Here is a 57,671-nt window from a genome sequence, read left to right on the forward strand (position 1 = left end):
GGGGCCCCGGCGGGGGGGGTGGGGGGGGGGGGGGGGGGGGTGGGGGGCGGGGGGGGGGGGGGGGGGGGGGGGGCCCCGCCCCCCCCCCCCGCCGCCGTTCGCGCTACTGCGCCGCCGGGACCTGGGTGCGCAGCAGCAGCGGCAGCCGGGTCGTGCGCGGCTTCGCCGGGACCTCGGCGACGGCTCTCGGCAGAGCCTGCTCGACGCCGTGCACCACGGACAGATGACGCTCCGCGCGGCCGAACGCCGTGTACACCCAGGGACGCGAGAGGGCCTGCCCGGCGTCCCCGGGCAGCACCACGACCGCCGCGGGCCACCGGCTGCCCACCGCCTGGTGCGCGGTCAGCGCCCAGCCGTGCCGCACGGCCTGCTCCACCCGCTCCCTCGGGACGACCACGGAGGCTCCCTCGCACGACAGGTGCAGCCCGTCCGCGTCGGCCGTCACCACCCGGCCCGGCACCGTACGGCCCGGTGCGGGGGAGTAGGCGACCCGGTCGCCGGGGTCGAAGCCGCCGAAGCGGCCCGGGCCCGGATTGAGCCGTTCCTTCAGCGCCGCGTTCAGCGCGCGCGTGCCGGCCGCGCCACCGTGCCCCGGGGTGATCACCACGGCCTCCTCGGGCGTGATCCCGAAGGCCCGCGGCACCGAGTCGGCGACCAGCTGCACGGTCCGGTGCACGGCCTCGCCCGCGTCGCGCACCGGCACGATCACGATCTCCTTGCCGGGCGCGTCGACCTGGTTCAGCTCGCCGATGCCGATGCCGGACACCAGCTCGCCGATCGGCCCGGGGTCGGGCGTGCGCGAGGCGACCTGCGGGCACACGCGCGCGGCGAGGAGGTCGGCGAAGACCCGGCCGGGACCGGCCGACCACAGCACCGCGGGATCCCCGCTGAGCACCAGCCGCGCGCCGTCCGGCAGCGACTCCGCCAGCATCGCGGCGCTCTCCACGTCCAGTTGCGGCGCGTCGAGCAGGATCAGCAGATCGAGGGCGAAGGCTCCGTCGCCGTCGCGTCCGGGACCCTCGGCGCCCGAGAGCAGGCCGGGGACGGTCACGACGGCGTCGTCCGCCCCGGCCTCCCCGTGCAGCAGGGCCGCGAACCGGCGCCGGCCGTCCGGGGTGTGGCAGGCGGCGACGGCGCGCAGGTCCAGCGCGCGGGCGGCGGTGAGCAGGGCCGCCGGTTCGGCGCGGGCGGCCTCGCCGCCGGTGTGCAGCACCAGACCGTGCCCGGCGACGGCCCGGATCAGCTCGGCCGCGCTGCCGGACGCGGCCGCCGTGGCCGACTCCCAGGGCGCGGAGGACTCCTTGGCCAGGGAGTTGACCACGCGGGCCAGCGCGTCGGCGAGGCTCTCCTCCGCGAGCGCGTACCGCTCCAGACCGGCCAGCACCCGCACCGGCCGGGCCTCCTCGCCCTCCTCGCCGTCCTGTTCCTGTGCGCCTTCGCCGTCCGGGACCGGCTGTCCGGCGGCCGGTGCGTCCGGGGTGTCCAGGGCGTCCTGGAAGACGAGGGCCTCGCCCTCGGCCAGGGTGCTCTGCACGGCCGCGTCCGGGTCCGGCACGGACTGCCGGCCGAGGGCGGCGGTGAGCGTGGGCAGCTCCAGGGCGGTGTGCCCGGCCAGGGCGGCCTGCTCCAGCAGCCACACCGTCACCGCGCGCCCGCGCCGCTCGTCGTCGGGGGCGCACTGCGGACCCAGCAGCGCCCGCGCGAAGCCGTCGGCCTGCTCGGGCCGTACGCCGGGGACGCGCAGCAATTGCCACGGGTCCTCGCGCAGCACGTCCTCGGCGCCCTCGCCGAGGGCGGTGGCGGCCTGCGCCGCGAGCGCCTCGGGGGCGCCGCCGCCGGCCAGCACGCGCCGGACGCCCTCGACCGCGTCCGCCGCGGGCGCCGCCGCCTGGGCGGCCACCGGCTGCGGACGCCGTGCGGGCTCCGGGGCGGGGCGGCGCGGGGTCGGTTCCGACTCGCCGAACACCGCGGCCGGGGGCTTCGCACCGCCCTCCACGGCGCGTACGGCCGCCAGCAGGTCGGCGGCCGTCCCGCTGAGCTTGGCCCCGGCGTCGATGGGCGCCGCCTTCTCGGCCTTGCGCCGCTCGATCCGCTCCCGCTCGAGCTTCTGCGCGGCGAGCTCGGCCTGCGCCTCGGAGACCTGCGCGGCGGTCTCCGCGTCACCGGCCTTCCCGTCACCGGCTTCCGTGTCACCGGCCTCCGCGTTTCCGGCCTTCCCGTCACCGGCTTCCGCGTCACCGGTCTCCCCGTCACCCGCCGCCTCGTCGACTGCCGCGTCGGTCGCCGGGGCGCTGTCGTCGGTCTCGCCCTCGGCGGCTTCCGCGGTCGTTTCCGGCTCCGCCGTCCCCGTGTCGTCGGGCGTTCCGGGTTCCCCGGGGGCGTGCGGCTCCGCCGGCCCGGCGTGGTCCGTGCTCTCCGGGGGATCCGGCTCCGTGCTCACAGCGTGCTCCAGTCGTGATCGGGATAGCGGTGCACGGGCGCCGACACATCGTCGAGGGCCCGGCAGATCTCGTCAGGAAGACTAAGCGCCTCCACTGACAACGCGGCCGTGAGCTGCTGCGAGTTGCGCGCGCCGACGATCGGCGCGGCCACGCCCGGCCGGTCGCGGACCCAGGCGAGGGCGATCTGCAGCGGGGTCACCGCCAGCCCGTCGGCGGCCGTCGCCACGGCGTCCACGATGCGGCTCGCGGTGTCGTCCAGGTAGGGCTCCACGAAGCGCGCGAAGTGCTCCGACGCCCCGCGCGAGTCGGGCGGCAGCGCGTCGCCCCGGTACTTGCCGGTGAGGACGCCGCGGCCCAGCGGCGAGGAGGGCAGCAGGCCGATGCCCAGATCCAGCGCGGCCGGCAGCACCTCGCGCTCGATGCCGCGCTGGAGCAGCGAGTACTCCATCTGCGTCGCCGCGAGCCGGGTCCGGGCGCCCGGTGCGGCGAGCTGCCAGGTGGCCGCCTTGGCGAGCTGCCAGCCGCAGAAGTTGGAGACCCCGGCGTACCGGGCCCGACCGCTCGCGACAGCGATGTCGAGAGCCTGCAGCGTCTCTTCCAGCGGGGTGTCCGGATCGAAGGCGTGCACCTGCCATACGTCGACGTAGTCCGTGCCGAGCCGGGCGAGCGAGGCGTCGAGGGCGGCGAGGAGGTGACCGCGCGAGCCGTCGAAGCGGCGGTCCGGGTCGGGCACGCTGCCGGCCTTCGTCGAGATGATCAGGTCCCGGCGCGGCACCAGACCCTCTATCAGCCGCCCGAGCAGGTACTCGGCGTCCCCGTCGCCGTACACGTCCGCCGTGTCGACGAGGGTCCCGCCCGCCTCCCAGAACGTCTTCATGACGTCCGCGGCGTCGTGCTCGTCGGTGTCACGGCCCCAGGTCAGGGTGCCGAGCCCGATGCGGGACACACGCAGGCCGGTGCGGCCGAGATGCCTCTGCTCCATGAACGCCGAGATTACTGGCCATAACTGGGCAGTGGGTTGCCTGTGGATAACCGAATCTCCGGAACGGGGAGTCGAGTTCCGCAGGCCCGCGGCCCTGTCCCCGACCGGTGCGGCCCCCGCCCTTGATCGGCGCGACCCTCGCCACACCGCCCTCCCCGGCCGCCCGCCCCCGCGCTAAGGTCTCCGGAACAGCGTCGTTACTGATCAGTAAGGGGAATCGGCCATGCAGCTCGGTATCAACCTCGGCTACTGGGGCGCCGGAATGGACGGCGACAACCTCGCCGTCGCCCAGGAGGCCGACCGCCTCGGGTATGCCGTCTGCTGGGCCGCCGAGGCCTACGGATCGGACGCGGCCACCGTGCTCACCTGGGTCGCCGCGCAGACCGAGCGCATCGACGTCGGCTCGGCCATCTTCCAGATCCCGGCGCGCCAGCCCGCGATGACCGCGATGACCGCCGCCACCCTCGACTCCCTCTCCGGCGGCCGGTTCCGGCTCGGCCTCGGCGTCTCCGGCCCCCAGGTCTCCGAGGGCTGGTACGGCGTCAAGTTCGACAAGCCGCTGTCCCGCACGCGCGAGTACGTCGAGATCGTCCGCAAGGCGATGACGCGCGAGCGGCTGTCGTACGAGGGCGAGCACTGGACGCTGCCGCTGCCGGGCGGCCCCGGCAAGCCGATCAAGCTGACCGTGCACCCCGAGCGCGAGCACATCCCGCTGTACATCGCCGCGATCGGCCCGAAGAACCTGGAGCAGACCGGCGAGATCGCCGACGGCGCGCTGCTGATCTTCCCGTCCGCCGACCACCTCGAGGACACCGCGATCAAGCACCTGCGGGCCGGACGCGAGAAGGCCGGCAAGACCATGGAGGGCTTCGACGTCTGTCCGACGCTGCCCCTGGCGCTCGGCGAGGACAAGGACGTCGAGCGGCTCGCCGACACCTTCCGCCCGTACACCGCGCTGTACGTGGGCGGCATGGGCAGCCGCAAGCAGAACTTCTACAACCAGCTCGCCCGGCGCATGGGCTACGAGGCCGCCGCCGACGAGATCCAGGACAAGTACCTGTCCGGCGACAAGCAGGGCGCCGCGGCCGCGATCCCGCACGAGCTGATCGACCGGACCACGCTGCTGGGCTCGGTGGAGCGGATCGCCGACCGGATGAAGGCCTACGCGGCGGCCGGCGTCACCACCCTCACCCTGGCCCCCGCGGGCTTCACCCTGGAGGAGCGCCTCGCCTCGCTGCGCGCGGGCACGGAGGCCCTGGAGCTCGCCGGACTGGCGTAGCCGCCGGTCCGGCGGAGGGAATGGGGGGTTCGGATTTTTCAGCGGCCGTGGTGGGGGCTCGGGGGTCTTCCCCGCCACGGCCGTCATGGATGACAACGCGCCGCGCGGCGCGTGGTTACGCCTTCGCGTCGACTCCTCGCATCCCTCTTTTGGCGGAGTTGTCCGACACAGCTGTTGCACTGCCTCCCGTGCCGCATTTGACTCGTTCCTTGCGGAATGCTGCGGAATCCTGCGCAATGCGGAGAGGTGGCCCACGATGCTTTCGGCCAAGAGTCTGTTCCAGGAGATCATCGACGACGACGAGTCCTTCGCGCTCTTCTGTTCCATCGCCGCGGGCGGTGAGTCGCAAGGCGGCTGGGAGAACGCCCGGATCGCCGTACTCGTCCCGCAGAGCGAACGCGCGCTCGCTCCCAAGATCACCCGCCATGGCGCCGACGAGGACAAGCACGGCCGGATCTTCAGCGCGCTGATGCGCAAGCGCGGCCTCGAACCCGTGGCCGTCCCGCCCGACACCGACTACACGATGCTCCTGGAGCGCGCCGGCATCGGCCTCGCGCACGACCGGCTCAAGACCGACGAGCCGCTGACCGTGCAGGACATCGTCGTCTACCTCGCCCACAGCCGGGTCACCGAACAGCGGGCCTCCGAGCAGATGGACCTGCTGCGCAAGCACTTCGCCGACCACCCCGACCTCGGCCGCGCGGTCAAGATGATCTCGAACGACGAGGACAACCACCTCGCCTACTGCCACGAGGAACTGCTGCGCTTCGCCCGCGCGGGACACGGGCGCGCCATCCAGCGCACCCTGCGCGCGTGCGCGCTCGCCGAGATCCGGATCTACCGGGACGTCAGCCTCGCCGTGATGGCGAACATGGGCCGCATCCTCGGCTGGTCGAAGCCCAAGGCGGCCGTCCTCGCGGCCGGCATCCACGCCGTGTACGCGTGGGAGCGGGTCGCGGGCTGGCGGCGCATGGTGTCCCTGCAGATGCCCGAGCGCCGCGACGCGCTCGGCGGCCCGGCGACCGCCGCCCCCGAGTTCGCCTGAGGACCGTCAGCCCGAGGACCGTCTGCCCGAGGTCGGTCCGCCCGAGGCCGGTCCGGTCCGCCTGCGACCGGGCGGGCCGGACCGGCCTCACAGCCAGCCGCGCCGCTTGAACAGCCGGTACAGCAGGACCTCCAGCACCGCCAGGAGCACGATCACCGCCGGATAGGACCACAGCCAGTGCAGCTCCGGCATGTGGTCGAAGTTCATGCCGTAGATCCCCGCGATCATCGTGGGGACCGCGGCCATGGCCGCCCATGCGGAGATCTTCCGCATGTCGTCGTTCTGCCGGACGCTCATCTGCGCGAGGTGGGCGGAGAGGATGTCGGAGACCAGCCGGTCCAGGCCCTCCACGGACTCGTTCACGCGCGTGAGGTGGTCGCTGACGTCCCGGAAGAAGGGCCGCGCCCTGTCGTTCACGAAGGGCACGTTCGGAGGCCCGAACCCCCCGGTGCCGCCGAGCCGGGTGAGCGGCGTCGCCAGCGGCACCGAGGCCCGGCGGAACTCCAGGAGCTGCCGTTTGAAGCGGTAGATCCGCGACGCGGTGTGCCGCGAGCCGCCGCGCGTCGGGGAGAACACCTCCGCCTCCAGCTCCTCCAGGTCGGTCCCGAGCTCGGTGGTCACGTCCAGGTAGTGGTCGACGATGGCGTCGCCGATGGCGTACAGCACCGACGTGGGCCCCTTGGAGAGCAGTTGCGGCTCGTGCTCCAGCCGCCGCCGCACGGCGGCCAGCGGCGAGCCCTCGCCGTGCCGGACGGTGACCACGAAGGCGTCGCCCAGGAAGGCCATCACCTCGCCGGAGGAGACGGCGTCGCTCTCGGGCTCGTACACCACCGGCTTGAACACCATGAACAGCGAGTCGTGGTAGACCTCCAGCTTGGGCCGCTGGTGGGCGTTGAGGGCGTCCTCCACGGCCAGCGGGTGCAGCCCGAACTCTCTGGTGACGCGGTCGAACTCGGCCTCGGTGGGCTCGTACAGTCCGATCCAGACGAAACCGCCGGACGCGCGCGCCAGCGCCAGCGCCTCGGACAGGTCCTCCGGACCCTCCGTACGACGCCCGTCGCGGTAGATCCCGCAGTCGACGATCACGGAGCGTATTCTCCCCCCGCTCTGTCCCTTGCGCACGCGCGCGTACGCCTACCCTGGGCCGCATGCCCACCCTGATCCTCGTCCGGCACGGACGTTCGACCGCCAACACCTCCGGAGTGCTCGCCGGCTGGACGCCCGGCGTCGCCCTCGACGAGCGCGGACTCGCCCAGGCCGCCGGGCTGCCCGGCCGGCTCGCCGCGCTGCCGATCGCCGAGGTCGTCGCGAGCCCGCTGCAACGCTGCCAGGAGACGGTCCAGCCGCTCCTGGACGCCCGCCCCGGCCTGCGCGTCCACACCGACGAGCGGATCGGGGAGTGCCACTACGGCGACTGGTCCGGACGCAAGCTCGCCGAACTGATGGACGAGCCCCTGATGGAGGTGGTGCAGGCGCACCCCTCCGCGGCCGCCTTCCCCGGCGGCGAGTCCATGCGGGCCATGCAGACCCGCGCCGCCGAGGCGGTGCGCGAGTGGAACGCGCGCGTGGAGCGCGACCACGGCTCCGACGCCGTCTACCTCATGTGCTCGCACGGCGACATCATCAAGTCGCTGGTCGCCGACGCGCTCGGACTTCATCTCGACCTGTTCCAGCGGATCTCCGTCGAACCCTGTTCCGTCACCGCGATCCGGTACACCAGGATGCGCCCCTTTCTCGTGCGCCTCGGCGACACCGGCGACTTCGCCTCCCTCGCGCCGCGCGAGGAGCCCCCGAGCGGGGACGCCACCGTCGGGGGTGGTGCGGGCGCACCGTGATCGTCGGCCGCAGTAGGGTGAAGGGTCCGCGTACGCGCGCGTACCCGTACGGACGCTTCCCCACTCGGCGTTCCCGACCCACGATGACCCACGATTCCCATGGAGACAGGACGTGTCCCGTCAGGTGTTCCTCTACGACCCCCCGGACCGCTTCGTGGCCGGTACGGTCGGACTGCCCGGGCGCCGTACCTTCTTCCTCCAGGCCGTCGCCGGCTCCCGAGTGACCAGTGTGGCGCTGGAGAAGACCCAGGTCGCCGCGCTCGCCGAACGCATGGACGAGCTGCTGGACGAGGTCGTCCGGCGCAGCGGCGGCAGCGCCTCCGTGCCCGCCATGTCGCCCACCGAGAACACCGACACGGCGCCCCTCGACACCCCGATCGAGGAGGAGTTCCGCGTCGGCACGATGGCCCTCGCCTGGGACGGCGAGGAGCAGCGCATGATCGTCGAGGCGCAGGCCCTGGTGGATCTCGACGCGGACTCCGAGGAGGACCTCGCCGAGGCCGAGGAAAGGCTTCTTCAGGACGAGGAGAACGGGCCCCCGATGCTGCGGGTCCGGCTCACCGGCGCGCAGGCGCGTGCCTTCGCCAAGCGTGCCCTCGACGTCGTCAACGCGGGCCGGCCGCCGTGCCCGCTGTGCAGCCTGCCGCTCGACCCGGAAGGACACGTATGTCCGCGCCAGAACGGATACCGCCGGGGGGCGTGAGGACCACCGACCCGGCCTCCGCCGCAGCGTACGAACTCCTCGCGCACGGCGAGCTCACCGTCCGCGGCCGTATCCGCGACGCCTCGAACGCCGCCCTGTACTGCACCGTCGCGCACGAGGGCCGGGAGGCCGCCTGCGTCTACAAACCGGTGGCCGGGGAGCGACCCCTGTGGGACTTCCCCGACGGCACCCTCGCCCAGCGCGAGGTCGCCGCCTACGAGGTGTCCGAGGCGACCGGCTGGGGCCTCGTCCCGCCCACCGTGCTGCGGGAGGGGCCGCACGGCGAGGGCATGTGCCAGCTGTGGATCGAGACGGCCCCGGAGGCCGAGCTGCTCGCCCTGGTCGACGCGCAGGAGCCCGGGCCGGGCTGGAAGGCGATCGGGTTCGCGGAGGTCGGCGAGGGCCGCACCGCGCTGTTGGTGCACGCCGACGACGAACGGCTGCGCCGGCTCGCCGTCCTCGACGCGGTGATCAACAACGCCGACCGCAAGGGCGGCCATCTGCTGCCCACCGCCGACGGCCGGCTCTACGGCATCGACCACGGCGTCACCTTCAACGCCGAGAACAAGCTGCGCACGCTTCTGTGGGGCTGGGCGGGGGAGCCCCTGACCGGGGAGGCCGTCGAGGCGCTCGAGGCCCTCAGAAGCGCCCTGGAACCCGGCGAGCGGCTGGCGGCCACCCTGGCCGGGCTGGTCACGCCCGCGGAACTCGACGCCACGCGCGCGCGTACCGAAGCGCTGCTGGCCTCCGGCAAGCACCCGGAGCCGAGCGGAGCCTGGCCGGCCATCCCCTGGCCCCCGGTCTGACACCGGCTCTGACGCCGGTTCGGTAGCGGTCCGGTAAGGCCCGGCCCAGTGGGGGCCTGGCAGCGGTCCGACAGCGGCAGCGGCCCGGTAGGGGCTGGGCGCGGTCCGACAGCGGCTGGGCATGGTCCGGTAGCGGCCCGGTAAGGCCCGGCCCGGTGGGGGCCTGGCAGCGGTCCGACGCCGCGGCCGACGGCGGCCCGGCCGCGGCCCGGTAGGCGCTGGGCGTGGTCCGACAACGGTCCGGCGGTCCGGTAAGGCCCGGCAGGGGCCCTGGCAGCGGTCCGACGGCGGCGCGGCAGGGGCCTGTAGCGGTCCGACAGTGGCCCGGTAGGGGCCTGGTGGCGGTCCGACAGCGGTCCGGCATCGGTCAGGTAAGGCCTGGCAGCGGTCCGGCGGCGGCCGACAGTGCCCGACGGCAGCCCGGCCGCGGCCCGGTAGGGACTGGGCGTGGTCCGACAGCGGTCCGGCAACGCCCGGTAGGGCCCTGGCAGCGGTCCGGCGGCGGCCGACAGCGCCCGACGGCAGCCCGGCCGCGGCCCGGTAGGGGCCGGGCAGCGGTTCGGTATTGGTTCGGGAGCGGTGTGATGTCGGTCTGGGGCGGTACGGGAGGTTCTGGACTGGTTCGGCCTGGTTGGGCCAGGCCCGTCCGGGCCCTGTTCGGGCCGGGATGCATGCCGGCCGGGATCGTACAAGAGTGCCTTCCCGGCCATCCGGCCCGCTCCGGTTCGTATACGTAACTTCCGTCCGGTTAGGCTCATGACATGCATGCCTGGCCCGCTTCCGAGGTCCCCGCCCTGCCTGGTCAGGGCCGCGACCTGAGGATCCACGACACCGCGACCGGCGGCCTCGTCTCCCTCGACCCCGGTCCCGTCGCCCGTATCTACGTCTGCGGCATCACGCCGTACGACGCGACCCACATGGGTCACGCGGCGACCTACAACGCGTTCGACCTCGTTCAGCGCGTGTGGCTCGACACCAAGCGGCAGGTCCACTACGTCCAGAACGTCACCGACGTCGACGACCCGCTGCTGGAGCGGGCCGAACGTGACGGCGTCGACTGGGTCGCCCTCGCCGAGAAGGAGACGGCCCTCTTCCGCGAGGACATGACCGCCCTGCGGATGCTCCCGCCGCAGCACTACATAGGCGCCGTCGAGGCGATACCCGGCATCGTCCCGCTCGTCGAACGGCTGCGGGACGCGGGCGCCGCGTACGAACTCGAAGGCGACACCTACTTCTCCGTCGAGGCCGACCCGCACTTCGGCAAGGTCTCGAACCTCGACGCCGCCGCGATGCGGCTGCTGTCCGCCGAGCGCGGCGGCGACCCGGACCGTCCGGGCAAGAAGAACCCGCTCGACCCGATCCTGTGGCAAGGCGCCCGCGAGGGCGAGCCCAGCTGGGACGGCGGCTCGCTCGGCCGCGGCCGGCCCGGCTGGCACATCGAGTGCGTCGCCATCGCCCTCGACCACCTCGGGATGGGCTTCGACGTCCAGGGCGGCGGCTCCGACCTCGCCTTCCCGCACCACGAGATGGGCGCCTCCCACGCCCAGGCGCTGACCGGCGAGTTCCCCATGGCCAAGGCGTACGTGCACGCCGGCATGGTCGCCCTGGACGGCGAGAAGATGTCCAAGTCCAAGGGCAACCTCGTCTTCGTGTCGAAGCTGCGCCGGGACGGCGTCGACCCCGCCGCGATCCGGCTCACCCTCCTCGCCCACCACTACCGGGCCGACTGGGAGTGGACCGACCAGGTCCTGACGGACGCCGAGGCCCGGCTCGGGCGCTGGCGGGCCGCCGTCTCCCGGCCCGACGGACCGCCCGCCGAGGCCCTCGTCGAGGAGATCCGCGAGGCCCTCGCGAACGACCTCGACGCACCCGCCGCCCTCGCCGCCGTCGACCGCTGGGCCGCGCTCCAGCAGGAGCGGGGCGGCACGGACATCGGCGCCCCGGGCGTCGTGTCGCGGGCGGTGGACGCCCTGCTGGGCGTCGCGCTGTAGCCGTCGTCCGGTCCCGCATGTGACGAAGGGGCGGTTCGCGTCAGATGACGCGAACCGCCCCTCATTCATGCTTTCGGGCCCATTTCGGGGCTTTCAGTCCTCCGACGAATCGTTGTCGTCGGGGGTGTCGCCGCTCGCCTTCGGCGGTTTCGGGGGGCGTGTGCGCTCCCCGGGCCCGGGCGGGCCGCCGCCGTCCCGGCGCCGCAGATACCGCTCGAACTCGCGGGCGATCGCCTCGCCCGACGCCTCCGGCAGCTCCGCCGTGTCCCGCGCCTCCTCCAGCGTCTGCACGTACTCGGCGACCTCGGTGTCCTCGGCGGCCAGCTGGTCCACGCCCACCTGCCAGGCGCGCGCGTCCTCGGGCAGCTCGCCCAGCGGGATGCGCACGTCGATCAGGTCCTCCAGGCGGTTGAGGAGGGCCAGCGTCGCCTTCGGGTTCGGCGGCTGCGAGACGTAGTGCGGCACGGCCGCCCAGAGGCTGACCGCCGGCACGCCCGCGTGCGTGCACGCCTCCTGGAGGACGCCGACGATGCCCGTCGGGCCCTCGTACTTGGTCTCCTCCAGGTCCATCCGCTGCGCCAGATCCGCGTCGGACGTGGTGCCGCTGATCGGAACCGGACGCGTGTGCGGAGTGTCACCGAGCAGAGCGCCCAGGATGACCACCAGCTCCACGCCCAACTCGTGCGCGAAGCCCAGCAGCTCGTTGCAGAACGAGCGCCAGCGCATCGACGGCTCGATACCGCGCACGAGCACCAGGTCGCGGGGCTTCTCGCCGCCGACCCGGACGACCGACAACCTTGTCGTCGGCCACGTGATCTTGCGCACGCCGGCGTCCATCCACACCGTGGGGCGGTTCACCTGGAAGTCGTAGTAGTCCTCGGCGTCCAGCGCCGCGAACACCTCGCCCTTCCACTCCCGCTCCAGGTGCGCGACCGCGGTGGAGGCGGCGTCGCCGGCATCGTTCCAGCCCTCGAACGCGGCCACCATGACCGGGTCGATCAGCTCGGGAACCCCCTCGAGCTCGATCACCCAGCGCCTCCTTCCGACGTGCCCTCGCTTGACCACCCAACCTTACGGCGTTCTGCGGGGGCGCCCGCAGCCCCCTTGCACGGGGGAGTGACCGGATCACTGCCCCGTTCGCCACCCCCGAACACCCCCCACGCCACGCCGGACTCAGAGCGTGGACCGCAGCCACTGCTCCACGCTCGCGATGTGCACCGTCGCCCACGACCGCGCCGCCTCCGCGTCCCGGTCGCGCAGCGCCGCCAGGATCGCCCGGTGCTCGCGCAGGGTGCCGGAGACCGCGTCCTCCTGCGTCAGGCCCCGCCAGATCCGGGCCCGGGTGGTCGGCCCGGAGAGCCCGTCCAGCAGCGAGCACAGCACCGAGTTGCCGGCGCTCTGCACGATGCCCCGGTGGAACTCCAGATCGCAGGCGACCAGCTCCTCCACCGACGGCTCGGCGCCGAGCTTGTCCAACTGGGCGTCCAGCGCGTCCAGTTGCTGCTCGCTGATCCGCAGGGCCGCCATCGCCGTCGCGGCCGGTTCCAGGATCCGGCGCACCGCGAGGAACTCCAGGACGGTGTCGTCGCGGTGGAAGTCGACGACGAAACTCAGCGCCTCCAGGAGCAGTTGCGGATCGAGGCTGGTGACATAGGTGCCGTCGCCCTGCCGTACGTCCAGGATCCGGATCAGCGACAGGGCGCGCACCGCCTCCCGCAGGGAGTTGCGGGACAGGCCCAGCTCGGCGGCCAGTTCGCTCTCCTTGGGGAGCCGGTCGCCGGGGCGCAGCGCACCCGAGACGATCATGCCCTTGATCTTCTCGATCGCCTCGTCGGTGACTGCCATGGCCGGCCTCCCTGTGGTTCTTCGTGGTTCCTTGTGGTGCCCTCGTGGTTCAACGTTCAGACACATTCAGACCCATTCAGACATCGGATGTCTGAGCGCCATTATGGGGCCGGAAGAGGCCGGATGAGGCCTGATCAGAGGGCCGCTTCCAGATCCGCGATCACCGCCCGCTCGTCGAGCGTCGTCAGCGTGCGCTCGCGCATCAGGACCCGTCCGTCGACGACCGTGTCCCGAACGTCCGCCGAGTGCGCCGCGTACGCGAGCGTCGACCAGGGGTCGTGGCGCGGCCGCAGATGCGGGGCGTCCAGGTCCAGCACGATCAGGTCGGCCCGCTTGCCCGCCTCCAGCGAACCCAACTGCTCCGCGAGCCCCAGCGCCCGCGCGCCCTCGATCGTCGCCATCCGGACGGCCTGCTCGGCGCCGACCGCCGTCGGGTCGCCGCCCGCCTTGTGCACCAGCGCCGCCTGCCGGACGGCCCCCAGCACGTCCAGCGAGTTGGAGCTGACGGCGCCGTCCGTGCCCAGCCCCACCGTCACCCCCGCGCTCAGCAGCCGCGGGACGGGCGCGATCCCGCAGCCCAGCTTCAGGTTCGACACCGGACAGTGGGCGACGGCCGTGCCCGTGCGGGCCAGCGCCGCGATCTCCGGGCCGGTGAGGTCGACGGCGTGCGCGAGCAGCACATCGGGGCCGAGCAGCCCGAGCGAGTCCAGCAGCTCCACCGGCCGCTTCCCGTGCTTCACCTCGACGGTGGCGACCTCGGTGGCGTTCTCGGCGGCGTGGATGTGCACCAGCGCCCCGAACTCCCGGGCCAGCGCGAAGACCTCGACGAGCTGCTCGGGGGAGAGGGTGTACGCGGAGTGCGCGAAGACGACGGGCCGCGTCCCGTGCCCGGCCGGCCCGCGCGCCTCCAGATCCCGGCGCGCCCACGCGAGCCGGTCCCCGTACGCGATGCCGTCCGCCGGTTCGGGGACGTCCATGAAGGTCGGCCCGGTGTGCAGCCGCCAGCCCGCCTCGCGGGCCGCCCGCTCGGCCGCCTCGTGGAACCAGTACATGTCCAGCGCCGAGGTCACCCCGGCCCGCACGCTCTCCGCGACCGCCAGCCGCACCGCCGCCGCCACGTTCTTCGGCGCCAGCAGCTGCGCCTCCCACGTCAGCACCCGCTCCAGGAAACCCTGCAGCGTGACGTCGTCGGCGCGACCGCGCAGCAGGGTCATCGCCAGGTGGGTGTGCGTGTTGATCAGGCCGGGCAGCACGAGACAGCCGGCGGCGTCGATCTCCTCGGCGGCCGTGTGGCGCTCGCGCAGCTCGGCGGCCGGCCCCACGGCGAGGATCTCGCCCTCGTGGACGGCGACGGCCCCGTCCCGTACGACCGTTCCCGCCTCGTCCACCGTCAGCACGTCACCGCCGTGCACCAGCAGGTCGATGCTCACGCCTGCGCGCCTTCCGCCAGCAGCCGCAGCGCCTCCAGGGTCACGACCGCGCCCCGCTCGACGCCGGCCGCGACGACCTCCTGGTGCGGGTCGTAGGCGCCGGTCGACAGCGGTGCGTCCTCGTCGACCAGTTCGTCGGCGTTCGCCCCGTCGACGACCAGCACGCCGCCCGCGACCAGGCCGCGCAGCGAGGCCGTGACCAGCAGTGCGGACAGCTCCATCTCGATCGCGGCGAGCCCGGCGCCCTCGTAGGAGAACAGCGGGATCAGGCCCGGCTGGAAGGCCGCCCGGGTCCACACGATGCCCCGGTGGTGCGGGGCGTCGGCCTCGCGGGCCGCCCGCAGCAGCGCGAGGACCGCCTCGGGCGCCGCCACCGCCGGGTACTCCGGGGGCAGCAGCTGCTGGGTCACGCCGTCGTCGCGCACGGCCGCCTCCGCGACGACCAGGTCGCCGTCCGCGATGCCCGGCTTCATCGAGCCCGCCGTGCCGAACCGCAGGACGGTGCGCACACCGGCGTCCGCGAGTTCCTGGAACAGCAGGATCGCGCCGGGACCGCCCACGCCGTGCGAGGCGACCACGACCGGCACGCCCTTCCAGCTTCCGCTGAACACCCGGTACTCGCGGTGGTACGACACCTCCTCGGCGCCGTCGAGGAGCGCGGCCACCGCCGCGGCCCGGGCCGGGTCGCCCACGACCACGGCGTGCGCCGGGAGCCCGGTGCGCGGTATACGGGTGACGGGCAGCAGATCCTGTGTCATCGGACGGCTCCAGTGGGACGGGGGCGGCGACGGCGGCGGGCCGTCGTGAGGAACAGGGCGCCGAGTGTGACGACGTACGGCGCGGCGTCGGTCGCCTGCTGCGGCATGCCGAGTCCCTGGAGACGGAACCCGGCCGCCTCGGCGAGCCCGAACAGCAGCGCGGCGAGCAGCACGCCCAGCGGCGCGGCGCGGCCCAGCATGACGGCGACCACAGCGATCCAACCACGGCCCGCCGTCATGTTCTCCGTGAACAACGTGACGTTGCCCAGGGCCAGTTGGGCGCCCGCGAGCCCGCACAGCACGCCCGAGACGAGGATCGCGCCGTACTGGTACTTCGCCGGGCTCACACCGAGCGTGGCCGCCGCGTCGGGCGCCTCGCCGACCCCGCGCAGCCGGAGCCCCCACACATGCCGGGACAGCAGCAGCGCGGCGACCGCGACGGCGGCCCAGGACAGATACGCGAGCGGGGTGAAGCCGCCGATCAGCGGCAGCCCGGCGAGCGTCGGATCGTCGAAGGTGCCCTGCACCCCGAAGACCGTCCGCAGCAGAAAGCTGGTCAGGCCGACGGCGAGCAGGTTCAGGGCGATGCCGAGCACCACCGCGTCCCCGCGCAGGGTGACGGCTCCCACGGCCAGGATCAGCGAGTACGCGGCCGCCGCGAGGGCCGCCGCCAGGACGCCGAGCCAGGGGCTGCCGGTGAACCAGCTCGTCGCCACGGCGGTGAAGCAGCCCATCAGCATCATGCCTTCGAGGCCGATGTTGAAGACTCCGGCGCGTTCGCAGATCGCGCCGCCGAGGGCCGCCAGCAGGATCGGGGTGAGGGCGCGCAGCGCCGACATGAGCAGATCGGAGTCGAAGAACATCAGACCGCCTCCCTTTCCCGGGAACGACGGGTGAACCACCGGCTCGGGAAGCTCAGCCGGGCCGCCAGGAACACGATCACGATCGCCTGCAGCACCTGCGTCAGCTCGCGCGGCACCTCGGTCGTCCGCTCCATCGCCAGCCCGCCGACCTGGAGGACGGCGAAGAAGAACGCGGCGATCACCGTGCCCAGCGGAGCCGCGCCGGCCAGCAGCGCCGCCGTCAGACCGGTCCAGGTGTAGCCGGGCGCGGTGAGCGAGCCGTCCACGAAGCGGTACGGGAAGCTCAGCACCCCGATGGCGCCCACGAGTCCGGCGAGCCCCCCGGAGACCGCCATCAACTTCAGCGTCAGGCCCCGGCGTTCCACGCCCGCGTAGGCGGAGAAGCGGGAGTTGAGGCCCGTCATGCGGATCTCGTAGCCGACGGCGGTCCGCCGGTCGGTGAACCAGTAGGCGGCGGCCGCGATCGCCACCAGGACGAGCCCGAGGGTGACCGTGGAGTCGCCGAACGCGGGCAGCGCCACGCCGTCCGGCAGCGCCCGGGTCTGCGGCAGGCTGGAGCCCGGCTCCTTGAGCGGATAGCGCGCCAGGTAGGAGGCGAGCGACATCGCCGGGTAGCTCAGCAGCAGGCTGCTGACCAGCAGCGGGACCCCGAGATGGTTCTCGCACAGGGCGGCCAGCACGGCGTAGCCGGCGCCCGCGGCCATCCCGGCCAGCAGGGCCGCCGCGACGGTCAGGGGCGCGGGCAGCGGCGAGTACAGCCCGGTGACGGCGGCCGTGATCCCGCCGAGCACCAGCTGTCCGTCGCCGCCGAGGTTGATCAGCCCGGCCCGCAGCGGGATCGCCAGCGCGAGCGCCAGCCCGAGGACGCTGGTGCCGGTGGTCAGGGTCGAGCCGATGCCGTCGCCGCCGAGCGCGCCCGTCAGCACGGCCTCGTACGCGCCGATCGGGTCCGCGCCGGTGCCGAGCAGGATCAGCGCGCCGATGACGAGTCCCGCGAGCACCGAGAAGGTGAGGGGGGAGCGCAGGGCTCCGGATATCCGTGTCATGTCAGTGGGTGACCTCCACCGGGGCGCCCGCCATCGCGAGGCCCAGCGTCCGCTCGTCCGCCTCGTCCTTCGGGTACGACGCCGCGATCCGGCCCTCGTACATCACCAGGACCCGGTCCGCGAGCCCTCGGATCTCGCTCAGCTCGGCCGAGACGAGGAGCACGGCGTGGCCGGCGTCGCGGTAGGCGATCAGCTCGTCGTGGATGTTCTGGACGGCGCCGATGTCGACGCCCCGGGTCGGCTGCTCCACGAGCAGCAGCGGTGCGTCGTGGGCGAGTTCACGGCCGATCAGCAGCTTCTGCAGATTGCCGCCGGACAGCGCGGAGGCGGGGACCTCGACGGTCGCCGCCTTGATCCCGAAGCGCTCGACCAGCCGCCGGGCGTGCGCGCGCACGGCGCTCGGCGGCAGCAGGCCGCGGGAGGACAGGGACGTGCGGTGGTGGCCCATCGCCAGGTTGTCCGCGACGGAGGCGGCGGGGGCGGTGCCGACCGCGTGCCGGTCCTCGGGGACGTAGGCGAGACCCTTCGCGCGTCGCTCGGTCGCGGAGGCGTGGGTGATGTCGTCGCCCTGGAGCGTGACGCGGCCCGCGCCGACCGGCCGCAGCCCGGCCAGCGCCTCGACCAGCTCGCTCTGACCATTGCCGGCCACCCCCGCGATGCCGACGATCTCGCCGGCGTGGACGGTGAGGTCCACATCGTGGACGGAGTCCGTGCTGACCCCGGTCACCCGCAGCACCGCCGCCCCGGGCGTGCCCGGCGCGTGGACGCGGTCCAGCTCCACCGCGCGGCCGGTCATCGCGGCGGCGATCGCGCCGGCCGTGGTGTCGGCGGTGACCAGCCGGGCGACGACCCGGCCGTCGCGCAGGACGGTCACCCGGTCGCTGCCCTCCAGCACCTCGCGCAGCTTGTGGGTGACGAGGATGACCGTACGGCCCTGCGCGGTCAGCGACTTGAGCACCGCGAACAGGGCGTCCGCCTCGGCCGGCGTGAGCACGGCCGTCGGCTCGTCGAGGATCAGCGTGCGGGCGCCCCGGTGCAGCAGCTTGAGGATCTCCACCCGCTGGCGCAGGCCCACCGGCAGCTCGCCGACCCGGGCGTCCGGGTCGACGTCGAGAGCGTGTTCCGCGGCGAGTTCGCGCACCCGGCGGCGGGCCGCGGCCCGGTCCACCAGACCGAAGCGGCGCGGCTCGGCGGCGTAGACGATGTTCTCGGCGACCGTCAGCGAGTCGAACAGCTTGAAGCTCTGGTGGACCATGCCGAGCCCGGCCGCCATCGCGTCGGACGGGCTCGTGAAACGCACGTCCGATCCGTCGATCCGGATCGACCCGGCGTCCGCGCGCTCCATCCCGTACAGCACCGACATCAGCGTGGACTTGCCCGCGCCGTTCTCGCCCATCAGCGCGTGGATCTCGCCGCGGCGGACGGTGAGGTCGACGGCGTCGTTGGCGAGCGTGCCGGGGAACCGCTTGGTGATCCCCCGGAGCTCGACCGCGACCTCGGACCGGTCAGGCTCGGTCTCAGGCGGCTGCGGGGTCATCGACCTTCAGCTCTCCGGACACGATCTGGTCGCGCAGCGCCTCGACCTTCGTCAGCACGTCCTTGTGGTCGGCGATCACGCACTTCGACGCGTCCACGCCGTCCTCCAGGCCGGTCAGGCTGATCCCGCCCTCCTTCAGGCCGTACGAGACGGTCGTCCCCGCAGCGCCGCCGAGGACCGACTCGACGCCCTTCTCCACCGCGACGTCCGTGCGCTTGATGACGTTGTCGACGACCGTGCCGGGCGCCGAGGGGCACTGGTTGACGTCGACGCCGTACGCGAACGCGCCCTTGGCCTTCGCCGCCTCGAAGACGCCGTAGTTGCCGGCCGCGGCAGCCGCCATCAGCTGGTCGTAGCCCTTGGCGAGCAAGGTGTTCGCCTGCTCCTTGGCGCGGGCCGAGTCGTCGAACGGGGACTGGCCGCCGACGAAGCGGGTGGACGTCTCCGTCTTCGCGGCGACCTTCTTGGCGCCGGCCGCGAACGGGTCGCTGTAGCGCCGGAACTGGGGGGTGTCGAGCACGTCCACCGCGCCGACCTTGCCGGACTTGCTGAGCAGGCCCGCCTCGGCGCCCGCGAGGTAGACGCCCTCGTGCTCGCGGAAGACCGCGCAGCTGACGTTCTTGAACGCCTTGGCGGTGCACGCGTCGATGATCAGGAACTGCTGGCCCGGGTTCTTCTCGGCCTGCTGGGCGACGAGGTCGGCGAACTCGAAGCCGACCAGCACGATGACGTCCGGCTCGGCGTCCACGGCGGCCTGGACGTTCTGCTGCTGGGAGGCGGTGTCGGAGGACTCGTAGACCTTCTGCGTCCCGTCGTGCTGCTTCGCCGCGCTCTCGATGCCGGTGACCGCGAGCTTCAGGAACTCGTTCTGCCCGACGGCGTCGGGGGTGACCAGGGTGAAGGACTTGCCGCTGCCGCCGCTCGCGCTCGCGGCGGAGTCGTCCTTCTTCGCGGCGGCGTTGCAGGCGGTGGCGAGGAGCACGGTGCCGGTCGCGAGCGCGGCGAGCTGCAGGGAACGGCGGTGTCTGCGAGGCATCGGGAGACCTTCCGGGTATGCCGAGGGGCGCGCTCGGCGGTGAGCACGGGGGGCGGGGCGAGGGTGATGCTGGAACGGACTGCGGTGGTGCGGGCCGAGGGAGCGGACTCAGCTACGACAGCAGTCGCCGGCACACCGGCCGAAGTCGAGGAAACGGCGCTTGGTCAGCAGCACGGGTCTTCCTCCTTCGTCTCGGTCTGCGGACTGGGTGCTGGACTGTAACACCCGTTTCCGGACACCCGCTCGACTGTCTCGAACTATGGTTCTCCCAGGTCATGTACGGTGGCCGACACCACCGGAACATGAGGAGTGTCCCGATATGTCCGAGGAACTGCGCGCCGTCGAGTGGACCGGAACCGGCCTCGCGCTGATCGATCAGACCGTCCTCCCGCACCGCACCGAGACCGTTGCCGTCCGCGATGTGGACACCCTGGTCGACGCGATCCAGCGGCTCGTCGTGCGCGGCGCCCCCGCGATCGGCGCCGCGGGCGGGTACGGGGTCGCGATCGCACTGCTCCAGGGCGAACGCGAGGGCTGGACGGACGGACAGATCCTGGGGGCGATCGCCCGTATCCGGGACGCCCGCCCGACCGCCGTCAACCTGATGGTCTGCGTCGACCGGGTCGCCGCCCGCCTGCCCGAGGGAATCGACGCGGTCCTCGAAGAGGCGGCCGCGGTCCAGCGCGAGGACGTCGAGGCGAACCGCGCGATGGGCGCGTTCGGCGCGGACTGGCTGCTGAAGCGGACCGGCGAGGACCGGCCGCTGCGGATCCTGACGCACTGCAACACCGGCGCGCTGGCCACCGCAGGCTGGGGCACCGCCCTCGGCGTCATCCGCGAACTCCACGCGCGCGGGCGGCTGGAGGTCGTCTACGCCGACGAGACCCGCCCGCTGCTCCAGGGCTCACGGCTGACCGCCTGGGAACTGGTCCAGGAGGGCATCGCGCACTACGTCCAGGCCGACGGGGCCGCGGCGGGCACGATCCTGCGCGGCGAGGTCGACGCGGCGATCGTCGGCGCGGACCGCATCGCCGCCAACGGCGACACCGCCAACAAGGTCGGCACCGTGGGCGTGGCCCTGGCCTGCGCCGACGCGGGCATCCCGTTCCTGGTGGCGGCGCCCACCACCACCGTCGACCTGTCGACGCCGACCGGCGACGCCATCCACATCGAACTCCGCGGCGAGGACGAGGTGTTGGAGTGGGGCGGCATCCGGACGGCCCCGGCCGGGTCGCGCGGCCACAACCCGGCGTTCGACGTCACGCCCGGTCGGCTGGTCACGGGCCTGGTCACGGAGCGGGGCGTGCTGGAGGTGTCGGCCGGTCAACTGCCGGGCGAGCACTTGAAGTAGCGGGTGGCCCGCGCCCCGACAGGGGCGCGGGCAACTGCGCGACGAGCCCCCACCGGCCCGCGGTTCGACTACCGTCCGTCCCGCGGAGCGCTGAGTTCCAACTCCAGCAGCCACTCGACGACTTCGGTGTGGTGGCGGGCCTGCCGCGGGTTCTCGCCCCACACGTACAGACCGTGCCCGGCCACGACCACCGCGGGCATCCGCGGGTCGCGCGCCGCCTCCAGCCGGTCGCCGAGCACCTTCATGTCCTGGCTGTTGGCGATGACCGGCAGGGTCACCTCGACGTCGTGCGCGGGCTGGCCCACGCCCTTGAGCATCTCGACGTCCTTGAAGACGATCCCGCCGGGGTGCCGGTGCCCCATCGCGACCGACGCCACGGTGTGCACATGCACCACCGCCCCGGCCCCCGTCAGCGCGGCCACGCGCGCGTGCAGCTCGGCCTCCGCGGACGGCTTTCCGCCGCTGACGGCCGCGCCCCGGCCGTCCACCAACACCACGTCGGCGGGCGTCAGCTCGCCCTTGTCGTGACCGCTGGCGGTCACCGCGAGGCGCAGCGGCTCCCGGGTGAGCACCACGGACAGGTTCCCGGAGGTGCCCCGCATCCAGCCGAAGGACGCGAACCGCGCGGACTCGGCGGCCAGGACGGCCCCCGCCTCCTCCAGGTCGAGTGCGGTGATCTCGGTGGTCATGCGGTACTCCCAGAGGTGGTGATGCCGATCTCGTCGAACGTGCCCGCCTGTGCGTGCTCGCCGACGCCTTGCTCGTAGTAGGGCTCCCCGGGCCGCCGGATCCCGACGGCCTGCCAGCCGGCCTCGCGGGCCGCGTCCAGCTCGCCCGGGCGGTCGGAGAGGAACAGCAGCCGGTCCGGGGCGAGGCCGGCCGCCTCGGCGATCCGGCGGTACGACCGCGGCTCCTGCTTGGGCCCGGCGTTCTCGGTGTCGTACAGACCGCTGACCAGCGACGTGAGGTCGCCCTCCGGGCTGTTGGCGAACCACGCCCGCTGGGCGGACACCGAGCCCGACGAGTACACGTACAGCCGCACGCCCGCCGCGTGCCAGGCGCGCAGCGCCGGGACGACGTCGTCGTAGAAGTGCGAGACGAGGTCGCCGCGGGCGAAGCCCTCCGCCCAGATGACGCCCTGCAGGGTCTTCAGCGGCGTCGCCTTGCGGTCGTCGTCGAGCCAGCCGTTCAGCGCCTTCTCGACGCGTGCCGCGTCGGCGTCGGGCTCGCCGATCTCCGCCCGGACCCCGGCCACCGCCCGCGCCACGTCCGGGTCGTCGCCCCGCTCGGCGAGCAGCGCGGCGAACCGGGAGCGCGAGTACGGGTACAGGACGTCGACGACGAACCCCGTGGCGCTCGTGGTGCCCTCGATGTCGAGCACCACGGCGTCCACGTCATGGTGCGAGGTCATGCGGCGGCCCGGTCCGACGCGTAGCCGGCCGCGATCGTGTCGTAGTCCGGGAACCGGCCGGCGATCGTGGAGCCGGTGAAGTTGCCGATCCAGCCGTCCTCCTCGTGGAAGAAGCGGATCGCCGTGAACGACGGGCTCGTGCCCATGTCGAACCAGTGGGTGGTGCCGCGCGGCACGCCGAGGAGGTCGCCCTTCTCGCAGAAGACCGCGTGCACCTCGCCGTTGACGTGCAGATAGAAGATGCCGGAGCCGGAGACGAAGAAGCGGACCTCGTCATCGTCGTCGTGGGTGTGCTCCTGGAGGAACTTCGCGCGGGCCGCCTTCGCCTTCGCCGGGAACTCCGGGTCGTCGCTCGGGTGCAGACCGAGGACGTCGACGGTGGTGAAGCCCTCCTCGGCGTTCAGCTTCTCGATCTCCGGGCCGTACGCCGCGAACACCGTCTCGCTGTCGGCGTCGAACGGCACGTCCTCGCGGATCGGCCACTGCTCGTAGCGCACGCCCAGCGGCTTGAGGGCCTCGGCGATCTCGGCGGGGTCGGCAGTGCGGCGGACCAGGGTCTCCGGGCCGGACTCGGACCAGGTCGTCAGCAGCGTCATGGAAGCAACTCCAGAGTCTGGGAAGGGGAAGTGAGGGGGGAAGTGGGCGGGACGGCGGGGGAGCGGCGGGGGAGGGCGGCGGTGGAGGAACGTCACTCGGCCGCGACTCGGCAGGGCGGGTGCCGGTGCTGCGATGGTAACTCCCGGCCGTGCGCTCACCGCGTGTGACGTAATCGTTGTCTCGGAATGTGGGATTCGGTGTCCATTTCTTTGACGCTGGCTGGAAACGTTCTCATGCTCTCCCTATGAAGACGCTGCTGCTTGTGCGGCGGCTGTACGTGGACTTGCTCCGGTCGACCACAGCCAGCTGTCGCTGACCCCTCCCGGAGCTTCGACGCGCCCCCGTTCCCGGGGCGTTGCCGGCCGCCCGCGCGGTGGCTCATTTCCGTCCCCGGCTCCGGGCCCGCTCTCGCCCGCCTCTGCATCCCCAGCTCAGCACCACCCGTAACTGGAGCCCCTCATGTCCCGTGCCCGTCTGCCGCTCGCCGCGCTCTCGCTGGCCTCCGTCTCCGCCCTCGTCCTCGCCGGCTGCGCACAGTCCACGGACGCCTCGAAGGACAGCGGCGACACCGCCGCCTCGGCCTCGGCCGCCACCGGCAAGAAGCCCGCCCCCTTCAGCGAGGGCGCGGTCAAGGTGGCCCTGGTCCGCCAGAGCGGCGCAGGCGACTACTTCGAGCAGTGGGGCAACGGCGCGAAGGCCCAGGCCAAGGCCCTCGGCATCGACCTGACCGTGTACGACGCCCAGGCCGACAACGCCAAGCAGGCCACGGACCTCTCCTCGGCGATCAACTCCGGCGCGAAGGCGATCATCATCGACCACGGCTTCCCGGCGACCATCCAGCCGGAGATCGACAAGGCCGTGAAGAAGGGCATCAAGGTCGTCGTCTACGACGTCGAGACGGCCACCAAGGGCGTCGTCTCCACCAAGCAGGACGACGCGAGCATGGCCCAGGCCGTTCTCGACGTGATGGCCGAGGAGGTCGGCAAGGACGCCAAGGTCGGCTACGTCAACGTCGCCGGCTACGCCGCCCTCGACAAGCGCGACACCGTCTGGAAGTCCACGGTGACCTCCGAGGGCTGGAAGCAGCAGTTCAAGGTCGGCAAGGTCACCGACTCGACGGCCACCGACAACGTTCCCCTGGTCTCGGCCGCGCTCACCCAGCACTCCGACGTGGCCGGCGTCTTCGCGCCCTACGACGAGCTCGCCAAGGGCGCCGTCCTCGCCGTGCAGAACAAGAAGCTGCAGGACAAGGTGAAGGTCTTCGGCGCGGACGTCTCCAACGCCGACATCCAGCAGATGACCGCCGCCGACAGCCCCTGGGTCGCCACGGCGGGCACCGACCCGTCCGCCGTCGGCGCGGCCGTCGTGCGCACCGCCGCGCTGGAACTGGCGGGCGAGCTGAACAAGACCTCCGTCGAGTTCCCGGCCGTCGCCATCACGCAGGACTTCCTGCGCGAGAAGAAGATCGCGAACATGGACCAGCTGCGGGAGGCGCTGCCCGCGCTGAACCTGTCCCAGGTCTCGACCGCGGACTGGATCTCGAATGTCGCCCACTGAGACGACTGAGACGGCTGAGACGCCCGCGGTCGGTCTCACCGACGTCAGCATGGCCTTCGGCGGCAAGACGGTGCTCGCGTCCGTCTCGCTCGACATCGCACCGGGCAGCGTGGTCGCGCTGCTCGGCGCGAACGGCGCCGGCAAGTCCACGCTGATCAAGATCCTGTCGGGCGTGCACACCGACCACGGGGGAGAGGTGCGCGTGGACGGCTCGACCGTCACCCTCAACTCCCCCCTCGTCGCACGCCAGTTGGGCATCCAGACGGTGCACCAGCGGATCGGCGAGGGCATCGTGCCCGGCCTCACCGTCGCCGAGAACCTGGTCTTCGAGGAACTCGCCCAGAAGCGCGGCAACCCGTTCCTGAACGGCCGCGCCACGCTCGCCCGCGCCCGGGAGATCCAGGCCGGCCTCGGCCTGGCCTGGAGCGACGCGACCCTGAAGCAGGACGTCACCGAACTCGGCATCTCCGACCGGCAGTTGCTGATCCTGGCCCGCGCCCTCGCGACCCGCCCCCGGCTGCTGATCCTCGACGAGCCGACCTCCGCGCTCTCCGCCGCCGAGGCCGAACGGCTGTTCGCGCTCGTCGAGCGGATGCGCGCCGACGGCATCGCCGTGCTCTACGTCTCCCACCGGCTCGGCGAGATCGACGCGCTCGCCGACCGGCTGGTCGTTCTGCGAGACGGCCGTCTCACCGAGGACCAGACCAAGCCCTTCGACTGGGACGCGGCCCTGCGCGCGATGCTCGCCCAGGCCCAGGAGGCGACCACCGCCCGGCCCGTCCGGGAGGGAGCCGGGGGAGAGGTCGTCCTCTCCCTGCGCGGCGTCCGCCTCTTCGAGGGCCGCTCCCCGCTCGACCTCGACCTGCGCGCGGGCGAGGTCACCGGCGTCGTCGGCCTGCTGGGCGCGGGCAAGACCGAGCTGGCCCGCGGCCTGTTCGGCGCCGAGCCGTTCACCGCGGGCGCGGTCGCCCTCGACGGCACGGCCTACGCGCCCCGCCGCCCCGCCGACGCCATCCGGGCCGGCGTCCACCTGGTCCCCGAGGACCGGCACGCCGACGCCCTGGTGCCCGGCTGGTCGCTCGCCCAGAACATCTCGCTGCCGTTCCTGAAGTCCCTGTCCCGGGGCGGCCTCGTGAACCACTCCCGGGAGGACGCCCTCGGCCGCGTTGCCATCGAGGCCCTGGGCGTCGTCGCCCGCGACGAGCACAGCACCGTCGAGGAGCTGTCCGGCGGCAACCAGCAGAAGGTCGTCGTCGGCCGCTGGCTCGCCCACCCCCCGCGCGTCCTCATCCTGGACGAACCGTTCCGAGGCGTGGACATCGGCGCCCGGCGCGACATCGGCCGCCGGGCCCGCGCCCTCGCCGCCGACGGCGCGGCCGTCCTCGTCCTGTCCGCCGACGTCGACGAGGTCCTGGAGGTCGCCGACCGGGTCGTCGTCCTCGCGGCCGGCGAGATCCATCTCGACGCCTACGGCGAAGACGCGGAGCGCGACCGCGTGATCCAGACCATCTCGGCGTCCGTCTGACGCCCTGCCCGCCCCACGAGGTCCAGGAAGCACCATGACCACAGCACAGAGCACCGAGGTCCCCGCCAAGGCGGCGACCGCGCCCGCGACCTCCACCGCGGTGCGCGTCCAGAACGCCGTGATCAAGTACGGCTTCATCTTCGTGACGGTCGCGCTGTTCCTGTACTTCGCGCTGAGCGAGGGCTCCTTCCGCGAGTCGGCCACCCTCCTCGACACCCTGCGGTACGTCTCCGTCGCCGCGATCCTCGGCCTCGGCGTCACCCTCACCATGGCCGTCGGCGGAATGGACATGTCCGTCGGCGCGGTGGCCGGTCTCGGCGTGTCCGTCGCCGCCCAGTCGATGGTCGTCCACAACCAGGTCGGCGCCGTCGCGATCCTCGCGGTCCTGGTGGCGGGCGCCCTCGCGGGCCTGCTCAACGCCCTGCTGATCGTCGTGCTGAAGATCCCCGACATGCTCGCCACGCTCGGCACGATGTTCGTCATCCAGGGCAGCAAACTGATCCTCGTGGACGGCCAGTCGATCACTCCGGGCATGACGATGGACGACGGCAGCACCGCGCCCGGCAAGTTCACCGACGGCTTCCTGAAGATCGACCGCGGCACGGTCCTCGGCATCCCGATCTCGGTGCTGATCTTCGGCGGCCTGACCATCGCCGCCTGGGTCTTCCTCGCCCGCACCCGCTGGGGCCGCGTCCTGTACGCCATCGGCGCCAACCCCGAGGCCTCCCGGCTGGCCGGCATCCGCGTCGGCGCCTACCGCGCGCTGGCCTACGTCATCTCCGGCGTCCTCGCCTCCGTCGGCGGCCTGATCCTGGCGTCCCGGATCGGCCAGGGCGATGTGTCCGCCGGAACCTCGCAGCTGCTGGAGGCGGTCGCGGTCGCGCTCGTCGGCACCTCCGTCCTGGGCCGCGGCCGCCCCAACGTGTGGGGCACGGCCCTGGGCGCGGTGCTCATCGGCATCATCACCACCGGCCTGACCATCAAGGGACTGCCGTACTACACCCAGGACGTCGTCGAGGGCGCGGTGCTGATCCTCGCCCTGGTCTTCAGCTTCACCCTGTCCAAGCGCCGCACGTCCTAAGGAGACCCCGTGGGCTACCGCATCCTGGAGACCGACGACATCCCGGGCTACCTGCACGAGCGGGGCCACTGGGAGAACCTGGACGACATCACCGTCCGCGAGGTCTCGGACGGCAACATGAACCGGGTCTTCCTGGCCTCGAACGCCGCCGGGACCCGCAGCCTCGCCCTCAAGCAGGCCCTGCCCTGGGTGCGCGTCGCGGGCCCGTCCTGGCCGATGAACCCGGACCGCGCCGACGCCGAGGCGCGCGCGTACGAGCAGGTCGCGCGGGTCGCCCCGGACAAGATCCCGGCGATCCACGGCTACGACCCCGAGAACTACGCCCTCCTCATGGAGGACATGTCGGACCTAGAGGTCCTGCGGACCCTGCTCAACGAGGGCGCGGCGTACGGCCCGAACACCTCGGCCAGGATCGGCGAGTTCGTCGCCCAGTTCTCCTTCGCCACCAGCGACTTCGGCATGGCGTCGGCCGAGCGCAAGGCGCTGATCGCGGCCTCGGTGAGCCCGGAGCTCTGCAAGATCACGGAGGACGTGGTTTTGTCGGAGCCGTACATCGAGCACGAGCACAACCACTGGCACGAGGGCCTGGCCGACCTGGCGGCGGAGATCCGCGCCGATGCCGTGCTCCGCACCGAGGTCGCCGACCTCCGCCACACCTTCATGACCAGCGCCCAGGCCCTCCTCCACGGCGACCTGCACACCGGCAGCGTCATGGTCGGCGACCGTGAAGGCACCCCGGTCGTCCGGGTCTTCGACCCCGAGTTCTCCTTCGTCGGCCCGATCGGCTACGACCTCGGCCTCTACTGGGCCAACGTCCTGGTCTCGGAGGAGCGGGCGCGAGCGCTGGGTTCCCTGAGCGACCACGCCGACCAACTCGGCTTGTCCTGGACGGCGTTCGAGACGGAGTTCCGCCGCCTGTGGCCGACGAGGGTCGACACCTTCTTCGACGACGCCTACCTGGACCGCTTCCTCCGCAGGGTCTGGACGGAGTCGATCGGCTACGCCGGCACGGAGATCATCCGCAGGATCATCGGCTTCGCCCACCTGACAGACCTGACCACCCTCGCCGAACCGGTTCCGGCATCCCGGCGAGCACTGCTACTGGGCCGCGAACTAATCGTCCACAGAGGCGAGTTGAGCGACCCGAGCGATGTAAGGGCGCTGGGGTCACCAACCTAGGGGCGCGGGGAACTGCGCGACCAGCCACAACGCACCCGCGCTCGACAACGGTCCACGTGAAAGGGGCGGCTCCCTCTGCGAGGAGCCGCCCCTTTCCCGTCGTAGGGAACTACTTCTTGTCGAGCAGATCCTGCACCTTCGCACGGACCTCGTCCGTGGCCAGCCCCCGAATCGTCAGCGTCGTACGCCGGCGCAGCACGTCGTCCTGCGTCTCGGCCCACTCGTTGTCCCGGGCGTAGACGACCTGTGCCCAGATCTCCGGCGCGTCGGGGTGAACCCGCTGGGCCAGCTCGGGGTTGTCGTTCGCGAGCCGCGCGATGTCGAACGCGAGCGAACCGTAGTGCGTGGCAAGGTGCTTCGCCGTGTCGGCGGCCATCCGCGGACCCGGCGCCGGATTGTCGACCAGCAGCCGGTGCGCGACCGCGCGCGGGTTGGCGACACCGGGGAGCGGCAGCTTCTTGGGCAGGGCCGAGACGGGCTCGTAGTCGTCACCCAGCGGAGCGCCCGGCAGCGCCTCCAGCTTCTGCATGACCGTACGGCCGATGTGCCGGAACGTCGTCCACTTGCCGCCCGCGACGGACAGCATGCCGCCCCGGCCCTCGGTCACCACGGTCTCGCGCTTGGCCTTCGCCGTGTCGCCGGGCCCGCCCGGCAGCACCCGCAGACCCGCGAACGAGTAGGTGATCAGATCACGGGACAGCTGCTGGTCGCGGATGGAGAACGCGGCCTCGTCGAGTATCTGGGCCGTGTCCTTCTCGGTGACCGCGACATCCGCCGGGTCGCCCTCGAACTCCTCGTCGGTGGTGCCCAGCAGCAGCATGTCCTCCCAGGGCAGGGCGAAGGTGATCCGGTACTTGTCGATGGGGGTCGCCAGCGCGGCCCGCCACGCCGACGTCCGCTTCAGCACCAGGTGCGCGCCCTTGGACAGGCGGATGGACGGAGCCGAGTTCGGGTCCTCCATCGTGCGCAGGCGGTCGACCCAGGGGCCGGTCGCGTTCAGCACGAGCCGGGCGTTGACCCCGAACTCGTCGCCGGACGTGCGGTCCTTGAGGTCGGCGCCGGTCACCCGGCCCTTGGTGAACCTGAGGCCGGTCACCTCGGCGTGGTTGAGGACCACCGCGCCCGCCTCGACGGCCCCGCGGACCGTCATCAGCGCCATGCGCGCGTCGTTCATCTGGTCGTCGCCGTACACGGCCACGGCCTTGAGGTTGTCGGTGCGCAGCTCGGGCACGTCCTGCGCGGCCTTGGCCGGGGACAGGAGGTGGCCGACGCCGTCGCCGAACGCCGACAGCGCGGAGTAGGCGAAGACGCCCGCCCCGAGCTTCGCCGCGCCGTGCGGCCCGCCCTTGTACACGGGGAGGTAGAACGTGAGCGGGTTCGCCAGGTGGGGGGCCACCTGACGGGACACCGCACGGCGCTCGAAGTGGTTCTCCGCCACCAGCTTCACCGCGCCGGTCTGCAGATAGCGCAGACCGCCGTGGAGCAGCTTGGAGGAGGCGGAGGAGGTGGCGCCGGCGAAGTCGCCGGCGTCGACCAGTGCCACCCTGAGACCGGACTGCGCGGCGTGCCAGGCGGTGGAGATGCCCAGGATGCCGCCGCCGATGACGAGGAGGTCGTACGACGCCTTGGAGAGCTGCTCCCGGGTCTCGGCGCGGCTCGGGTTCGAGCCGGACGCCGGGTGCGTCCCGAGGGCGGTCACGGACTTCAGGGTGGTCTGACTGGTCATGTGGGGTTCTTACTCCTCGTCCTCGAGCCAGCCCATGGTCCGCTCGACGGCCTTGAGCCAGCTCTTGTACTCACGGTCGCGCTTCTCCGCGGCCATGTTGGGGGTCCACTCGGCGGCCCGGCGCCAGTTGGCGCGCAGGTCGTCGGTGCTGGTCCAGAAGCCGACGGCGAGGCCGGCGGCGTAGGCGGCGCCGAGGCAGGTGGTCTCGGCGACCATCGGGCGCACCACGGGGGCGTCCACGAAGTCCGAGAGCGTCTGCATCAGCAGGTTGTTGGAGGTCATGCCGCCGTCGACCTTGATCGCCGCGAGCTCGACGCCGGAGTCCTTCGTCATGGCGTCGGTGATCTCGCGGGTCTGCCAGGCCGTGGCCTCCAGGACGGCGCGCGCGAGGTGCGCCTTGGTGACGTAGCGGGTGAGGCCGGCGATGACGCCACGGGCGTCGGAGCGCCAGTACGGGGCGAACAGGCCGGAGAAGGCCGGCACGAAGTAGGCGCCGCCGTTGTCCTCGACCGTGAGCGCGAGCGTCTCGATCTCGGCGGCGGTGGAGATCAGGCCCATCTGGTCGCGCATCCACTGCACCAGCGAACCGGTGACGGCGATCGAGCCTTCGAGGGCGTAGACCGCCTTCTGGTCGCCGATGCGGTAGCCGACCGTGGTGAGCAGGCCGTTGTAGGAGTTGACCGGCTTCTCACCGGTGTTCATCAGCAGGAAGGTGCCGGTGCCGTACGTCGACTTGGCCTCGCCCTCGGCGAAACAGGTCTGGCCGAACAGGGCCGCCTGCTGGTCGCCGAGCGCGGACGCGACCGGGATGCCGCCGAGCAGCTCGCCGAGCCGTCCGCCGGTGACCTCGCCGTAGACCTCGGCGGAGGAGCGGATCTCGGGCAGCATCTGCAGCGGGACGCCGATGGATTCGGCGATCTTCTCGTCCCACTCCATGGTGTGCAGGTTCATCAGCATGGTGCGCGAGGCGTTGGTCACGTCGGTGACGTGGTGGCCGCCGTTGACGCCGCCGGTCAGGTTCCAGATGACCCAGCTGTCCATGGTGCCGAAGAGGATGTCGCCCGCCTCGGCGCGCTCGCGCAGCCCCTCGACGTTGTCGAGCAGCCAGCGGGCCTTGGGGCCGGCGAAGTAGCTCGCCAGCGGCAGGCCGGTCTCGCGGCGGAAGCGGTCCTGGCCGACGTTGCGGCCGAGCTCCTTGCAGAGCGCGTCGGTGCGGGTGTCCTGCCAGACGATGGCGTTGTGGACGGGCTCACCGGTGTTCTTGTCCCACAGCAGCGTGGTCTCACGCTGGTTGGTGATGCCGATGGCCTTGATGTCGTCCCGCGTGATGCCGGCCTTCTCGACGGCTCCGGCGACGACTTCCTGGACGTTGGTCCAGATCTCGTCGGCGTTGTGCTCGACCCAGCCCGGCTTCGGGAAGATCTGCTCGTGCTCCTTCTGGTCGACGGAGACGATCCGGCCGTCCCGGTCGAAGACGATGCAGCGGGACGAGGTGGTGCCCTGGTCGATCGCGGCGATGAAGGGGCCGGCGGTGTGCGCGTCGGTCACTGTGTGCTCCTGGGGGTTCCGTGGTTGGGGGCGGTACGTACGGCGCGTGCTGCGAGGTTCCGGGAAAGCGCGGTGCTCTCAAGCGAAGCGGTGCTTTTAAGCAAAGGCGACGTTGTAGATGCCTGCAGCGATCGCGCCGCCGATCAGCGGACCGACCACGGGGATCCAGGCGTAGCTCCAGTCGGAGCCGCCCTTGTTGGGCAGGGGCAGGAGGGCGTGCACGATGCGCGGGCCGAGGTCACGGGCCGGGTTGATCGCGTAGCCGGTCGGGCCGCCGAGGGACAGACCGATCGAGACGACCACGAGCGCGGTGATCAGGGCGCCCAGGTTGCCGAGGCCGTTGCCCTTGTCGTTGAGGCCCTGCGTGAGGACGGCGAGCACCAGCACGAAGGTGCCGATGATCTCGGTGGCGAGGTTCTGCCAGACGACCCGGATCTCCGGACCGGTGGAGAAGACGCCCAGGACCGGGCCCGCGCCTTCTTCCTGGGCCTCGACGGCCTTCACCTTCGTGGACTGCGCGCCCGGACCGCCGACGATCTCCTTGTCGGTGAGGTGCGCGTGGAACTGGCCGTAGTAGGCGATCCAGACCAGCGTGGCGCCGATCGCGGCGCCGAGCAGCTGTCCGCCCCAGTAGACCGGAACGTTGCTCCAGTCGTCGTCCTTGATCGCGAGAGCGAGGGTGACCGCCGGGTTGAGGTGGGCGCCGGAGAGGGGCGCCGAGGTGTAGACCGCCGTCAGAACGGCGAAACCCCACCCGAAGGTGATGGCGAGCCAGCCGGCGTTGCGCGCCTTGGAGGCCTTCAGCGTGACGGCGGCGCAGACGCCACCGCCCAGCAGGATGAGTATGGCGGTACCGATGGTCTCGCCGATGAAGATGTCGGAGCTGGACACCCGCGACTCCTTTGTCCTTCGTCCAGGGAAGCCGAACCCCGGGTCCCGCCGGGGATTCGAGCGCCCTCGGGGTGAGAGCGATGCCGGCCTTTGGCGTTGTCACACTCTAGCGCGTATTGCCGTTAAGTGTTCGACAATGCCGACCGATGGACGGGAGTCTTGCCCGGATGTTACCCGTGCGTCAAGAGTGCTGTTATCGAAAATGCGATCGTTATTGATCGCTGTGAGGCATGGATCTTCGCACCGGTGCGCATACTCTCGACCTAAATGTCTATTTCAGGCGGTTATCTCAGGGTATGGCAAGGGCCGGAACGTCCAACGCCGTTCCGGTGGGCTCTTACTCACTTCTCAGACGCGGCGGACCGCTCAGAACCGGCCGGCGCCCAGATCGCGCGAGACCGCGCGGGCGCAGTCGCGCACCGCGGCGATCAGCTCGGGGCGCAGCTCGCCGTCCCTGGCCAGGCGCTCCACCGCGCCCGTGATGCCGACCGCGCCGACGGGCATCCGCCGCCGGTCGTGGATGGGCGCGGCGATGGAGGCCACGCCCTCCCAGGTCTCCTCGACGTCGGCCGCGTACCCACGCGCGCGCGTGAGGTCCAGGAGGTGCTCGAAGGCCTCCGGTTCGCACACCGTGCGGTCCGTGAAGGGCTTGCGGTCCGCTTCCAGCGCCTCGCTGTGCGCGACCGGGTCGTAGGCGGAGAGCACCTTGCCCAGGGCCGTGGAGTGCAGCGGCTGCATGGCCCCGATCTCCAGCACCTGGCGGCTGTCGTCAGGCCGGAAGACGTGGTGCACGATCAGCACGCCCTGCTGGTGCAGCACCCCCAGGTGCACGCTCTCGCCGCTGGAGCGGGCCAGGTCGTCCGTCCACACCAGGGCCCGCGCGCGAAGCTCGTGCACGTCCAGGTACGTGGTGCCCAGACGCAGCAGCTCCGCGCCCAGCTGATAGCGCCCGGAGGCGTCGTCCTGCTCGACGAAGCCCTCCTGCTGGAGGGTGCGCAGGATCCCGTGCGCGGTGCCCTTGGCCAGGCCCGTGGACGAGGCGATGTCCGACAGGCCGAGTCGTCGCTCGCCGCCCGCGAGCAGCCGCAACATCGCGGCCGCACGTTCGACCGACTGAATGTTCCGTGCCATCGCCCTCCTGCCTCCGTCCCCTTATGACCGTCTCCGCACGGCATGTACTGCCACCGTTCGGCAATGTCGAACACTACCGGTCCATGCCGACCTCCCGCTAATGGTCGGTCGATCCGTGTTTCGTCACTCGTCCCCCAGCCGTGGCACGGCCGTCGCCCGCCCGTGCCGCACCGCCCGCACCACCCTGTCCGGGCCGGGGCCCGGCCGCCAGGCTCGTCCGCCCCCTGGACGTCCCTGACCATAAGGCCTCCGTCCCGGCTACCCTGACGGCGTGCGCGCTCCTCGGGAAGCGTTTCTGCCCGCATCCTGAGGTGACGCAAAGCCGACAGCCGTCGCATCTGAGGGAGCCCTTTCATGGCCTCTGTGCCGCCGACCCCTTCCGCCGACAGCCGGACCCGTGTGTCCGCGCTCCGCCAGGCCCTGGCCACCCGTGTGGTGGTGGCCGACGGAGCCATGGGCACCATGCTCCAGGCCCAGGAGCCCACCCTCGAGGACTTCGAGAACCTCGAGGGCTGCAACGAGATCCTCAACATCACCCGGCCGGACATCGTCCGCTCGGTGCACGAGGAGTACTTCGCCGCAGGCGTGGACTGCGTGGAGACCAACACCTTCGGCGCCAACCACTCCGCCATGGCGGAGTACGACATCCCCGAACGGGTGCACGAACTGTCCGAGGCGGGCGCCCGCATCGCCCGCGAGGTGGCCGACGCCTTCGGCGCCCGCGACGGCCGACAGCGCTGGGTGCTCGGCTCGATCGGACCCGGCACCAAACTGCCCACGCTCGGCCACATCGGCTACGGCACGCTCCGCGACGGCTTCCAGGCCAACGCCGAGGGCCTGCTGGCCGGCGGCGCCGACGCCCTCATCGTCGAGACCACCCAGGACCTCCTGCAGACCAAGTCGTCCATCCTCGGCGCCCGGCGCGCCATGGAGGCGACCGGCGCCGACGTGCCACTGCTGGTCTCCATGGCCTTCGAGACCACCGGCACCATGCTGCTGGGCTCGGAGATCGGCGCCGCGCTCACCGCGCTGGAGCCCCTCGGCATCGACATGATCGGCCTGAACTGCTCGACCGGCCCCGCCGAGATGAGCGAACACCTGCGCTACCTGGCCCGGCACTCCCGCACCCCGCTGCTGTGCATGCCCAACGCCGGCCTGCCGATCCTCACCAAGGACGGCGCCCACTTCCCGCTCGACCCCGAAGGCCTGGCCGACGCCCAGGAGACCTTCGTCCGCGACTACGGGCTGAACCTGATCGGCGGCTGCTGCGGCACCACCCCCGAGCACCTGCGCCAGCTCGTCGAGCGCGTCCACGGGGCCACCCCGACCGAGCGCCACCCGCAGCCCGAGCCCGGCGCCGCCTCCCTCTACCAGACCGTCCCCTTCCGCCAGGACACCTCCTACCTGGCCATCGGCGAGCGCACCAACGCCAACGGCTCCAAGAAGTTCCGCGAGGCCATGCTGGCCGGCCGCTGGGACGACTGCGTCGAGATGGCCCGCGAGCAGATCCGCGAGGGCGCGCACCTGCTCGACCTGTGCGTGGACTACGTCGGCCGCGACGGCGTCGCCGACATGGAGGAACTCGCCGGCCGCTTCGCCACCGCCTCCACCCTGCCCATCGTCCTGGACTCCACCGAGGTCGACGTCATCCGGGCCGGCCTGGAGAAGCTCGGCGGCCGCGCGGTGATCAACTCCGTGAACTACGAGGACGGCGACGGCCCCGAGTCCCGCTTCGCCCAGGTCACCCGGCTGGCCCAGGAGCACGGCGCCGCGCTGATCGCCCTCACCATCGACGAGGAGGGCCAGGCCCGCACCCCCGAGAAGAAGGTCGAGATCGCCGAACGGCTCATCGACGACCTCACCGGGAACTGGGGAATCCTGGAGTCGGACATCCTCATCGACACCCTGACCTTCACCATCTGCACCGGCCAGGAGGAGTCCCGGGGCGACGGCGTCGCCACCATCGAGGCCATCCGCGAGCTCAAGCGCCGCCACCCCGACGTCCAGACCACCCTGGGCCTGTCGAACATCTCCTTCGGCCTCAACCCGGCCGCCCGCGTCCTGCTCAACTCCGTCTTCCTCGACGAGTGCGTCAAGGCCGGCCTGGACTCCGCGATCGTCCACGCCTCCAAGATCCTGCCCATCGCCCGCTTCACCGAGGAAGAGGTCCAGACGGCCCTCGACCTCGTCTACGACCGCCGCACCCCCCAGCAGGGCGACGAACCCGCCTACGACCCCCTCCAGAAGCTCATGCAGCTCTTCGAGGGCGCCACGACCAAGTCCCTCAAGGCGGGCCGGGCCGAGGAACTCGCCGCCCTGCCGCTGGAGGAGCGCCTCAAGCGCCGCATCATCGACGGCGAGAAGAACGGCCTGGAGGCCGACCTCGACGCCGCCCTCGAAACCCGCCCGGCGCTCGACATCGTCAACGACACCCTCCTGGACGGCATGAAGGTCGTCGGCGAACTCTTCGGCTCCGGCCAGATGCAGCTGCCGTTCGTGCTCCAGTCCGCCGAGGTCATGAAGACCGCCGTCGCCTACCTCGAACCCCACATGGAGAAGACCGACGACGACGGCAAGGGCACCATCGTGCTCGCCACCGTCCGCGGCGACGTCCACGACATCGGCAAGAACCTCGTCGACATCATCCTGTCCAACAACGGCTACACCGTCGTCAACCTCGGCATCAAACAGCCCGTCTCCGCGATCCTCGACGCCGCCGCCGAGCACCGCGCCGACGTCATCGGCATGTCCGGCCTCCTGGTCAAATCCACGGTGATCATGAAGGAGAACCTGGAGGAGCTCAACCAGCGCGGCCTCGCGGCGAACTACCCCGTCATCCTCGGCGGCGCCGCCCTGACCCGGGCCTACGTCGAGCAGGACCTCCACGAGATCTACCAGGGCGAGGTCCGCTACGCCCGCGACGCCTTCGAGGGACTGCGCCTCATGGACGCCCTCATCGGCGTCAAGCGCGGGGTGCCCGGCGCGAAGCTGCCCGAGCTCAAGCAGCGCCGGGTGCGCGCCGCCAACGCGGCCGCCGTCGTCGTCGAGGTCGAGGAGCGGCCGGAGGAGGGCCACGTCCGCTCCGACGTCGCCACCGACAACCCCGTCCCGAAGCCGCCGTTCGAGGGCACCCGCGTCATCAAGGGCATCCAGCTCAAGGAGTACGCCTCCTGGCTCGACGAAGGCGCCCTCTTCAAGGGCCAGTGGGGCCTCAAGCAGGCCCGCGCCGGCGACGGACCCACCTACGAGGAACTCGTCGAGACCGAGGGCCGCCCCCGGCTGCGCGGCCTGCTCGACAAGCTCCAGACCGACAACCTCCTAGAGGCGGCCGTCGTTTACGGCTACTTCCCCTGCGTGTCCAAGGACGACGACCTGATCCTCCTGGACGAACAGGGCAACGAACGCACCCGCTTCACCTTCCCGCGCCAGCGCCGCGGCCGCCGGCTCTGCCTGGCCGACTTCTTCCGCCCGGAGGAGTCGGGGGAGACCGACGTCGTCGGCCTCCAGATCGTCACCGTCGGCTCCCGCATCGGCGAGGAGACCGCCAAGCTGTTCGAGTCCAACTCCTACCGCGACTACCTCGAACTGCACGGACTGTCCGTACAGCTCGCCGAGGCCCTCGCCGAGTACTGGCACGCGCGCGTGCGCTCCGAACTCGGCTTCGCCGGCGAGGACCCCGCCGACGTCGAGGACATGTTCGCCCTGAAGTACCGCGGCGCCCGCTTCTCCCTCGGCTACGGCGCCTGCCCGAACCTGGAGGACCGCGCCAAGATCGCCGAGCTGCTGCGGCCCGAGCGGATCGGCGTCCACCTGTCGGAGGAGTTCCAGCTCCACCCCGAGCAGTCCACGGACGCCATCGTCATCCACCACCCCGAGGCGAAGTACTTCAACGCACGGTGACGCCCGCGCGCCGATCGGCACCCTGATCGGATAAGTCGTACACTGGTCGGTCCACTGCAGGCCGGTTCCCCACAGCGGGGAACCGGCCTGCTCGTCCCTCAAGGAGGTACGTGGATGACCAGCACGGTTCCCGCGCCAGTAACCCGCACGGCCGAGGGCTCAGCCCTGCAGGCCGTGCTCCTCGACATGGACGGCACCCTCGTGGACACCGAGGGCTTCTGGTGGGACGTCGAGGTCGAGATCTTCGCCGGACTCGGCCACGCCCTCGACGACTCCTGGCGCCATGTCGTGGTCGGCGGCCCGATGAGCCGCAGCGCCGGGTTCCTGATCGAGGCGACCGGGGCCGACATCGCCCTCGCCGACCTCGCCGTCCTGCTCAACGAGGGGTTCGAGGACCGCATCACCCGCGCCCTGCCCCTGATGCCGGGAGCGGCCCGGCTGCTCGCCGAACTGGCCGAGCAGGAGATCCCCACGGCCCTCGTCTCCGCCTCCCACCGGCGCATCATCGACCGCGTCCTGACCTCGCTCGGCGCCGAGAACTTCCGCCTCAGCGTGGCCGGCGACGAGGTCGCCCGCACCAAGCCCCACCCCGACCCCTACCTCTTCGCGGCCGCCGGACTCGGGGTGGATCCGGCCAGATGCGCCGTCATCGAGGACACCGCGACCGGGGTCGCCTCGGCGGAGGCCGCAGGCTGCCATGTCGTCGCCGTGCCCTCCGTGGCGCCCATCGCACCCTCCTTGCGACGCACTGTTGTTCCGTCCCTCGAACAAGTCGACCTGACATTTCTGCGCGGCCTGATGCCGCTCCGATGACGGAAATGCGATAGGCGTTCACCCAGCGTGCACCGCCGATAGCAAGGGAATTCGGCGGGTGTGCGCGCGGGGGAATTCGGATCTTCAAGCACCTCTCGCGGGCGGCTGAATTCCACCCCGTCCGGCCCCCGTCCGACGTGTGACGTTCCCCACCTGAACGGGGCTCGACAGTCGACTCTCCGTGTGCATTCCGCCCGTCCGGACGGGGGTTTCGCGCATCCTTGTGTCCCGATTGATGAATTGCTGTACGAATCCTTCCGCTGACGGCTGTTCAGTGCGTCCACGGCCGGTTTCGCTGCGTGATGGGGTTTCAACTCCGGTCGCCGCGAACCGTCCTGCCGGTCCCGACTAATCTCGTGGCGAGAACCTCGCTCTAACTCCGTGACCGCTGCGCCACCCCTGCATGCCGGATACACGGACCGACAGCTCTGGAGAAAATCGAGCATGAACCGTAAGACTTTGGTGCTGCCGGCCGTGGCCGGTCTCCTCGCGCCCGCACTCGCCGCGTGCGGCGCGTCCGACAGCGGGAGCAACAGCGGCGATGCCATCGTCGTGGGCACCACCGACCGGTTCACCGCCACCAAGGACGCCCCGGCCCCGCTCGACCCCGCCTACTCCTACGACGTCGGCACCTGGAACATCCTGCGCCAGACCGTGCAGACCCTGATGATCCAGCCCAAGGGCGAGGGCGAACCCGTCCCGGAGGCGGCCCAGAGCTGCGGCTTCACCGACACCGGCAACGAGCGCTACGCCTGCAAGCTGCGCAGCGGCCTCAAGTTCGCCAACGGCGACGCCATCACCGCCGACGACGTCAAGTTCTCCATCGAGCGCGCCCGCACCATCAAGGCCGACTCCGGCGTGTTCGCCCTGCTGTCGACCATCGACACCATCGAAACAAAGGGCGACAACGAAGTCATCTTCCACCTCAACACGGCCGACGCCACTTTCCCCTTCAAGCTGTCGACCCCGGTCGCCGGCATCGTCAACCCCGACGACTACGAGAAGGGCAAGCTGCGCGACGGCTTCGAGGTCGACGCCTCCGGCCCCTTCACCCTCGAGGCCAAGACCGACGGCGACGAGATGACCAAGGCCGTGTTCACCAAGAACCCCAACTACAAGGGGACGCTGAGCGTGAACAACGACGAGGTCGACTTGGTCTCCTACGAGGACGCCGACGCCATGGGCGCCGCCCTCGAAAAGGGCGACATCGACCTCATGACCCGCACCATGTCCCCGGAGCAGATCAAGAAGCTCTCCGAGGCCTCCACCGGCGGGGACATCGACCTGGTCGAACTGAGCGGCCTCGAGATCCGCTACCTCGCCTTCAACACCTCGGCCCCGACGGTCAAGTCCAAGGCCGTGCGCCAGGCGATGGCCCAGGTCATCGACCGCGCCCAGCTCATCTCCCAGGTGTACGGCTCCCAGGCCGAGCCGCTCTACTCGCTCGTCCCGGCCACCCTCACCGGCCACTCCAACTCGTTCATCAACGCCTACGGCGAGCCCGACAAGGCCAAGGCCAAGGCCCTGCTCTCCGACGCGGACGTCGAGACCCCGGTGAAGCTGACGCTGAACTACACCACCGACCACTACGGGCCGGCCACCAAGCAGGAGTTCGAGACGCTGCAGAAGCAGCTCAACGCCAGCGGCCTCTTCGACGTCACCATCGAGGGCACCCCCTGGGACACCTTCGTCCCGGCCAGGCGCAAGGGCGAGTACGCCGTCTTCGGCTCGGGCTGGTTCCCCGACTTCCCCGACGCCGACAGCTTCGTCGCGCCGTTCCTCGACAAGGACAACTTCCTCAAGTCCCCCTACGCCAACAGCGACATCATCACCAACCTGATCCCGGCCTCCCGCCGCGAGGCCGACCGCCTCAGCGCCGCGAAGACCCTCACCAAGATCCAGGACATCGTCGCCGAGGACGTCCCGATCCTGCCGCTGTGGCAGGGCAAGCAGTACGTGGCCGCCAACAACGACGTCACCGGCACGGCCTACGTGCTGAACTCCTCCGCGACCCTGCAGCTGTGGGAACTCGGCCACGGGAGCAACTGACCCCCCCCACCGAACCCCGGGGTCAAGGCGGCTGGCCCCGGGGTGACCAGAGATGACGACGAGGCATTTCGTGAACCTGCGTAACCAGTGGCCGGTCCTGCCGATCGTGGCGGGGCTGGCCTCCGGCCTGCTGACCGGCTGCGGCACCCAGAGCGGAGGATCCGGAGGCGACGACTCCGCCGTCGTCCTGGGCATGTCCGACGACGTCCTGAGCACCGACCCCGCCGCCGGCTACGACCCCGGCTCCTGGCTGCTGTTCAACAACGTCTTCCAGTCGCTGCTGAGCTTCCCCAAGGGCGGCACGCAACCCGAGCCCGACGCCGCGAAGAAATGTTCCTTCAGCGACACGAAGACCCAGGTCTACACGTGCACGCTGAAGGACGGTCTCGAGTTCAGCAACGGCCACGCGCTCACCTCCGAGGACGTCAAGTTCTCCTTCGACCGCATGCTGAAGATCAACGACGACGCCGGCCCGGCGATCATGTTCCCCATGCTCGACAAGGTCGAGACCCCTGACGCCGAGACCGTCGTCTTCCACCTCAAGACCCCCGACGCCACCTTCCCCAGCAAGCTCGCCTCGGGCGCCGGCTCCATCGTCGACCACGAGGAGTACGACGCCGACGGCCTGCGCAAGGACGGCGGCGCAGTCGGCTCCGGCCCCTACAAACTGGACTCCTTCGGCGACGACCGAGCCGTCTTCTCCGTCAACGAGAAGTACCAGGGCTCCGCCGCCGACACCCGCAACAGCGGCGTCACCCTCAAGTTCTTCAGCGGCGACCAGAAGGCCCTGGAGCAGGCCCTCCTCGCCGGCGACATCGACGTCGCCTACCGAGGCCTCACCGCCGACGACATCGCCGACATCCAGCAGAGCGCCGACGTCGACGCCGACGTCGAGGTCGTCGAAGGCAGCAGCGCCGAAGTCCAGCACCTCGTCTTCAACATGGACGACCCCGTCGCCGGCAAACTCGGCGTCCGCGAGGCCATCGCCCACCTGATCGACCGCGAAGCCCTCATCAAGGACGTCTACCAGGGCACCGCCGACCCCCTCTACTCGATCATCCCGGCCGGCATCACCGGCCACAACACCGCCTTCTTCGACCGCTACGGCGCCCGCCCCTCGAAGGCCAAGGCCGCCGCCGCACTCGCCGACGAGGGCATCACCGACAAGGTCGAGCTCACCCTCTGGTCCACCCCGTCCCGCTACGGACCCGCCACCGACCAGGAACTCGAGACCATCGCCGCCCAGCTCAACGCCAGCGGCCTGTTCGAAGCCGACGTCAAGTCCGTCGCCTTCGACCAGTACGAGAAGGACATCGCCGACGGCAAGTACGGCGTCTACGTCAAGGGCTGGGTGCCCGACTACCCCGACGCCGACAACTTCACCTCGCCCTTCTTCGGCGAGGGCAACGTGCTCGGCAACAACTACACCAACACCACCATCACCGACACCCTCATACCGCGCACCGCCGCCCAGAGCGACCGCACCGCCACCGACACCGACTACGGCCGGCTCCAGGACCTCGTCGCCGAGCAACTGCCCATCCTGCCCATCTGGCAGGCCAAGCAGTACGCCGTCGTCGGCGAGAACGTCTACGGCCTCGAAAGCTGCCTCGACGCCTCCACGGTCTTCCGCTTCTGGGAACTCAGCAAGGGCTGACCGCCCCCGGCCCACGGCCTCGGCACCCGGCACATGAAAGGGGTGCCTGTCTCCGCCCGGAGCGGAGACAGGCACCCCTTTCCGCACGCTACTGCGCGCCCGGACGCACCAGACCGCTCTCGTACGCGTACACCGCGGCCTGCACCCGGTCCCGCAGCCCCAGCTTCGTCAGCACATGCCCCACATGCGTCTTCACCGTGGTCTCGCTGACGAACAGGTCGGCCGCGATCTCGGCGTTCGACAACCCCCGCGCCACCAGCTTCAGCACCTCCACCTCACGATCGGTGAGGGTGTGCAACGTGTCCGGCACCGGCTCGTCGCCCGACGGAAGATGCGTGGCGTACTTGTCCAGCAGCCGCCGCGTGATGCTCGGCGCCAGCATCGCCTCACCGGCCGCCACCACCCGGATCGCCTGCACCAGCTCGTTCGCCGGCGCGTCCTTCAGCAGAAAACCGCTCGCCCCCGCCCGCAACGCCTCCACCACGTACTCGTCCAGATCGAACGTCGTCAGCACCAGCACCTTCGCCGGCCCGTCCCGACCGGGACCGGTGATCTGCCGGGTCGCCTCCACCCCGTCCATCCGCGGCATGCGGATGTCCATCAGCACCACATCGGGCTGCAACGCCCGCACCTGGTCGAGAGCCTGCAGGCCGTCTCCGGCCTCGCCGACGACCGCGATGTCCTGCTCGGCCTCCAGGATCATGCGGAAGCCCGTGCGCAGCAGCGGCTGGTCGTCGACCAGTAGGACACGGATGGCCACGTGGATCTCCTTTTTTAGCCCGGCCCCATTCTGCCCTGCGCCCCGCCCTCCGAGTCGGCCGCCCTCACCGAAGACGCCGCCGAAGACGTCACCGGCAACGGATACGGCGGGGGAGTGCCCCCGAACTCCGGACAGTGCGCCTGGTGGTCGCACCAGCCGCACAACTTCGTCGGCCGCGGCCGCCACTCACCCGTCTCCGTCGCCAGCCGGATCGCCTCCCACAACGCCAGCAACCTGCGCTCGACCCGCTCCAGATCCGCCACCACCGGGTCGTACGTCAGCACGTCACCACTGCCCAGATACACCAGCTGCAGCCGCCGCGGCACCACGTTCTTCAGCCGCCACACCACCAACGCGTAGAACTTCATCTGGAACAGCGCCCCGTCCGCGTACTCCGCCCGCGGCGCCTTGCCCGTCTTGTAGTCGACGATCCGCACCTCGCCCGTCGGCGCCACATCCACCCGGTCGATGATCCCGCGCAGCCGCAGCCCCGACTCCAGCTCCGTCTCCACGAACAGCTCCCGCTCGGCAGGCTCCAGCCGCGTCGGATCCTCCAGCGTGAACCAGCGCTCCACCAGCCGCTCCGCCTCCGCCAGCCAGCCCGCCAGCCGCTCGCCCTCCGGATCGTCCGCGAACAGCTCCACCACCTCCGGCCGCGACTCCCGCAGCCGGTCCCACTGGCCCGGGATCAACGACTTCGCCCGCGGCGCCGTCCGCTCCGCCGCCGGAGCGTCGAACAGCCGCTCAAGCACCGCGTGCACCAGCGTCCCCTTCGTCGCCGCCGCACTCGGCTTCTCCGGCAACCGGTCGATCACCCGGAACCGGTACAACAGCGGGCACTGCATGAAATCACCGGCCCGAGAGGGCGACAGCGACGTGGGCGCTATGGCGACGACCTCCGCCGTCACCGCCTCCGGCACGACCGCCTCCGGCACGACCGCCTCCGGCACGACCGCCCCCGGCTGCGCCGGAACCTCCACGACACCGCCGTCGCCCGACCGGGCGACCCCCTCGCTGCTGCTCTCCATGACTCCAGACCTTACGACCCACCACCGACAGTGACCCAGCCCCGCACCCCGGCCCGTTCCCGACAGCGGCGACAGCCGGGAAACACAGGGGGTGCCGGGGCGGAACACGCCACGACTGCCGCATACCATCGGTCCCAGAGCCTCCCGCGCGACACGAGCGGGAGACGCATCGATCGAGGGGACACCGTGGTGGAAAGCGGCGGGAGCGGGCGACCGCGGCCGGACAGCGAACAGTCGGCCGAACACCCCGCGACACCTGCGTCTCCGGCCACCGACCTCGCGAAGACCCCGGACGAGCCCCGACCCGAGCACGACAACGGCACGGGCGACGGCGACACAGGCGCCGACACCACCCCCGACACCACCCCCGACACAGGCGCCGGGGCCGGCCCCGAGCCCGGGAACGACAAGACCGACGCCGAACCCCAGGCCGAACCGACCCCACCCCCCATCCCCACCCTCCCCAAAGGCCCCCCACCCCGACGCCCCCCGGAGCAGCCCCGCGGCGGCCTCCTCATGGGCCGCCCCTTCGGCGTACCCGTCTACGTCGCCCCCAGCTGGTTCCTCGTCGCCGCCCTCATCACCTGGGTCTTCGGCAACCAGCTCGACCGCGTGCTCCCCGAACTCGGCGCCGCCCGCTACCTCGTCTCCCTCTTCTTCGCCGTCGCCTTCTACGCCTCCGTACTCATCCACGAACTCGCCCACACCATCGCCGCCCTCCGCTTCAAACTCCCCGTCCGCCGCATCCAGCTCCAGTTCTTCGGCGGCGTCTCCGAGATCGAGAAAGAAGCCGAGACCCCCGGCCGCGAGTTCTGGCTCGCCTTCGTCGGCCCCCTCCTCTCCCTCGTCCTCTCCGGCCTCTTCTACCTCGCCCTCCAGCCCGTCGAACCCGGCACCGTCCCCGGCGTCCTGCTGGCCGGCCTGATGATCTCCAACCTCATCGTCGCCGTCTTCAACCTCCTCCCCGGCCTCCCCCTCGACGGCGGCCGCATGCTCCGCGCCGTCGTCTGGAAGATCACCGGCAAACCCATGAGCGGCACCATCGCCGCCGCCTGGGTCGGCCGCGCCCTCGCCGTCTCCGTCCTCGTCGGCCTCCCCCTCCTCACCCAGTCCGGCGCCCTCGGCTCCAGCGCAGAAGACAGCGTCGGCATGGACACCGTCACCGACGCACTCCTCGCCGCCATCCTCGCCGCCATCATCTGGACCGGCGCCGGCAACAGCCTGCGCATGGCCCGCCTGCGAGAACACCTCCCCGACCTGCGCGCCCGCACCCTCACCCGCCGCGCCGTCCCCGTCGAGACCGACACCCCCCTCTCCGAAGCCCTCCGCCGCGCCAACGACGCCGGCGCCCGCGCCCTCGTCGTCGTCGACGCCAACGGCGAACCCCTCTCCCTCGTCCGCGAGGCCGCCATCGTCGGCGTACCCGAACACCGCCGCCCCTGGGTCGCCGTCAGCGGCCTCGCCCAGGACCTCACCGACGGCATGCGCATCTCCGCCGAACTCGCCGGCGAAGACCTCCTCGACGTCCTGCGCGCCACCCCCGCCACCGAATACCTCGTCGTCGAGGAGACCGGCGAGATCTTCGGCGTCCTCTCCGCCGCCGACGTCGAACGCGCCTTCGTCAAAGCCATGGCCCGCCCCAGCTGACCACCGTGGTCGGCGGCCCCCGCAAACGCCGGTAGGCTGGTCACATGTCCGAACCGACCGGTGCCGCCCGCAGGCGCGGGCCCTTCAAGGTCGGGGACCAGGTTCAGCTGACCGACCCCAAGGGCCGCCACTACACGTTCACGCTCGAAGCCGGGAAGAACTTCCACACCCACAAGGGTTCCTTCCCGCACGACGAACTGATCGGCGCACCCGAGGGCAGCGTGGTCCGCACCACCGGGAACGTCGCCTACCTCGCGCTGCGCCCCCTGCTCCCCGACTACGTCCTGTCCATGCCCCGCGGCGCCGCCGTGGTCTACCCCAAGGACGCGGGGCAGATCCTCGCCTTCGCCGACATCTTCCCCGGCGCACGCGTCGTCGAAGCCGGCGTCGGCTCCGGATCGCTCAGCAGCTTCCTGCTGCGCGCCATCGGCGACCAGGGCATGCTGCACAGCTACGAGCGCCGCCAGGACTTCGCCGACATCGCCCAGGCGAACGTCGAGCGCTACTTCGGCGGCCCCCACCCCGCCTGGCAGCTCACCGTCGGCGACCTCCAGGACAACCTCAGCGACACCGACGTCGACCGCGTCATCCTCGACATGCTCGCCCCCTGGGAATGCCTCGAAGCCGTCTCCAAGGCACTCGTCCCCGGCGGCATCCTCTGCTGCTACGTCGCCACCACCACCCAGCTCGCCCGGACCGTCGAGTCCATCCGCGAGATCGGCTCCTTCAACGAGCCCACCGCCTGGGAATCGATGATCCGCAACTGGCACGTCGAAGGCCTCGCCGTCCGCCCCGACCACCGGATGATCGGCCACACCGGCTTCCTCCTCACCGTCCGCCGCCTCGCCGACGGCGTCGAACCCCCCATGCGCCGCCGCCGCCCCGCCAAGGGCGCCTACGGAGACGACTACGACGGCCCCAACGCCGACGGAGGCGCCGGCCGCTGACCCGGCCCCGCACCACACCCAACGACACGGCGCCGTGACCGAGTTCCCGACCACACCACCGGAACTCGACCACGGCGCCCTCGCGTTGCCCCCCGACCACCCACCCCACCCCTCCACACCCCTTCACCGCACAACCCGCACCCCGCCGTTCCCCCACCCTGTGACGTGTGGCACGATGCTGGCCGATCCCCCACCCCCACCGGCACAGCCATCACAGGAGACGCTCCTAGTGCAGCAATCCGCCGTCCCGGAACTGGCACACACCCACACCCGGCCGATCCACTGGGTGGCGACCGCCACGGCCCTCGCCGGCGTCATCGCCCTCTCCTCGCTCCTGCAGCCCAGGTCCGCGACCGCCGCACAACCCGCCCGACCGGCCGCCACACCCGCACCCACCAGCACCACCGCCCCCGCCACCACCGGCGTCGACTTCCCCCTCGAATGCGGCCCCGTCCAGGCCCTCGTCGTCAAAAAGGCCACCGGCGACCTCGACGGCGACGGCCGTCCCGAAACCGCCGCCGTCGTCCACTGCGACGCCGCCATGGGCACCCCGCCCGACGCCCTCTACATCCTCACCCAAAGCGCCGACAGCACCCACGCACGCGTGGTCGCCACCCTCGTCGACCCCAAGGACCGCACCACCGTCACCAGCCTCGCCATCACCGACGGAGCCGTCCTCGCCACACTCCTCGGCTACTCCACGGCCGACGTACCCAGTTGCTGCCCCGACGTCAAGGACAGCGCCAAGTGGCAGTGGAAGGACAACACGTTCATCCGCTCGACACCCGCAGGCGCCCACAGCGTCTGATCCAGGCCACCCGCCCTGTGAGAAATCAGACAGAGATCACAGCCCGCGACGACGATCTCACTCCGCGTCCGGACCGTAGACCTCGACGCTGTCCGAAACTCGCCGTACATGAATGCAGTCACCCGGACACTCCCGCGCCGAGTCCACCACGTCCGTCAACAACGGCAACGGCACCGGCGTCGTGGCCCCCTTGGCCTGCAGAAGCTCGTCATCCGCACTCTTGACATACGCCAGACCGTCGATGTCCAGCTCGAACACCTCAGGCGCGTACTGCACGCAGATCCCGTCGCCGGTACAGAGATCCTGATCGATCCAGACCTCCAGAGCCTCACCGCCGACACCGGCCTCCTGCTGCACGCCTTGACTCCTGCCGTTTACTGTCGAGCCGCAAGGGAACGATGCAGGCTCTGACGGGTGTTGAACAGTTCGACCCTACCCTCGGCCGCTTCCCAATCATGTTCGGTGGGTATTCCCCTGGCGTGAGGGAGAGCGCAAGGGTGAAGATCGGACACACCCCGACCGTCTTTGTGATCTAGGGGTTTCAATCGACACCCACCCAGGTAGGGTCTGGAAGCGTCCAGCTCCCCTTGGAGGAGGTGAGGACCGTGGCAGCCCACGACGACGACATGAACCGCGGCATCCGCCCGGGACGAGGGTCCGACGACCCGTCCGGGCAGATTGCCTACCTTGAGCAGGAGATCGCCGTCCTGCGACGCAAGCTCGCCGACTCTCCGCGACACACGAGGATTCTCGAAGAGCGGATCGTCGAGCTGCAGACAAACCTGGCCGGCGTGTCCGCCCAGAACGAGCGACTCGCCAACACACTCCGCGAGGCCCGCGACCAGATCGTGGCCCTCAAGGAAGAAGTCGACCGGCTCGCACAGCCGCCGGCCGGCTTCGGCGTCTTCCTCACGGCGAACGAGGACGGCACGGCCGACATCTTCACCGGAGGCCGCAAACTCCGCGTGAACGTCAGCCCCAGCGTCGAGCTCGAAGAGCTCCGACGCGGCCAGGAAGTGATGCTCAACGAAGCCCTCAACGTGGTCGAGGCCATGGAATACGAGAGCGTCGGCGACATCGTCACCCTCAAGGAGATCCTCGAGGACGGCGTACGCGCCCTCGTGCAGGGGCACACCGACGAAGAACGAGTGGTCAGGCTCGCCGAACCACTCCTCGACGTCGTCATCCGCCCCGGCGACGCCCTCCTGCTCGAACCACGCTCCGGCTACGTCTACGAGGTCGTCCCCAAGAGCGAGGTCGAAGAACTCGTCCTCGAAGAGGTCCCCGACATCGGCTACGAGCAGATCGGCGGCCTCGGCGGCCAGATCGAGATGATCCGCGACGCCGTCGAGCTCCCCTACCTCTACCCCGACCTCTTCAAGGAGCACGAGCTCCGCCCGCCCAAGGGCGTCCTGCTCTACGGACCCCCCGGCTGCGGCAAGACGCTCATCGCCAAGGCCGTCGCCAACTCGCTGGCCAAAAAGGTCGCCGAAGTCACCGGCCAGGCCACCGGCAAGAGCTTCTTCCTCAACATCAAGGGCCCCGAGCTCCTCAACAAGTACGTCGGCGAGACCGAGCGACAGATCCGCCTCGTCTTCCAGCGTGCCCGCGAGAAAGCTTCCGAGGGCACCCCCGTCATCGTCTTCTTCGACGAGATGGAATCCCTCTTCCGCACCCGCGGCTCCGGCGTCAGCTCCGACGTCGAGAACACCATCGTCCCCCAGCTCCTCGCCGAGATCGACGGCGTCGAAGGCCTGCAGAACGTCGTCGTCATCGGCGCCTCCAACCGCGAGGACATGATCGACCCCGCCATCCTGCGCCCCGGCCGCCTCGACGTGAAGATCAAGATCGAGCGCCCGGACGCCGAAGCGGCCAAGGACATCTTCCAGAAGTACCTCACCGAACGCCTCCCCCTCCACTCCGAGGACGTCGGCGAACACGGCGGCGACAAGACCACCACCGTCCAGAGCATGATCCAGACGGCCGTGGAACACATGTACGCCGAAACCGAGGAAAACCGCTTCCTGGAAGTCACCTACGCCAACGGCGACAAGGAAGTCCTCTACTTCAAGGACTTCAACTCCGGCGCCATGATCGAGAACATCGTCGGCCGCGCCAAGAAAATGGCCATCAAGGACTTCCTCGACAAGAACCAGAAGGGCCTGCGCGTCTCCCACCTCCTCCAGGCATGCGTGGACGAGTTCAAGGAGAACGAGGACCTGCCCAACACCACCAACCCCGACGACTGGGCCCGAATCTCCGGAAAGAAGGGCGAACGGATCGTCTACATCCGTACCCTCATCACCGGAAAGCAGGGCGCGGACACCGGACGCTCCATCGACACGGTGGCCAACACCGGACAGTACCTGTAAGAACAGGGCGGCTGCGGGTGCCCACCAGGGCACCCGCAGCCGACTGTTTTCCAGGCCACGGCTGGAGCAAGGCAATGACGCAAATGATCTCCCCACCAGCGCAGAGGCGTTCTAGGCTCTTCCGTACCGCCGGGTCGCGAGTTGCGGGGACGGGCACCGCACACGCACCGGAGCACCACCGGTATCTGAGCGGCGCCCACGACCGAGGGTGCCGCCGGGCAAGGAGGGCCGCATGACCGTACGGCGAGTAATGGGCATCGAGACGGAGTACGGCATCTCCGTCCCCGGCCACCCCAACGCCAATGCCATGCTCACCTCGTCCCAGATCGTCAACGCCTACGCGGCGGCGATGCACCGGGCCCGCCGGGCCCGCTGGGACTTCGAGGAGGAGAACCCGCTGCGCGACGCACGAGGCTTCGACCTCGCCCGCGAGGCCGCCGACGCCAGCCAGCTCACCGACGAGGACATCGGCCTCGCCAACGTCATCCTCACCAACGGCGCCCGCCTCTACGTCGACCACGCACACCCCGAATACAGCTCCCCCGAGGTCACCAACCCCCGCGACGCCGTCCTCTGGGACAAGGCCGGCGAACGCATCATGGCCGAGGCCGCCGAACGCGCCGCGGCGCTCCCCGGCGCCCAGCCCATCCACCTCTACAAGAACAACACCGACAACAAGGGCGCCTCCTACGGCACGCACGAGAACTACCTGATGAAGCGCGAGACCGCCTTCTCGGACATCGTGCGCCACCTCACCCCGTTCTTCGTCTCGCGCCAGGTCGTCACCGGCGCCGGCCGCGTAGGCATCGGCCAGGACGGCCACGAACACGGCTTCCAGCTCAGCCAGCGCGCCGACTACTTCGAGGTCGAGGTGGGCCTGGAGACGACGCTGAAGCGCCCCATCATCAACACCCGCGACGAGCCGCACGCCGACGCCGAGAAATACCGCCGCCTCCACGTCATCATCGGCGACGCGAACCTCTCCGAGATCTCGACCTACCTCAAGCTGGGCACGACCGCCCTGGTCCTGTCCATGATCGAGGACGGCTTCATCGCCGTCGACCTCGCCGTCGACCAGCCCGTACGCACCCTCCACCAGGTCTCCCACGACCCCACCCTCAAACGACTGGTCACCCTCCGCAGCGGCCGCACACTCACCGCGGTCCAACTGCAGATGGAGTACTACGAGCTCTCCCGCAAATACGTCGAGGAACGCTTCGGCGCGGACGTCGACGACCAGACGAAGGACGTCCTGGCCCGCTGGGAGGACACCCTCACCCGCCTGGAGAACGACCACATGAGCCTCGCCGGCGAACTCGACTGGGTCGCCAAGCGAGAACTCATGGAGGGCTACCGACGCCGCGACAGCCTCGACTGGGACGCCGCCCGCCTCCACCTCGTCGACCTCCAGTACGCCGACGTACGCGCCGAGAAGGGCCTCTACAACCGTCTGGCGGCCCGCGGCCGCATGAAGCGCCTCCTGGACGAGTCCGAGGTCGAGCGGGCCATCACGACGCCCCCGGAGGACACCCGCGCCTACTTCCGCGGCCGCTGCCTGGAGCAGTACGCCGACGACGTCGCCGCGGCCTCCTGGGACTCGGTGATCTTCGACCTGCCGGGCCGGGATTCGCTCCAGCGGGTCCCAACCCTCGAACCGCTTCGCGGAACGCGAAATCACGTCAAGGAGCTCCTGGACCGCTGCCGCACGGCAGAAGACCTGGTCAGGGTCCTTTCGGGCAGCTGAACGGTTACCCGGACGGAACCTGCCGGACGGGGTGGAAAGTCCCCTGTCCGGGAATCATCGAGGTGGCTCCCGTACGTTGAAGCAACTACGGGGCCGATGTCGGACCCGGCTTGTAGGGTCTGATCATCACCGATCGGCAGGAATGCCGACCTGTCGACCATGTCGGGCGAAAGAGCGGGGTGAGGGTTATGGCGACCAAGGACACCGGCGGCGGCCAGCAGAAGGCGACGCGCTCCACGGAGGAGGTCGAGGAGCAGGCGGCCGAGACTCAGGGCTCGGAAGACCTCAAGGAGCGCCAGGAGAAGCTGAGCGACGACGTGGACTCGGTTCTTGACGAGATTGACGATGTACTCGAGGAGAACGCAGAGGACTTCGTGCGTAGTTTCGTTCAGAAGGGCGGGCAGTAGGCCCATTTCTCCTTCGATTCGAAGGTTTGGTACGGGGGAGTCTGCAAGTGCTCTACGAGCGAGAAGCCAGAAAGTGTTCGCGGTGCCAGCAGGCGAAGCCGCGGACGGCTTTCGCGAGCAACAAGTCCATGCGTGATGGTCTCCAGGCGTACTGCCGGGAGTGCTCGGCGGAGTACTACCGGCAGCGCCAGGAGGCAAAGGGTCGGAGGGTGCGCGAGAAGGTGCCCGTCCCGCCCGGCCACAAGCAGTGTCGGGGTTGCGGCGAAGTGAAGCCGCACAGCGGTTGGCACCGAAAGAACAGCGCCGCCGATGGCCTGGCGAGCCGCTGCAAGGCGTGCAAGGCGGCCTCCGCCCCGGCCGGTCATCTCCGGCGGAAGTACGACATCACCGAAGCCGAGCGCGACGAGCTGATCGCCTCTCAGATGGGTGTCTGTTGTATCTGCCTGGCAGCGCCAGCCATGCAGGTTGATCACTGTCATCAGACGGGTAGGGTCCGTGGCGTACTGTGCTTCAACTGCAATTCCGGCCTCGGTCTGTTGAGGGACGACCCCGAAGCGATGAACCGAGCTGCCGATTACCTGGAAGGAAACGCGTGGAAGCCAACACTCGTAGCACCGGGCGTCTACCAGCTGCCTTCCTGACGCCTGGGTCCTCGTCCTTCATGGACTTCCTCTCCGATCACCAGCCGGAGATGCTGCCCGGCAAGCGGCAGTTGCCGCCCACGCAGGGTGTGATCGAGGCGCCGCACGGGACGACGATCGTGGCCGTCACGTTCCCCGGGGGCGTCGTGCTCGCCGGTGACCGTCGGGCCACGATGGGCAACGTCATCGCGCAGCGGGACATCGAGAAGGTGTTCCCGGCGGACGAGTACTCGGCCGTCGGCATCGCCGGCACGGCCGGTCTGGCCGTGGAGATGGTGAAGCTGTTCCAGCTGGAGCTGGAGCACTTCGAGAAGGTCGAGGGGGCGCAGCTCTCGCTGGAGGGCAAGGCGAACCGTCTTTCGACGATGATTCGTTCGAATCTGGGCATGGCCATGCAGGGTTTGGCGGTCGTGCCGTTGTTCGCCGGGTTCGACGTGGACCGTGACCGGGGTCGGATCTTCTCGTACGACGTGACGGGTGGTCGTTCGGAGGAGCATCACTTCGCGGCGACGGGTTCGGGTTCGATCTTCGCGCGTGGGGCGATGAAGAAGCTGTTCCGCGGTGATCTGACGGAGGACGAGGCCACGATGTTGGTGGTGCAGGCTCTGTACGACGCGGCGGACGACGATTCGGCGACGGGTGGTCCGGATGTCGCGCGTCGGATCTATCCGATCGTCACCGTGATCACCGAGGACGGTTTCCGTCGGTTGAGCGACGAGGAGTCGTCGGAGATCGCCCGTTCGATTCTGGAGCGTCGTCTGGAGCAGCCGGACGGCCCGCGTGCCGCTCTGCTGTAGTCGGCGGTCCGGTTCTTGTTCCAGTTCCAGGTGATGCAGTGATTTCGACAGAAAGGGACGGATAACCGGTGTCGACGCCGTTCTATGTCTCACCCCAGCAGGCGATGGCGGACCGCGCGGAGTATGCGCGGAAGGGCATTGCGCGTGGTCGCAGCCTGGTTGTGCTGCAGTATGCCGACGGCATTGTGTTCGTCGGTGAGAATCCGTCCCGTGCGCTGCACAAGTTCAGCGAGATCTATGACCGGATCGGTTTCGCGGCCGCCGGTAAGTACAACGAGTATGAGAATCTGCGGATCGGTGGTGTGCGGTACGCGGATCTGCGTGGTTACACCTACGACCGGGACGACGTGACGGCGCGTGGTCTGGCGAACGTGTATGCGCAGACGTTGGGCACGATCTTTTCCTCGGCGGGTGAGAAGCCGTACGAGGTGGAGCTGGTGGTGGCGGAGGTCGGTGAGACTCCGGACGGTGATCAGATCTATCGGTTGCCGCACGACGGTTCGATCGTGGATGAGCACGGTTCGGTGGCGGTGGGCGGTAATGCCGAGACGATCAGCAGTTATCTGGATCAGCGTCATCAGGACGGGATGAGCCTGGCGGAGGCGTTGAAGCTGGCTGTTCAGGCGTTGTCGCGTGATACGAACGGCAGTGAGCGGGAGATTCCGGCGGAGCGGCTGGAGGTGGCGGTGCTGGATCGTACGCGGCCGCAGGCGCGGAAGTTCAAGCGGATCGTGGGGCGTCAGCTGGGTCGTCTGCTGGAGGCGGACGGTGCGTCGACGGAGGCGGAGAGCGCGGACGAGGAGTAGGCCGTCCGCGGGTTCGTGCTCGCTTTTTGTTCCTGTTGTGCCCCGGTCGGGTCTTCGGCCGGGGCACAGGGCGTTTCAGGAGGGGCTGGGCGGGGCTGTGGAGGCGCGTACGACGAGGTGGACGGGGATGTCTCCGTTGTCGGGTGTGCGGCCTTCCAGGACGGCGAGGAGGGCGTGCATGCCGCGTTCGCCGAAGAGTTCGGCGTCGAGTCGTACGGTGGTGAGTTCGGGGTCGAGGGCGGTGGCGAGGGCGAGGTCGTCGAGGCCGGTGACGGAGATGTCGTCGGGGATGCGCAGGCCGAGGCGGCGGAGGGCTTTGTAGGCGCCGGCGGCGAGTTTGTCGTCGTCGCAGACGATGGCGGTGGGGCGTGGTCCGGGGGCGGTGAGGGCGGTTTCGGTGGCGGTGCGGGCCTCGTCGATGTTGATGGGGGCGGGGGCGGTGCGCAGGGTGGTGCCGGGGGTGGTGGCGAGGCGGGTGGCGAGTGCGTGGGCGCGGACGTGGAAGGTCCAGGAGGGGATGTCGGCGGCGAGGTGGAGGAAGTGGCGGTGGCCGAGGTGGGTGAGGTGGTCGGCGACCTGGCGTACGCCGTCGGCGATGTCGAGGTTGACGGTGGCGGCGCCGTGGCTTCCGGTGGGGTCGCTGTCGAGCATGACGAGGGGGAGTTGGTCGCCGCGGATGGTGGTGAGGGCGTCGGCGGCCATGGAGGAGGCGAGGACGCCGTCGAGGGCTGCTTGGGCGGAGTGGAAGGGGTCGCGGGCGGGTCCGACGCCTTCGGGGGAGGGGTAGAGGACGACGCCGAAGCCGTGGTCGGCGGCGACGCGGGCGGCGCCGGTGTAGACGCCGGCGAAGAATTCGGTGGTGAGGGCGGGGACGACGAGGAGGACGGTGCGGGTGCGGCCGAGGCGGAGGTTGCGGGCGGCGAGGTTGGGGCGGTAGCCGAGGTCGCGGGCTGCTTCGCGGACGCGTTCGGCGGTGGTCTCGGAGACGCGGCCGCGCCATTTGTCGCCGAGGACGAGGGAGACGGCGGCTTGGGAGACTCCTGCGGCCTGGGCGACGTCGCGGCTCGTCGGGCGCGTGCTACCTCGTGGCACCGTGGGCCTGCTCTTTCGTCTGGACTGGTGAACAGCGCACATGGTACGTATGACAAGAGACGTTATACGTAAAACTTCGAGGTGGCTCACTGTCACGGGCGAGCCGACGGCGGACGCGATGGAGGCGGGACATTGGCCGGGGGATACGCGGGATACCTGGAGATCCTGAGGGCGAAGCACGCCGCCAGGCTGCTGACCGGCACGCTGGTCGGCCGGTTGCCGAACGCCACGTCGGCGATCGCGATCGTGCTGTTCGTGCGGGCGGAGGGGGCTTCGTACAGCCTGGCGGGCGCGTTGGTGTCGGTCTACGGCGTGGCGAGTGCCGTGGGTCAGCCGGTGCTGGGGCGGCTGGTGGATCTGTACGGGCAGCCGCGGGTCCAGTTGCCGGCCGCGCTGGTGTCGGCGCTGGCGATGGGGTTCTTCGCGTTCGCGGGCACGGATCCGCTGCCGGTGGCGTATGCGGCGATGGTGGTCGGCGGGCTCTTCACGCCGCCGCTGGAGGGCGGTCTGCGGGCGTTGTGGCCGTCGGTGCTGCGTCGGGAGGACCAGGTGCCGACGGCGTACGCGATGGACGCGGTGGCGCAGGAGGTGATGTTCACGGTCGGGCCGCTGCTGGTGACGTTGTGCACGTCGTTGTGGTCGGAGCGGGCGGCGCTGCTGGTGCTGAACGGGGTGGGGGTGCTGGGGGCGCTGTCGGTGGTGGTGTCGGCGCCTTCGCGTGCGTGGCGGTCGGCTCCGCGCGAGGCGCACTGGCTGGGTGCGCTGCGTTCGCCGGGGTTGCTGGTGCTGCTGGGCGCGTTGCTGTTCGTGGGTGTCGCGATGGGGTCCATCACGGTGGCGGCGGTGCCGTACGCGGACGGCAACGGCGGTGATGCGGTGTACGGGTGGTTGATGGCGGCGCTGGGTCTGGGGGCGTTGGTCGGAGGTATGGCGTACGGGGCGCGGCGGTGGGCGGGTGCGCCGGAGCGGCGACTGCGGGTGCTGGTGGCGTTTTTGGCGGTGTGTTATCTGCCGTTGATGCTGATGCCGGGCGCGGTGGCCATGGTGGGGTTGGCGGCGTTGGCCGGTTTGTTCCTTGCGCCGGTGCTGGCCTGTGCGTTCGTCATCGTGGATCGGCATGCGCCGCGTGGGACGGTGACGGAGGCGTTCTCGTGGCTGGTGACGATGTTCACGGTGGGCGCGTCGGTGGGAACGGGTGTCGCGGGGCCGGTCGTGGAGGAGGGCGGGGCGTTGTGGGGGTTCGCGGTGTCGGGTGTCGCGGGGGCCGTGTCGTTGGTGGTTTTGCTGGCCGCGGGGCGGGTACTCGCAGTTCCGGCCGGGGGTGTGATGGTTGCGGCTTCATCGGAAAATGATCCAAACCGTGCTGCCGAACCCCGTTTCAGTTCAGGGGATCGGGCGTAATGTTCAGTCATGGACCGCCGCATTTTCGGGCTGGAGAACGAGTACGGCGTCACATGTACGTTCAGGGGACAGCGTCGGCTGTCTCCCGACGAAGTGGCGCGGTACCTCTTCCGCCGTGTCGTGTCATGGGGCCGAAGCAGCAATGTCTTTCTGCGGAACGGCGCCCGCCTCTATCTCGACGTGGGATCGCATCCGGAATACGCGACACCGGAATGTGACAACGTGACCGAGTTGGTCACCCACGACAAGGCCGGCGAGCGCATTCTCGAAGGACTCCTGGTGGACGCGGAGCGACGCCTGCACGAGGAAGGAATCGCGGGCGACGTCTACCTCTTCAAGAACAACACGGACTCGGCGGGCAACTCCTACGGTTGCCACGAGAACTATCTGGTGGCGCGGCACGGGGAGTTCTCCCGGCTCGCGGACATCCTGATCCCGTTCCTGGTGACCCGGCAGCTGCTGTGCGGCGCGGGCAAGGTGCTGCAGACGCCCCGTGGGGCGGTCTACTGCGTCAGTCAGCGGGCCGAGCACATCTGGGAGGGCGTCTCCTCGGCGACGACCCGCTCGCGGCCGATCATCAACACGCGGGACGAGCCGCATGCGGATGCCGAGCGGTATCGCCGGCTGCATGTCATCGTGGGCGACTCGAACATGTCCGAGACGACCATGCTGCTGAAGGTCGGTGCGACCGATCTGGTGCTGCGCATGATCGAGGCGGGCACGGTGATGCGGGATCTGACGCTGGAGAACCCGATCCGGGCGATCCGTGAGGTCAGTCATGACATCACGGGCCGGCGCAAGGTGCGGCTGGCCAGCGGCCGGGAGGCCTCGGCGCTGGAGGTGCAGCGCGAGTACTACGAGAAGGCCGTGGACTTCGTCGAGCGTCGTGGGATCCGCACCGGTACGGTCGATCAGGTCCTGGAGCTGTGGGGCCGCACGCTGGACTCGATCGAGGCGGAGGACCTCGACCGGATCGGCACCGAGATCGACTGGGTGATGAAGTACAAGCTCATCGAGCGGTACCGGGCCAAGCACAATATGACGATGTCGCATCCGCGGGTGGCGCAGATAGACCTCGCCTACCACGACATCCACCGGCGTCGTGGTCTGTACTACCTGCTGGAGCGCAAGGGGCAGGCGGCGCGGATCTGCAACGACTTGAAGATCTTCGAGGGCAAGTCGGTGCCGCCGCAGACGACTCGGGCGCG

The 57,671-nt window shown here is 70.7% G+C and carries 48 protein-coding genes (1 of these 48 running past the window's edge); 26 read left to right on the forward strand and 22 right to left on the reverse strand.

Annotation, left to right across the window (positions count from 1 at the left end; all coding sequences use genetic code 11):
* Positions 1-103: 103 nt before the first annotated feature.
* Both ACWCPF_RS34010 and ACWCPF_RS34015 read right to left on the reverse strand, forming a co-directional pair.
* Positions 104-2,440, reverse strand: a complete 2,337-nt coding sequence (locus ACWCPF_RS34010) for a helix-hairpin-helix domain-containing protein (RefSeq protein ID WP_451048955.1) — start codon at positions 2,438-2,440, stop codon at positions 104-106.
* The gene (locus ACWCPF_RS34015) at positions 2,437-3,423 is read right to left on the reverse strand and encodes an aldo/keto reductase (RefSeq protein ID WP_451048956.1); all 987 of its coding nucleotides are present in this window, start codon (positions 3,421-3,423) and stop codon (positions 2,437-2,439) included. The genes ACWCPF_RS34010 and ACWCPF_RS34015 overlap by 4 nt, the downstream gene beginning before the upstream one ends.
* Before the next feature lie 223 nt (positions 3,424-3,646).
* Here ACWCPF_RS34015 and ACWCPF_RS34020 point away from each other — a divergent pair, with 223 nt between their 5' ends.
* Entirely contained in the window at positions 3,647-4,702 is a 1,056-nt protein-coding gene (locus ACWCPF_RS34020) for an LLM class F420-dependent oxidoreductase (protein WP_451048957.1), read from the forward strand.
* A gap of 256 nt (positions 4,703-4,958) precedes the next feature.
* Complete coding sequence (locus ACWCPF_RS34025) at positions 4,959-5,747, forward strand: ferritin-like domain-containing protein (protein ID WP_451048958.1); 789 nt, start codon at positions 4,959-4,961, stop codon at positions 5,745-5,747.
* A gap of 87 nt (positions 5,748-5,834) precedes the next feature.
* Here the strand turns inward: ACWCPF_RS34025 and corA are convergent, their stop codons facing one another.
* Positions 5,835-6,833, reverse strand: coding sequence for a magnesium/cobalt transporter CorA (gene corA / locus ACWCPF_RS34030; protein WP_451048959.1), 999 nt, complete (start codon positions 6,831-6,833; stop codon positions 5,835-5,837).
* A 62-nt stretch (positions 6,834-6,895) separates the two neighbouring features.
* Here corA and ACWCPF_RS34035 point away from each other — a divergent pair, with 62 nt between their 5' ends.
* The 4 genes from ACWCPF_RS34035 to mshC all read left to right on the forward strand — a co-directional run bounded on the left by ACWCPF_RS34035 (position 6,896) and on the right by mshC (position 11,082).
* A complete protein-coding gene (locus ACWCPF_RS34035) occupies positions 6,896-7,582 on the forward strand; it encodes a histidine phosphatase family protein (RefSeq protein ID WP_451048960.1) in 687 nt (228 codons plus the stop codon).
* A 112-nt stretch (positions 7,583-7,694) separates the two neighbouring features.
* Entirely contained in the window at positions 7,695-8,285 is a 591-nt protein-coding gene (locus ACWCPF_RS34040) for a DUF3090 domain-containing protein (RefSeq protein ID WP_451048961.1), read from the forward strand.
* Entirely contained in the window at positions 8,249-9,091 is an 843-nt protein-coding gene (locus ACWCPF_RS34045) for an SCO1664 family protein (RefSeq protein ID WP_451048962.1), read from the forward strand. The genes ACWCPF_RS34040 and ACWCPF_RS34045 overlap by 37 nt, the downstream gene beginning before the upstream one ends.
* A gap of 761 nt (positions 9,092-9,852) precedes the next feature.
* On the forward strand, positions 9,853-11,082 hold the full coding sequence (gene mshC, locus ACWCPF_RS34050) for a cysteine--1-D-myo-inosityl 2-amino-2-deoxy-alpha-D-glucopyranoside ligase (protein ID WP_451048963.1): 1,230 nt from the start codon (positions 9,853-9,855) through the stop codon (positions 11,080-11,082).
* A gap of 93 nt (positions 11,083-11,175) precedes the next feature.
* On the opposite strand, the gene ACWCPF_RS34055 is transcribed toward mshC, so the two are convergent.
* The 8 genes from ACWCPF_RS34055 to ACWCPF_RS34090 form a co-directional block, all read right to left on the reverse strand.
* Positions 11,176-12,111, reverse strand: a complete 936-nt coding sequence (locus ACWCPF_RS34055; RefSeq protein WP_451048964.1) for a PAC2 family protein — start codon at positions 12,109-12,111, stop codon at positions 11,176-11,178.
* A gap of 144 nt (positions 12,112-12,255) precedes the next feature.
* A complete protein-coding gene (locus tag ACWCPF_RS34060) occupies positions 12,256-12,927 on the reverse strand; it encodes a FadR/GntR family transcriptional regulator (RefSeq protein WP_351908204.1) in 672 nt (223 codons plus the stop codon).
* Positions 12,928-13,061: 134 nt separating this feature from the next.
* Positions 13,062-14,357, reverse strand: coding sequence for an amidohydrolase (locus ACWCPF_RS34065; protein WP_451048965.1), 1,296 nt, complete (start codon positions 14,355-14,357; stop codon positions 13,062-13,064).
* The gene (locus tag ACWCPF_RS34070; protein ID WP_451048966.1) at positions 14,354-15,115 is read right to left on the reverse strand and encodes a nucleoside phosphorylase; all 762 of its coding nucleotides are present in this window, start codon (positions 15,113-15,115) and stop codon (positions 14,354-14,356) included. The genes ACWCPF_RS34065 and ACWCPF_RS34070 overlap by 4 nt, the downstream gene beginning before the upstream one ends.
* Positions 15,112-15,978, reverse strand: a complete 867-nt coding sequence (locus tag ACWCPF_RS34075; protein WP_451048967.1) for an ABC transporter permease — start codon at positions 15,976-15,978, stop codon at positions 15,112-15,114. The genes ACWCPF_RS34070 and ACWCPF_RS34075 overlap by 4 nt, the downstream gene beginning before the upstream one ends.
* Complete coding sequence (locus ACWCPF_RS34080) at positions 15,978-17,024, reverse strand: ABC transporter permease (protein ID WP_451048968.1); 1,047 nt, start codon at positions 17,022-17,024, stop codon at positions 15,978-15,980. Before ACWCPF_RS34080 ends, ACWCPF_RS34075 begins: the two co-directional genes overlap by 1 nt.
* A gap of 1 nt (position 17,025) precedes the next feature.
* On the reverse strand, positions 17,026-18,561 hold the full coding sequence (locus ACWCPF_RS34085) for an ABC transporter ATP-binding protein (RefSeq protein ID WP_451048969.1): 1,536 nt from the start codon (positions 18,559-18,561) through the stop codon (positions 17,026-17,028).
* The gene (locus ACWCPF_RS34090) at positions 18,542-19,597 is read right to left on the reverse strand and encodes a BMP family ABC transporter substrate-binding protein (RefSeq protein WP_451048970.1); all 1,056 of its coding nucleotides are present in this window, start codon (positions 19,595-19,597) and stop codon (positions 18,542-18,544) included. The genes ACWCPF_RS34085 and ACWCPF_RS34090 overlap by 20 nt, the downstream gene beginning before the upstream one ends.
* Positions 19,598-19,916: 319 nt before the next feature.
* On the opposite strand from ACWCPF_RS34090, the gene mtnA reads away from it, so the two are divergent.
* Entirely contained in the window at positions 19,917-20,948 is a 1,032-nt protein-coding gene (mtnA, locus tag ACWCPF_RS34095; RefSeq protein WP_451048971.1) for an S-methyl-5-thioribose-1-phosphate isomerase, read from the forward strand.
* 68 nt (positions 20,949-21,016) lie between these two features.
* Here mtnA and mtnB read toward each other — a convergent pair whose 3' ends face one another.
* From mtnB to ACWCPF_RS34110, 3 genes are read right to left on the reverse strand one after another with little or no spacing between them, the layout of a single operon-like run.
* Positions 21,017-21,637 (reverse strand): methylthioribulose 1-phosphate dehydratase, encoded by a 621-nt coding sequence (gene mtnB / locus ACWCPF_RS34100; RefSeq protein ID WP_451048972.1) that lies wholly within the window; start codon positions 21,635-21,637, stop codon positions 21,017-21,019.
* A complete protein-coding gene (gene mtnC / locus ACWCPF_RS34105; RefSeq protein WP_451048973.1) occupies positions 21,634-22,359 on the reverse strand; it encodes an acireductone synthase in 726 nt (241 codons plus the stop codon). Before mtnC ends, mtnB begins: the two co-directional genes overlap by 4 nt.
* The gene (locus ACWCPF_RS34110; RefSeq protein ID WP_451048974.1) at positions 22,356-22,955 is read right to left on the reverse strand and encodes a 1,2-dihydroxy-3-keto-5-methylthiopentene dioxygenase; all 600 of its coding nucleotides are present in this window, start codon (positions 22,953-22,955) and stop codon (positions 22,356-22,358) included. Before ACWCPF_RS34110 ends, mtnC begins: the two co-directional genes overlap by 4 nt.
* Positions 22,956-23,415: 460 nt before the next feature.
* Between ACWCPF_RS34110 and ACWCPF_RS34115 the strand changes: the two genes are divergently transcribed.
* The 4 genes from ACWCPF_RS34115 to mtnK are packed head-to-tail and all read left to right on the forward strand — an operon-like array spanning position 23,416 to position 28,298.
* Entirely contained in the window at positions 23,416-24,513 is a 1,098-nt protein-coding gene (locus ACWCPF_RS34115; RefSeq protein WP_451048975.1) for a substrate-binding domain-containing protein, read from the forward strand.
* On the forward strand, positions 24,500-26,038 hold the full coding sequence (locus ACWCPF_RS34120) for a sugar ABC transporter ATP-binding protein (protein ID WP_451048976.1): 1,539 nt from the start codon (positions 24,500-24,502) through the stop codon (positions 26,036-26,038). Before ACWCPF_RS34115 ends, ACWCPF_RS34120 begins: the two co-directional genes overlap by 14 nt.
* A gap of 34 nt (positions 26,039-26,072) precedes the next feature.
* Positions 26,073-27,119, forward strand: coding sequence for an ABC transporter permease (locus tag ACWCPF_RS34125; RefSeq protein ID WP_451048977.1), 1,047 nt, complete (start codon positions 26,073-26,075; stop codon positions 27,117-27,119).
* A 9-nt stretch (positions 27,120-27,128) separates the two neighbouring features.
* Positions 27,129-28,298: an S-methyl-5-thioribose kinase gene (gene mtnK, locus ACWCPF_RS34130; protein WP_451048978.1), complete on the forward strand. Its 1,170-nt coding sequence runs from the start codon at positions 27,129-27,131 to the stop codon at positions 28,296-28,298.
* 109 nt (positions 28,299-28,407) lie between these two features.
* Here the strand turns inward: mtnK and ACWCPF_RS34135 are convergent, their stop codons facing one another.
* The 4 genes from ACWCPF_RS34135 to ACWCPF_RS34150 all read right to left on the reverse strand — a co-directional run bounded on the left by ACWCPF_RS34135 (position 28,408) and on the right by ACWCPF_RS34150 (position 33,594).
* Positions 28,408-30,024 (reverse strand): FAD-dependent oxidoreductase, encoded by a 1,617-nt coding sequence (locus ACWCPF_RS34135; protein WP_451048979.1) that lies wholly within the window; start codon positions 30,022-30,024, stop codon positions 28,408-28,410.
* Positions 30,025-30,033: 9 nt separating this feature from the next.
* A complete protein-coding gene (glpK, locus tag ACWCPF_RS34140; protein WP_451048980.1) occupies positions 30,034-31,572 on the reverse strand; it encodes a glycerol kinase GlpK in 1,539 nt (512 codons plus the stop codon).
* A 96-nt stretch (positions 31,573-31,668) separates the two neighbouring features.
* Positions 31,669-32,463 (reverse strand): MIP/aquaporin family protein, encoded by a 795-nt coding sequence (locus ACWCPF_RS34145; protein ID WP_451048981.1) that lies wholly within the window; start codon positions 32,461-32,463, stop codon positions 31,669-31,671.
* A gap of 366 nt (positions 32,464-32,829) precedes the next feature.
* Complete coding sequence (locus tag ACWCPF_RS34150) at positions 32,830-33,594, reverse strand: IclR family transcriptional regulator (RefSeq protein ID WP_451048982.1); 765 nt, start codon at positions 33,592-33,594, stop codon at positions 32,830-32,832.
* A gap of 354 nt (positions 33,595-33,948) precedes the next feature.
* Here ACWCPF_RS34150 and metH point away from each other — a divergent pair, with 354 nt between their 5' ends.
* The 4 genes from metH to ACWCPF_RS34170 all read left to right on the forward strand — a co-directional run bounded on the left by metH (position 33,949) and on the right by ACWCPF_RS34170 (position 42,013).
* A complete protein-coding gene (gene metH, locus ACWCPF_RS34155; RefSeq protein ID WP_451048983.1) occupies positions 33,949-37,494 on the forward strand; it encodes a methionine synthase in 3,546 nt (1,181 codons plus the stop codon).
* Between the two features lie 114 nt (positions 37,495-37,608).
* Positions 37,609-38,307: an HAD family hydrolase gene (locus ACWCPF_RS34160; RefSeq protein ID WP_451048984.1), complete on the forward strand. Its 699-nt coding sequence runs from the start codon at positions 37,609-37,611 to the stop codon at positions 38,305-38,307.
* Positions 38,308-38,751: 444 nt separating this feature from the next.
* The gene (locus ACWCPF_RS34165; protein WP_451048985.1) at positions 38,752-40,356 is read left to right on the forward strand and encodes an ABC transporter substrate-binding protein; all 1,605 of its coding nucleotides are present in this window, start codon (positions 38,752-38,754) and stop codon (positions 40,354-40,356) included.
* 70 nt (positions 40,357-40,426) lie between these two features.
* Positions 40,427-42,013, forward strand: coding sequence for an ABC transporter substrate-binding protein (locus tag ACWCPF_RS34170; RefSeq protein WP_451049041.1), 1,587 nt, complete (start codon positions 40,427-40,429; stop codon positions 42,011-42,013).
* An 88-nt stretch (positions 42,014-42,101) separates the two neighbouring features.
* Here the strand turns inward: ACWCPF_RS34170 and ACWCPF_RS34175 are convergent, their stop codons facing one another.
* On the reverse strand, positions 42,102-42,773 hold the full coding sequence (locus tag ACWCPF_RS34175; RefSeq protein WP_020141342.1) for a response regulator: 672 nt from the start codon (positions 42,771-42,773) through the stop codon (positions 42,102-42,104).
* A gap of 14 nt (positions 42,774-42,787) precedes the next feature.
* Entirely contained in the window at positions 42,788-43,801 is a 1,014-nt protein-coding gene (locus ACWCPF_RS34180) for a RecB family exonuclease (RefSeq protein WP_451048986.1), read from the reverse strand.
* A 186-nt stretch (positions 43,802-43,987) separates the two neighbouring features.
* Here ACWCPF_RS34180 and ACWCPF_RS34185 point away from each other — a divergent pair, with 186 nt between their 5' ends.
* The 3 genes from ACWCPF_RS34185 to ACWCPF_RS34195 all read left to right on the forward strand — a co-directional run bounded on the left by ACWCPF_RS34185 (position 43,988) and on the right by ACWCPF_RS34195 (position 47,203).
* The gene (locus ACWCPF_RS34185) at positions 43,988-45,448 is read left to right on the forward strand and encodes a site-2 protease family protein (protein ID WP_451048987.1); all 1,461 of its coding nucleotides are present in this window, start codon (positions 43,988-43,990) and stop codon (positions 45,446-45,448) included.
* A gap of 44 nt (positions 45,449-45,492) precedes the next feature.
* Positions 45,493-46,395, forward strand: coding sequence for a tRNA (adenine-N1)-methyltransferase (locus tag ACWCPF_RS34190; protein ID WP_451048988.1), 903 nt, complete (start codon positions 45,493-45,495; stop codon positions 46,393-46,395).
* Between the two features lie 229 nt (positions 46,396-46,624).
* Positions 46,625-47,203, forward strand: coding sequence for a hypothetical protein (locus ACWCPF_RS34195; protein ID WP_451048989.1), 579 nt, complete (start codon positions 46,625-46,627; stop codon positions 47,201-47,203).
* Positions 47,204-47,260: 57 nt separating this feature from the next.
* Here the strand turns inward: ACWCPF_RS34195 and ACWCPF_RS34200 are convergent, their stop codons facing one another.
* On the reverse strand, positions 47,261-47,560 hold the full coding sequence (locus ACWCPF_RS34200) for a ferredoxin (protein WP_451048990.1): 300 nt from the start codon (positions 47,558-47,560) through the stop codon (positions 47,261-47,263).
* 248 nt (positions 47,561-47,808) lie between these two features.
* Here ACWCPF_RS34200 and arc point away from each other — a divergent pair, with 248 nt between their 5' ends.
* The 6 genes from arc (at position 47,809) to prcA (ending at position 53,970) form a co-directional block, all read left to right on the forward strand.
* Entirely contained in the window at positions 47,809-49,575 is a 1,767-nt protein-coding gene (gene arc / locus ACWCPF_RS34205; RefSeq protein WP_351908148.1) for a proteasome ATPase, read from the forward strand.
* A 232-nt stretch (positions 49,576-49,807) separates the two neighbouring features.
* On the forward strand, positions 49,808-51,319 hold the full coding sequence (gene dop, locus ACWCPF_RS34210) for a depupylase/deamidase Dop (RefSeq protein ID WP_451048991.1): 1,512 nt from the start codon (positions 49,808-49,810) through the stop codon (positions 51,317-51,319).
* A gap of 188 nt (positions 51,320-51,507) precedes the next feature.
* The gene (locus ACWCPF_RS34215) at positions 51,508-51,726 is read left to right on the forward strand and encodes a ubiquitin-like protein Pup (RefSeq protein ID WP_057579613.1); all 219 of its coding nucleotides are present in this window, start codon (positions 51,508-51,510) and stop codon (positions 51,724-51,726) included.
* A gap of 47 nt (positions 51,727-51,773) precedes the next feature.
* The gene (locus ACWCPF_RS34220) at positions 51,774-52,367 is read left to right on the forward strand and encodes an endonuclease VII domain-containing protein (protein WP_451048992.1); all 594 of its coding nucleotides are present in this window, start codon (positions 51,774-51,776) and stop codon (positions 52,365-52,367) included.
* On the forward strand, positions 52,319-53,164 hold the full coding sequence (gene prcB, locus ACWCPF_RS34225; protein ID WP_451048993.1) for a proteasome subunit beta: 846 nt from the start codon (positions 52,319-52,321) through the stop codon (positions 53,162-53,164). Before ACWCPF_RS34220 ends, prcB begins: the two co-directional genes overlap by 49 nt.
* Positions 53,165-53,232: 68 nt before the next feature.
* The gene (gene prcA / locus ACWCPF_RS34230) at positions 53,233-53,970 is read left to right on the forward strand and encodes a proteasome subunit alpha (RefSeq protein WP_450947829.1); all 738 of its coding nucleotides are present in this window, start codon (positions 53,233-53,235) and stop codon (positions 53,968-53,970) included.
* Between the two features lie 75 nt (positions 53,971-54,045).
* Here the strand turns inward: prcA and ACWCPF_RS34235 are convergent, their stop codons facing one another.
* Complete coding sequence (locus ACWCPF_RS34235) at positions 54,046-55,062, reverse strand: LacI family DNA-binding transcriptional regulator (RefSeq protein WP_451048994.1); 1,017 nt, start codon at positions 55,060-55,062, stop codon at positions 54,046-54,048.
* A gap of 132 nt (positions 55,063-55,194) precedes the next feature.
* Between ACWCPF_RS34235 and ACWCPF_RS34240 the strand changes: the two genes are divergently transcribed.
* Complete coding sequence (locus ACWCPF_RS34240; protein WP_451048995.1) at positions 55,195-56,463, forward strand: MFS transporter; 1,269 nt, start codon at positions 55,195-55,197, stop codon at positions 56,461-56,463.
* A gap of 9 nt (positions 56,464-56,472) precedes the next feature.
* On the forward strand, positions 56,473-57,671 hold the 5' portion of the coding sequence (gene pafA, locus ACWCPF_RS34245) for a Pup--protein ligase (RefSeq protein ID WP_319335180.1). It continues 163 nt past the right edge of the window; only the first 1,199 of its 1,362 coding nucleotides appear in the window; it begins with the start codon at positions 56,473-56,475; its stop codon lies off the right edge, out of view.

It is taken from the genome of Streptomyces sp. NPDC001858, from assembly GCF_053594615.1.

Coding starts and splice junctions, on each gene's coding strand:
- ACWCPF_RS34025 (WP_451048958.1), top strand. CDS start 4,959: ATGCTTTCGGCCAAGAGTCTGTTCCAGGAGATCATCGACGACGACGAG.
- ACWCPF_RS34160 (WP_451048984.1), top strand. CDS start 37,609: ATGACCAGCACGGTTCCCGCGCCAGTAACCCGCACGGCCGAGGGCTCA.
- ACWCPF_RS34110 (WP_451048974.1), bottom strand. CDS start 22,955: ATGACGCTGCTGACGACCTGGTCCGAGTCCGGCCCGGAGACCCTGGTC.
- ACWCPF_RS34080 (WP_451048968.1), bottom strand. CDS start 17,024: ATGACACGGATATCCGGAGCCCTGCGCTCCCCCCTCACCTTCTCGGTG.
- mtnB (WP_451048972.1), bottom strand. CDS start 21,637: ATGACCACCGAGATCACCGCACTCGACCTGGAGGAGGCGGGGGCCGTC.
- ACWCPF_RS34125 (WP_451048977.1), top strand. CDS start 26,073: ATGACCACAGCACAGAGCACCGAGGTCCCCGCCAAGGCGGCGACCGCG.
- ACWCPF_RS34165 (WP_451048985.1), top strand. CDS start 38,752: ATGAACCGTAAGACTTTGGTGCTGCCGGCCGTGGCCGGTCTCCTCGCG.
- metH (WP_451048983.1), top strand. CDS start 33,949: ATGGCCTCTGTGCCGCCGACCCCTTCCGCCGACAGCCGGACCCGTGTG.
- ACWCPF_RS34115 (WP_451048975.1), top strand. CDS start 23,416: ATGTCCCGTGCCCGTCTGCCGCTCGCCGCGCTCTCGCTGGCCTCCGTC.
- ACWCPF_RS34075 (WP_451048967.1), bottom strand. CDS start 15,978: ATGTTCTTCGACTCCGATCTGCTCATGTCGGCGCTGCGCGCCCTCACC.
- ACWCPF_RS34085 (WP_451048969.1), bottom strand. CDS start 18,561: ATGACCCCGCAGCCGCCTGAGACCGAGCCTGACCGGTCCGAGGTCGCG.
- ACWCPF_RS34150 (WP_451048982.1), bottom strand. CDS start 33,594: ATGGCACGGAACATTCAGTCGGTCGAACGTGCGGCCGCGATGTTGCGG.
- ACWCPF_RS34015 (WP_451048956.1), bottom strand. CDS start 3,423: ATGGAGCAGAGGCATCTCGGCCGCACCGGCCTGCGTGTGTCCCGCATC.
- ACWCPF_RS34020 (WP_451048957.1), top strand. CDS start 3,647: ATGCAGCTCGGTATCAACCTCGGCTACTGGGGCGCCGGAATGGACGGC.
- ACWCPF_RS34045 (WP_451048962.1), top strand. CDS start 8,249: ATGTCCGCGCCAGAACGGATACCGCCGGGGGGCGTGAGGACCACCGAC.
- dop (WP_451048991.1), top strand. CDS start 49,808: ATGACCGTACGGCGAGTAATGGGCATCGAGACGGAGTACGGCATCTCC.
- ACWCPF_RS34120 (WP_451048976.1), top strand. CDS start 24,500: ATGTCGCCCACTGAGACGACTGAGACGGCTGAGACGCCCGCGGTCGGT.
- ACWCPF_RS34215 (WP_057579613.1), top strand. CDS start 51,508: ATGGCGACCAAGGACACCGGCGGCGGCCAGCAGAAGGCGACGCGCTCC.
- ACWCPF_RS34070 (WP_451048966.1), bottom strand. CDS start 15,115: ATGACACAGGATCTGCTGCCCGTCACCCGTATACCGCGCACCGGGCTC.
- mtnA (WP_451048971.1), top strand. CDS start 19,917: ATGTCCGAGGAACTGCGCGCCGTCGAGTGGACCGGAACCGGCCTCGCG.
- ACWCPF_RS34060 (WP_351908204.1), bottom strand. CDS start 12,927: ATGGCAGTCACCGACGAGGCGATCGAGAAGATCAAGGGCATGATCGTC.
- ACWCPF_RS34035 (WP_451048960.1), top strand. CDS start 6,896: ATGCCCACCCTGATCCTCGTCCGGCACGGACGTTCGACCGCCAACACC.
- mshC (WP_451048963.1), top strand. CDS start 9,853: ATGCATGCCTGGCCCGCTTCCGAGGTCCCCGCCCTGCCTGGTCAGGGC.
- ACWCPF_RS34180 (WP_451048986.1), bottom strand. CDS start 43,801: ATGGAGAGCAGCAGCGAGGGGGTCGCCCGGTCGGGCGACGGCGGTGTC.
- ACWCPF_RS34135 (WP_451048979.1), bottom strand. CDS start 30,024: ATGACCAGTCAGACCACCCTGAAGTCCGTGACCGCCCTCGGGACGCAC.
- ACWCPF_RS34090 (WP_451048970.1), bottom strand. CDS start 19,597: ATGCCTCGCAGACACCGCCGTTCCCTGCAGCTCGCCGCGCTCGCGACC.
- mtnC (WP_451048973.1), bottom strand. CDS start 22,359: ATGACCTCGCACCATGACGTGGACGCCGTGGTGCTCGACATCGAGGGC.
- ACWCPF_RS34190 (WP_451048988.1), top strand. CDS start 45,493: ATGTCCGAACCGACCGGTGCCGCCCGCAGGCGCGGGCCCTTCAAGGTC.